The sequence below is a fragment of the Neobacillus sp. NPDC093182 genome, assembly GCF_044754045.1.
On sequence record NZ_JBIVOI010000016.1, the window covers coordinates 1 to 57,671 of the forward strand.

Genomic DNA, 57,671 nt, shown 5'->3' on the forward strand with positions numbered 1-57,671 from the left:
GTGGGTTCATTAAGGTAAACTGTTGATTCTTATTTGTCGAAATCTGTTTATCCTTATTTGTGGAAAACTGTTGATTCTAGTTTATCGTTTACACTTAGGAATAATTTGAACATCATTGAAACAGAAGTATTAAGGGTTAAAGATCAGATTGGTGGTAAATTGGCCTTATATTTGCATCATGAAATAAAAACTTTTATATTCAATTTTAATCAAAATGACACAGAGAATGCTCTTAAATCACTTGCGAGAATGACTTCTGAAATTAGTTTATATTAAGAGGCAATTAAGAAGAAATATGAATCTATTAAATCGAGGTATTAAATTCTACATTCAATTCCGTGCCTGTGTAAGCGTCAAGTAAATTTGAACAAATTTGCTTATTAATTTTGAACACTTTCTTCTTTGAAAATTGTTTTTCGATATTTCATTCAATAACTTGAATTATTAAAATGAACAATTTCTGCCCGATTGTTTTTATAAAAGATTTAATTACTAGAATTTTATGTAGGTCCTATAAGGATAATAAGAATATGAGTTGCCAGAACAAAGAGATGAGGGAAAAAGATGATTGTCATTGAAAATGATTTGTTGAAGGTTGATATTGTCAGACACGGAGCAGAATTACGTAAAGTGACACATAAGAAAAATGCGCTGGATTATATGTGGACAGGGGATGAGGCATACTGGGGACGTGTATCTCCTGTCTTATTTCCGATTGTGGGTCGGTTAAAGGAAGATCACTATCAACTGGATGGCCAGACCTACAAGATGTCACAGCATGGCTTTCTGCGTGACGTTGAATTCGATGTGGCTGAGCAGACATCAACAACCGTTTCTTTTGTGTTTGAGTCTCTTGGACGCTTTATTCATGTATATCCTTACGAATTTAAAGCGGTGATTCGATATCGTCTCATGGAGGACTCGCTAATTGTTCAGTGGCAAATCCTGAATGAAAACAAGGAAGAGATGTATTTTTCCATTGGTGCACATCCTGCGTTTAAGGTTCCACTAGGAGAAAATGAAACCATTGAAGATTACCATTTGAACATTACACCCGCGGCAAATAAGCAAGTGATGGAATATGAGCTAAAGAATTCCCTCATTCATGAGAAAGGGACAGTAAATGATCTTTCAACGATTCAACTCACAAACTCTCTATTTGCCCATGATGCTCTTATTTATAGCAATATCGATAAAGTTACTTTGGTATCAAGTGGGTCTGGGCATGGTGTAGAAGTTATGCTTCAAGGTTTTCCGTTTGTTGGGATTTGGTCAAAATATATGGAAACAGATGGGTCAATAGCTCCGTTTGTCTGTATTGAGCCTTGGTACGGCATTGCAGATAAATATAACACAACAGGGAACTTAAAAGAGAAGTTTGGCGTCAATAAGCTAGAAGTGGAGGAAGCGTTTCAGGCTGAATATATAATGAAGTTTCATTAAAGCGGGACCAGGAGCTAGGGGGACGGTTCTCGTGGCTCCTTGACGGTCTAAAGGAATCAGGAAAATACACTTGAATAATCCTCGACAAATATTTCGCTAGAAAGTAGCATAAAATTGGTTTTTCTAAAGGGTTTTAGGCGTATTTAATTAAACGTTTAGATGGTGTTTTTCATTGTAGAAGTTTGATAGGATGTGTATGTTCCTAATTTCTATTGTCATTTTTGAGGGTAAATTGAAAAAATCACCACTTTTTTTCGACAAATATCTCACTTTAAATCGGCAAAAACTCATATACCAAAACGGTTTATCGGCTATTTAAGTAAACGTTTGATTAAATAGATTTGGAGTTAACTAATCGTTTGATTAGAAATGCATTACGTGCTGATAATGCTGCGTTTGTTCCTCCTTGGTACAAAGAAAATTGTCGAGAAGATCATATGGTGAAAAAGGAAGGGGTTTATTACATCTCGTAATGGAATAAACCTCCTTCTTTTTGAGCGTTAACTAAATATTGATCACTCTCATATGACAAATAATGGTATAATTTAGTGAGGAAGTATAGGAGATGTGATCACCGTGAAGGAAGAAATATTGCTCTTAAAAATACATAATGGACTTAAAGAAGGCAAGAACTATTACGAAGCGATACGCGGCAATTGGAAAATTAGCGAAAAGAGATTTCAATCCATCAAATACGTCGCTGGTATCAATCGTGGAAAGGTAGTTTGTATTTTTCAACCTACAAACTGGAGCACCATAACAGAGGGCCAAGAAAAGGGCAGGAAAGCATTTAATGGTATCGAGGGACCAAACGATATTCTTTTAGATTTACAAAAATCAGAGGAAATTCTATTAAAGAAATTTGGTAGTGGTAGTCCGGTTGCGTATGTTTCATCGGAAGAAATTGTTGGGTAGTTGGGCACCAGGGGACGGTTTTGGTGGTTCCTTCGACTATGAAACACAGGACCAGAAGAACCGTCCCAGTGGCACAGTGGCACGGAGGGGGTAGAATATGCTAGCGGAAATCCAAGGTAAGATCAGTCGTACAGGTTCAAATTTGACAGATCGTTTGGAAGATAATTTGACTGGTAATGTGTTCGGTGCGTTGCGCTATATTCCTTTTTCAATAGGGATTGGTGAAGTGCTTGCAAATGGTGTCTATCCGAAATTGATTGGTGAGGATATACGGAGTGTTCAAAATGCCTTTTGGGCGGATAAGATAACCTTTTGGCCGTATGACCGTGAAGGTGAGATTGATGCCTTGATTGATTTCGAAAAGTTGATGATCGGGATTGAAGTGAAATATAAAAGTGGGCTTTCTTCAGATGATGAGATCACGAATCATAATCAGAATGAGGTAGACATTCAAACTAGTAGTAATCAGTTGGCAAGGGAGTCTCGAATCGTTGCCAGAAAAGGGAAACAGAAACATAAGCTGCTGCTTTTTATCGCGGATCGAAAATCATGTAAAGAAGTGTACGAAGACGTCATTGCCCGAGACATCATAGAGAAAGATGTGGTCTTAGGCTATATTTCGTGGCAGGAGATATTGCTCCAATTAAAGAGCCTAAAGCATACTGACCCATTTCATCAAATTATTGTTCAAGACATAATCGCACTTCTAACTAGGAAGGGCTTTGAGGATTTTACCACAATGGATATTGAGCTTGTTGAATCGATCATGGAACAGGATTATTTCAAATTTGAACTACAAAGTAACGTAAAGATCAGCTTTGAAACAAATCTATCGATAAGTGAGGGATTGTATTATGAGTTCAGCCGATAATATTCGAAATGCTTTTCATGTCGTCTATCATACATATGAAAATATTCATAAATTAATGGATTATTGTAAAACGGTCGCTGCCGAGCAAAGTGATTATGTCAGTGTTGTAGATAAATTTTTACGTTATAAATCCGATACTGATTTTTCAGGTTGGTTTATTCAGAACTTTATTATCTTATTCCAAAATAAAAATAATATCGTATTCGAAAATGAATGGCGGGACGGTCCGCTGTATGTAATGGAACTTGAACTATATAATGCAGAATTGAACCAAGAAGAAAGCAGAGAGCTTCCACGTATTCGCTTATCAAAATTCGAATACGAAAATATGCAAAACTGGGCAAGTGGATGTTCACCAGCAAACCATTGGAGATTTTACTATCCATTGCGTAAAGTGATATCATGGACATTAAAAAAGATGGGGGCACTTTATACATTAGACCAATCGATCAGGAAGCTAGCAACCGTTATTACTGGGGCATCATCAAAATTACCAGCAAAACCATTCCACTCATTGGATTAAATGCTGATAATGTAGTAGAAAAAGTGTTTAAGACGTTTGATAGTTTATAAGAGAGACGAAGGAGCGTTGTAGAGGTCAATCGGAAGTTTTTTATGAAAAAAGGCCAGACTAGATGTAGGTGCTAGTCTGGCCTTTAGTCTTCGATATTTTCAAAAGTAATGATTTGATCCATATCGTCTATATCTAGTGCATCCGCTATACGTGCAAGATGTTGAAAGTGGACATTGAGCCTCTTTTGGTTGGCTAATTCACTTAAAGCCGCATGACGGATATCACTACGACGAGATAATTCTCTTAGTGTCATACCTTTTTCTATAAGTAGTTCTTTTATTTTAACGACAACGATTCTACTCATAGTTCTCCTAACACCCAATCCAATGGTTATAAGGAAAAATTAACATAGGTATATTTTATATGTGGTACGTGTGAGCGTACCATTTGAAAATTTTCGAAAAAATAAAACAATATGAGTCTCTTTTATACTTAAAGTTTTTTATAAAGATGCTAAAGGTGCAACTTTTACTTTGGACTTTCTCTTCCTCGTTTTCTTTGGTGGTTCAATAATAAAAGATACTGGGTTCTTCGCATTTTCAGTGGTAATTTCACTTAGTTGCTCTGCTGCTTTCCATTTGTTATTAAAAGAAAATAGTTTGGAATCGATCATGAGTATAAGTCGATTTCGAAACTCTATCTGTGTTTTTCTTTTAAAGCTATGGGTTCTTAAGATATGGCGGGGATTAAACCAAATGGTATCTTCGTGTTTATGCGATTTATCGGGAAAGACACAAATGTTATGGATATGGTTGATCATGACAGGACACATCATGGAATTCGGTATGATGATTTTGGAAGTGTCCATGGCGCCCTTTAAATTAAATCCGATACATCTGAGACTATCATCTAGTATTTCCAACGGTGACCGATCAACAATGAAAACACGATGGAACTCTCTTACTAGAGTACAAACTTTTGCATTTCGATCATGTAATCCATACATGTACATCATATGCGGATTAATTATGTAGTACGGTTCAATAAACAAACGCATCACTCCTGAATTTTTATGATATTGAATTTTGTTTCTGGATAGCTGTTAGATAATGGTCCAGTAAGCAAATTAACTCATTGAATATGTAATGAAACTGCGAATCTAAGGTTGAGATGAATGCTGAAACTATATGTTAAGAATACAAGTTGTAGAAGCCTTGAAAACTAGTATAGTGAGGTAGGTCAAGTTGATGAAGGAGAGGTTAGAATAAATGATCAATTTTAATGAAGAGAATGTATTATTGTGAAAAGTCATTATAGATGTGTTTTTATGGCCTTTAAAATATGATTTAAACCTTAATGAAAAAATACCATATATTAGTATAATGTATGTTCCGCGTATACGTACCATTCGTGAATGTTTTGTGTATATAATAAAATATTGTCGAATGATGCTTATAATTTCTTTGTAGCCCCGGGCAGTTTAAGTGCTAGCCACTGCCCAGGTTTAATTTTAGACTATAAATTTATAGCAACTTTTTCTTTTAATTTTCTTATTGCCCCTGATCTCCATTGTTTAACTGCAGATACGGAAACTTTCTCCCTTTCCGCTATTTCCTTAATGGATAGGTGATCGATAGACATAGTGATTACCCATTTTGCCTCTTTTTCTGTTAGTCCTTCACAATAAGTGTTAATGATATCTTTCTCAAGGTAAAGAGTTGATTCCTGACCCTCTATAGATTCCCAAAATTCCTCCTTCGGAAGGATAAGTCTTTCATTACATTGGTTGTTTTGGGACATTTGAGATAACATTTTCCCCTTCATATAGGTGTAAGCGTAATTCGAAAAGCTGCCTTTTCTTTCATCAAACGACTGTGCAGCTTCCCAAAGCCCAATTAACCCTGTCTGATAGAACTCATCTTCATCTTTATAAATGTGCAACGATTGGATAATCTTATGAATCATCGGTTGATACTGTACAACTAATTCGTCAAAGCTCTCCACTGGTAAAACCCTTCAGGGCAGCGCGCTTCCGATTTATTCCTAGGTAGCTCTACCATAATCCATTCGCGGAAAACCTTCGAATTCATGAAAATTGAATTTAACTTAGAAAAATAGATTTAAAGGGTAAAATTTGATTCAAATTGGAACAAATAGCCATAGATTGCGATTTGTCTTTTTATAAGTATAAGAGTTAATATAGGTGACCGTGGGGACGGTTGTGTTGGTTGTATTAGGAAATAGAGAAGAGTGCCAACCTGGTAGGTGACACTAAGGTGTGTAAATGAATCTAGAATATAGAGAAGTAATTGCTTTCTGCGATTAAAAGAACGGACATACAACGTTCTTCTTAAAGAGGATCATTCAGGATACGAAAAAAGGGGAGACGAATGGAACAGTCTCCCTTCAATTATTTTGCCTGATACAGAGCGACATGCTAAACATAAGGGCTGACCTAGCATATATGCTGCGAATCTCCTTTGTTTGAATGGATTCGAAAACATATGGAATAGTGAGGGATCCTTAGCAAACAGGGACAGGACAGGCACTGTTCGTATTCATACAGAAAGAGAATGAAGCACAAGAACCAAACAGTCCTCATGCTTCATCTCTCCAGATTAGCCTGTATTGAAAATGAAAATGTTATTTGCTTGTAGAACCGGAAGCAGAGGCCTCTATTCTATATAAGTTTCCTATTTCCAAAGATTCGCCTGCGGCGTTTTTAGACTGATCCCCAACGACTTCTACGTATACTCTGTTTTCGTAGTAGCCAGTTGTGTTGGCGATATTTAATAATTTTTGCGGCCATTCTCCTGCCCAGCGGTAGCCGTCTCTTCTTTCTTTTTCAATCTCTAAGATGTTGTGTTTAATGACACCGTCTCTTCCTGAGAAAATCGGGCGATTGGTGCCAATTTCATAGAAGCGGTACCACGTATTGCTGTTGGCGTCCGGGTAGAAATATTGCCCATTTGGATCGCCTGATACATACTTCGTTCCCGCCAATTTTGCCTCTTCAAACCAATTTAGAGCACCATGAATGGCAGCCTGAACCTCAGTTGAAGGATTCGGCAGTGACATCAAATACTGGACAATTCCTACAGATTCCGAACCAGAGATTGAAGGATGTTCATACGCACGAGCCCCTTGTGGTTCGTACGTCACAGGGTCATGCTGAGCACACCATGCGGTTACTTCACCGTCTACCTTAATTTGCGATTTTAACATATAATCCAGCCCGCGGCCCAATGCATCATCAATCTGCTCAGAAAGTTGCTCGTCACCTAGGTCGGAATTAAACGGATACTTCTTTTCTTTAACCATCGTTAATACACTCATAACGCGAACCATCGCATTATCATTAAAGGTCACATAATCTGAGTAACCGCCTCTTGCCGGATAGACCTGCGGCCAGCCGCCGGCATCAACCTGCATCTCTAGTAAAAAATCAATTCCTTTTAAAACGGAATCCTTATAACGAGCATCACCTGTTTCTTTATACATCAGAGCTAAAAAGAGAATCTCATTTGTTGTTGCGTCATTATCAATCGTCCCTAGTTCACCATGATTAGTCGAATACCATTCAGATTTCGGTTCTTTCCCATCCCATGGCCGTTTATATTTTTCCACCCAGTTTTTAAACCAGCCGCCATGATCCATCTGCCAGGTTAAGAGGGCATCCGCATGCTTAATGTCCTGCGTACGATCCCCGGTATAATAGTCGGCATTCAAATATTGAATATGAAACGGATCTTCAACTTTTGGCAGCGTAATGGTTCCATCTTCTTGAAAGGCTTCCTTCGTTTTGATCACCGCTACGGTTTGGTTATCCTTATTCACCTTTGTGGTGATGCTTTCCACTGTCATCATTTGTTTCAACCCAGGATTGAGAGCTGCCCAATCGTTCGTAGCCGTTTGCAATTCAATATCACTGGAATCAAAGTTTTCTAGCTTGCTATTAAAAGTAACCTCAACGGTATTTGCAGTTGTTGTTTCACTTTTGATAATCTTGACGGGACCGTCTGGCACAGCATTCCCTTTTGGAACCACATTGATAGTGACAGATTCGGCTCCATTCCCTGCCTGATCAACAGCGGTAATCGTAATGTTATTTAACCCCGGCTTTAGAATGACTTTTGTACTAAACGTCAACTTTTCCGATACATTTACTTTCTCACCATTCACCATAACTGTTCCTGCTTCGTTCAGCTTCCCTGTAATCGGAAGCGGATTGTAGATTACATTGTAGTGATTCCCGGTTTTTTCTCCTTTAAAATCATCGATGGTTACGACAGGTTTCTCATGATCATAAACAATTTTTAACACTGCAGGAATAGCCTTATTCCCTGCTGCATCTACTGCTTCCACTGTAATAGTGTTCAAACCGTCATTCAGCACCACCGTCGTGCTGAAGCTGCCATCCTTTTGTAAGGAAATTTCCTTCCCATTGACAGAAACGGATGCTTCTTTATCCACTTGGCCTGTAATTGTAAAGCTTGGTGTATTGACAATGGAATCTTGTTGATCAAGCGAAATAATCGGTGCTGACAGTGGTGATAATGGGATAATCCCGATTCTCTCAGGATCCCAGCCGTCAGATCCTTTCATTACATTTTGCACCGTGTATTGATTCGCTTCCTCCGGCGTTAATTGTGTGGTCCATGGATCCCGCTTTTTCGGGTCTGCCCCTGGCCCCATGTTATTGTATTCTGAATATCTGGCTGTTTTCTCGTTTTCAACTTTCCCCCAGTTATCCCATCCGTCAGGAACAATCGATGCATCCATTTCGGTGTTGATATAGGTGACAGCTGAATAAGGACGCCAAGGTCGCCCGAGATGCACATTGGTCACGCCTTCATCTGAGGTGATTTTTGAATCTAAAAAAACATACCCATACGGTGTGACTTGATCGGTACTAGCAGCGGTTAACTTACTGCCTGTACGCTTGCTATGAAGGTGACAGGTATCAAACATGGCTGTGGCTCCGCCAAAAATGAAATCCACATCCCCTTCCACGTAGCAGTTTTTATAATACTGTCTTCCCGTGTGGGCGTATAATGTATCCTGGTATCCTAAAAACTGTACGTTTTCAAAATAAAGACGATCGGCCCTTACATAAGCGGCAACTGCTTGACCTGTTCCTTGACCAGAGTCGTTCTGGATGGTTAAATTTTGGGCAATAAAATCATTGGCATAGATAAAGATACTTGAACTATTGGAAGTGCCTAATGGTTTGCCGTCTGGCCCAGGCGTATTTGCATTATCATTATAAACAAGCACGGTCCCTTCCTTACTTTCCCCTACAAAACTCAAATTGGTTTTACTCTTAGGGATCGTAAGCTTTTCACGATATTCACCATTTTTTATAAAAATAACATGCCGTTTCGTACTGTTATCAGGTGCGGCATCAATGGCTTCTTGAATCGTTTTAAAGTTTCCGCCTTCTTTCGCTACAACCGTTACTTTCGCAGGCGTAACGGCGATGGGTTCGGAGCCTAAACTTTCCCCTTGCTCATTGACAGCGGAAATCACATAATCATAGGTATCACCGTTTGTAAGACCTATATCTTGATAACCGGTAGAGTGTATATTCTTAGCAATGACCTCATATTGACCACTGTTAAACTCACCACGTTTGATGGTATAGGAATCTGCGCCAGATACAGCGGACCAGGTTAATGCAGCTCTGCCATCACCGGCAATAGCGTTCATACCGTTTGGAATGGCTGGTACACCACTCGTCGATACAGCAGCACCGTTAATCGGTTGGGAATTTGCACTTTCGGCTGTATCGTTCTTGGCGGATACGACATAATAGTACTTCTCGCCATCGGGAATCCCGGTATCTGTATAACTGGTTTCCATTACACCGTTTTTGATGACCTCATAGCCGATGCCCTTTTGTTTACTGCGCAAGACTTGGTAAGACTCGGCACCATTGACGGATTCCCAATGAATGGTTACCCCGCCATTGCCATGACTTACTGAAAGGCCGGTCGGAGCTTGCAATGGCGCTACAGGCACTGCCGTTATAGCTTGTGAATCTGCGCTCTCACCGCTACTCGTTTCGGCAGATACAACATAGTAATACTTCTGACCATTCTCTAACCCTGTATCCCGGAAGTCGGTTTCTGCCATTTTTTCAGCAATGGTCTGATAAGGACCCTCCTTCGTGGTACTGCGTTTTAGATTGTAGGTTACCTGTTGGGCCGAACTCGGTTCCCAGCTTACATCAACCTGACTGTTTCTTGAAAGAGCAGTCAATCCTTTTGGTACAGAAGGCAGGTTTGAAGGATCTGGAGCAGTAGGTACTGCCGTTACGACATTTGAATTCACACTCTCGCCGTTCTCCGTTACGGCAGATACGACATAATAGTAAGTCGTTCCATTGGTTAACCCTGTATCATGGAACTGGGTTCCCTCTATTTTTTCAGCAATGGTTTGAAAAGGACCTTCTTGTGTGGTACTGCGTTTCACATTGTACGTTACGTTTGAGACAGAATCATTTCCTTCGATACCAAGAGCCCACTTGACCGATTCGTCAACCAGATTCCACCCGGCTTCGGTCATATGGTCTTCTTGACCTGCAAATAAAAACGTAGCAACCTGCCGGGCAGGAACTGGGTCACCATTTACATTTTTTGCACCTTTTTCGTAAGCAAATATCGTGGCTTTGGTAGGATCATCTGCTGCAGTAGCAATGATGATGGCCTCTTGACCGGGCTTTCCGAAATTTACTTTACCAGCCTGGTTATACACCTTAACCGTACCGCTTAATCCGGCAGAAAGGGGATGATTGCCATCCTTGATGGTAAGTGAATCCTGATTTTCATAGCTTCCAAAGGTGCCTGAAGAAGCATCACTTAAATGAATATCATCCAGTGCATATGGTTCCGCATAGACAACCGGAACGGGGGAATTCATAAACTTTTTGCCAATATAGGAGGATCCTGAGGATTCCCCGACAAATACGACATCATAGGCAAGTGCATCTTCAGTCGTTACCTCGTTATCCTTTTTAAAAGTGACCGAGTACCCAAGCGATTTCAAATGAGCCATTGTTTTTTCATCTGCCGGGATCCCTGTCCCCACAAGTAATACTCTTTTTCCTTCAACCAATGGATCCCAACTTACATCAACCTGACTGTCTTTTGATACAGCACTTACTCCAGTTGGTGCTGGAATTACAGTTGGCTCTGCTGCTGAAACCGATGTAAGAGCAGCATTCTGTACAACTGAGAGCAATAAGATCAAACTTAGAAAAATATTGAGTAATTTATTCATTCGTTCCTCCTTGAGTGTAAACCCTTTCATTTTAAGGTGAAATACTGCCTGCTCCGAAATCGTTTCCTTTGTTACCCACTTGATAAAATCATAAACAATCCCTCCCTTTCCAAAAATGTGCCCTTGCAATTGAGAGTATAAGTAAATGAATTTTCAAAATATATAATCATTTTTACAGAGTTAAGCTAAAAGTCCTGCAGGAAGATGAAAAAAGAAAGGAATTGAGCATAACTTCGGGACATGATTATGGCTATTATCCTATCAGAATATGGGGTCAGGGGATCGGTGCCGATGGGTGCCTGTCACCGCTCGTGGACAGATTCCACCTGAGGTGGACAGTTACCAATACACTGTCACTCCCCGAATTTATCGAAGATTGGTAGGTTTTTAGATTGGTAAACAGTGATAGAATGGTGCAGTTGAATATTGTTGGGGTGGTTGGTTAATGCTCTTCTTTCCGTTAAGGGAAGGAGGTGATTAGGGTGGAAACAGCGTTTAAGGTCTCAGAAAGCTTTGGAACAAGAGAAAGGGGATTTTTCATCGACATGAAATTTCCTAGAAAACAGGTTAAAGTTCTTTTTTAACAGGGTTTAAGGCAATTTTAATCTAACGTTTAGATGGTATTTTATATAATAGAAGTTTGTCAGGTTGTTTACTTTACTAGTTTCTATTGTCAATTTTAAGGAGCAATCTAAAAAATCATCACTTTTAATCGACAAGTTCCTCTCCTGAAATCAAGTAGAAACTCATATATCAAAGGGGTTCATGCGTTATTTAATCAAGCGTTTGATTAGTAGAATTCGAGTTAAGCAATCGTTTGATTAGTATTGCATTACGTGTTGGTAATGCTGCGTTTGCTCGTTTAGGGTAGGAAGAAAATTGTCGAGATGATGGGTTAGCGTTAACAGGTTCCATACATGTATCAGTAAAGGTGAACTTACGAAAACAATCAGACATAATGCATTTCCTAATAAGTAATTTACCTTCAGAGGAATTGGCAGTTGAGGTATAAGTGAAGGTTTTCAAGGGCTTTCGTCATTTTACAATTAAACGGGCAGAACGCACCTTATTTTATTGAGGTGATGACTGCCTGTGTTACAACGACCTATTAGGTAGAATTCCCCTTGTGTATGGATATGTTTAGAGTTCCATTGATTATTTCGGTTCATTTGAGATAATATTTTCCCCTTCATGTAGGTGTAAGCGTAATTTGAAAATCTACCTTTTCGTTCATCGAAAGTCAGTGTAGCTTCCCAAAGTCCAATTAACCCTACCTGATAGAATTTATCTTCATTTTTATAAATGTGCAATGATTACATAATCTTATGAATCATGGGTTGATACTGAACTACTAAATGGTCAAAGCTCTCCACTGGTAAAACCCTTCAGGGCAGCGCGCTTCCGTTTTATTCCTAGGTAGCTCTACCATAATCCATTCGTGGGAAACCTTCGAATCAGAGAAAATTGAATTTAATATGAAGACTATGGGGACGGTTCTGATGGCTTTTTAATTGGTGATAGTAGGAAATAGAGATGGATACCTACCTAGTGAGTGACAACGATGTGTATAAATGAAATTAGAATAAAGAAAGTATGGTTACATAATAGTGAGAAGCAATTTTACTATACCCTTTCGAGGTTCGCGGAAAATAAGTTTACTAGCCATGGTAGCAGCCATCACAAAATGTGGTCGGTATTGATCTTTGAACCATTTTAAGATTTGGGAGATACCTAACCAAAATCGAACCATAAGAACCGTCCCTGTGGCTGCTTTTTGATGGACAAGGTATGATAGATATTGAAGATAATTAATTTCCAACTTTTTCTTTTGGAATTGATTCATATTGCCCGGTACTTTTTTCATGTATACTTAATCTATTAATCTAGAAAAGAGGAAAAGTTGTGGACAAATTATTAGTATTTTTGAAAAAGAGATGGAAATATGTATTAACGGCATTAATTGCTTTAATTATTGGAGCTTCCACCGGTCCCTCGCCAGATGAATTGGATAAGGTACACAGCAAAGTCGATTCTTTGAACAAGAAACTATCAGCTAAAGCAGAAGCGGTAGCAAGTTTAGAATCTAGTAACAAAGAATTACAAGCGAAGGTAGATGAAGCCGCTCCATGGTTTAAAATGAAAGACGATGAGCGTAAACAAAAAGAAGCGGAAGCTAAGGCGGCCGAAGAAAAGCGTCTAGCTGAGGAAAAGGCAAAAGCGGATGCAGCAGCAGCAGCTAAGGCGGCGGCTGAAGCGGAAGCAAAAAGAGTAGCAGAAGAACAAGCAAAGAAAGGCTATGATACAGGTATTACCTATGATCAGTTAGCAAGAACTCCTGATAGTTATATCGCTCAAAAAGTTAAATTCCGTGGCAAAGTTGTTCAAGTAATGGAAGGTGATGGTACGACTCAAATAAGGTTAGCTGTTGGTGATGATTACGACACAATCCTGTTTGGAGAATTTGATTCTTCTATTGTCGCTTCTAGGGTTTTAGAGGATGACACTATTACAATCATGGGAATATCAACTGGTTTACTCACATACAAATCCACAATGGGTGGAGACATATCAATACCTGGCGTATCTATTGAAAAGATAGAACAGTAAAAATTAGTATTAGGTACTAATTCTTACTCTATTAGAATGTAGTGGCCAGAATTTGGAAGCACTAGAGACATTGGAATATTTTTTTGTAAAAGAGTACTTAATAATTATTGGATTGACAAAGCTAAATTAAGTTTATAAACTTTGTAAAAAAATGCACTTAAACTAACGAGTGGAAGAATTAAAAAATCAGGGCTGTCGATTCGGCAGCTTTTTCTTATTGATACAGCCATTTATATCATTTTTTTTGACAAATACAATCATTCGTTTGGTTAGAACAATTTCAGACTTAGCTGGAAAGAACAATATTACAGATACCGCTATTTGGGGAAGCAATGGCACTAAGACGGTCCAGTTCTCCAAAACAACAAAGTATAGCGAATAGAGCACGAGGATGGGCTCTGTGGAAGGCATTAATCACATATGATTGTTACAAAATTTTGATAAGGTAAGAGCGGAAGAAGCATCTACTACTATTTGGACTATAATCGAAGATTACAAAAAATAATCAAACGATTGATTAGTTTTATCTTCTATTTAAAAGTAAAAAATCTTCTCCCAAAAAACTCTTTTGAATTTTTCAGGAGGAGACGTCTGGCTAAAAGTTGATGAACTAATAAACTTTTTATTAATCAATCAGCCTTATTTGTCGAAAGTAGAACACATTCTTCGACCGGTTTCTTCTAATGAAGAGTATGGGATCGTTTTAACAAAAGAACTTTCAGCACTTTTAATCAAATGATTGGTTAGTTGAGTAAAGTGTTAATCAATCATTTGATTAAAAAAACTGTATTTCCTTTTATTTAGGGCTTTCATCCATTTTAAATGTGAAAATGATGCATTGGAAGTTAGCGCAAACTAAAAATTTTGATATTATCTACATTAAAAAGGCTGCATATCTAGAAAGATTCTGCAGCCTATTTAGTTCATGATTGGAATAACTTCTAAAAGAACCCATGGCTTCCAGGGCAACAATCTCTTATGAACCATAGGTAACAAAGTATATAAAATGTAATATTTTGATATTTTTCTGAGGTAAACAAATTAGGAATAATGGACTAACCGGCATAATATATTAAACTCGTACGGTTTTAAACTAGTCTTTTTGATGAAGGGAGAAATGGTATGAGGAAGAAGTTTTTGGCTTTAATTGTGAGTATGGGGTTATTATTTGCGAGCATTCCAGCGCTTGCAGCCCCCAATCAATCTGATGGGGGAAAGGTAAATTTCAAAAAGGCGACAGAAAAGGTTAATCCGGTTATTCAAATTGATAAGCAGAGCCAAACGAGCAAGAAAGCGGCAACGTTTAAAAACGAAGCTGCGAAAAAACATAAACCAGGCGAAGTAATCGTCAAGTTTAAAAATACTTATTCGACTGAAAGTTTAGGAGTTTTACAGACGAAATTCGGTTTAAAAACGAACAAGAATTTAAATAAGACAGATACAAAACTCCTCAGCTTCAATGCGAAAATTCCGATCGAAGAAGTTTTAAAATCTTTAAATGAATCACCACTGGTAGAGTATGCAGAGCCGAACTATCTTGTGAAACCGGATGCTGTATCCGATCCGATGTTCGGGCAATTATGGGGAATGAAAAACACCGGGCAGCCAATATTTGGAGTTCCTGGTAAAGCGGGCATCGATATTGGCGCGGAATCTGCATGGGCAGTGACAAAGGGTAGTACGAGTCTAATCATAGGCGTCATCGATACCGGAGTGGATATCAATCATCCCGATCTGAAAGCTCAGATTTGGAAGAATCCTGGCGAGGTTGCAGGTGACGGCATTGACAATGATAAGAATGGTTATATAGATGATGTAAACGGCTGGGATTTTTATAATGTGGATAACTCTGTTTACGACTATGCTGACGGGGATGAACATGGCACGCACGTTGCGGGTACAATTGCAGGAACGGCCAATACCATAGGAGTTATTGGGGTGGCACCAAATGTAAAGATCATGCCGCTAAAATTCCTTGGTCCTGACGGAGGATATACGTCAGATGCAATCTTGGCAGTCAATTACGCTAAGGCAAAAGGTGTAAAGATTACTAACAACTCTTGGGGCGGAGGAGGCTTCAGCCAAGCACTGTACGATGCGATTAAAGGTTCCAACTCCCTCTTTTTAGCAGCAGCCGGAAATGATGGAACTAACAATGATTCATCGCCTCATTATCCATCTAACTTTGATTTGTCGAATATTTTATCAGTAGCAGCTATTGAAAACACTGGTAACCTGGCGTCTTTCTCCAACTATGGCGTCACTTCTGTCGATATTGCAGCACCTGGTCAGGATATTTTAAGTACAGTACCTGCCTTTACACCAGGAGATTATTCCAGTGCCTATGACTATTTCAGTGGAACATCTATGGCAACTCCTATGGTTACAGGGGCAGCAGCCTTGTTCCTTAGCAAGAATCCATCAGCTGCTCCATTAACCATAAAGGATGCCATTTTGAAAAATGCAACACCTCTTTCTTCCTTAAATGGGGCAGTATTATCGGGTAGTATGTTAAGAGCTGACAAGGTCGTGAATTATCAACCGGATAATGATATTCCAGGCCTGCCATTTACAGGTACAAGTGTAACAAATACGGTAAGTGCTACAAGTGATTTAGATGATGTATTCTCCTTAAATCTTCTAAAAGGAGAAAAAATAACGGTAACCTTAACGGGAGCAGCTGGAAGCGATTTTGATCTTTACCTTTACAACAGCAGCGCAACAACAGTAAAAAGCAGCGCTGGTATTGTCGCTTATTCTGAAAAGGCAGCAACATCCAGTGAGACCTTTACGTACATCGCTCCAGCAGATGGCACATATTATTTGGATGTATACGCCTATAAGGGATCTGGCAGCTATACAGCAACAGTAAAAGCCGGTGCAACTGCAGGAACATATGAAAATACAGCTAAAGAAATCGGATATCTTCCTGCATGGGGTACATCGTCTAACACAAATGTATCTGGTGGATCTTTTGCTTTCACAAATACAGCAGGGGCTAAGGCTCAATTTGTGTTTAATGGTACAGGGGTAACGGTAACAGGTCTCAAGTATGCCACCCAGGGAATCGTGAAAGTAACAGTGGACGGCGTAAGTAGCCTAGTGAACCTAAATTCTGCAACCACACTGTATAAGCAGCAGTATTATACAAAAACAGGTCTCACCACAGGAAGGCACGTTCTAACGATTGAATGGACAGGAAAAGCTCCGGTTGGAGTGAAAAAGACAGCAACTGCAGTGAATGTCGATACCATTATAGTAAAGTAATTTTTAATTGCATGGCAGAGACTTTAACTAACGAGAGACCGGGCCGTTTTTGCCCGGTTTTTCTATGAAAAAATAAAAAATATTAAATTAGCAGTATTATGACTGAGAACACCCTTGAAAATCAAGGGTGCTTTTTCTCGACAATTCACGCACTTCTTGGGTGAAGAAACTCCTAGCAGGCGGAAGGTTCTTAACCAAATTAATCAATCATTTAATTAGTTTACAGTTTGTCTAAGGGAGTCTATTAGTGAAAAAATATAGTATTTGGTGAAAGTGTATGTAACTTGGCTGCAGATAAGTGAATATGTCTTCGACAATAAATTTCCCGGAAAACAATTTAAAGTTCGTTTCTCAAAAGGGTTTAGGAGAGATTTAATTAAACGATTAGTTAGGGCGGTTCTTGTCGATTATTCTGTTCAATTAACAAATTGTAAGAATTGGTAAAAAGATACTTTTGACAATTATCACGAGTAACTATTAAAGAAAATCCTTACTGAAGTTGATTTTATCCCCAAACTAAGCAAACGATTGAATAAACTGATTCATGTCATTCCTCGTTTACTATTGTAATTATCTGTAAGCGTAAAATAATCCCCACCAGGCCAGTGGGGTCAGACCCTACTCAATTAATGATTAAAGTGCTAAAGATACCTAACCATAATTAACCATGAGAACCGTCCCTGCGGCATACACAATAAAAGGGCCATTCCTGCTCATTTTCGTAGCGGGAATGGCTCTTCTATTTTAAGTTCTATTAAAAGGAACAATCATTTATGGATGGGCTCATCTGTCTTTTTTCTGCTTTTGATAAACCTTTGCCGGCCGTTCAAAAGACCTGAATAAGATTCGTTCGCATGTTTCCTAATGAATAGAAAGGAGGATCATTTTCTGACCTCTTTTTGCTTCGAGAGTTAGGGTTACTTTTTCTCCTTGATGGACGAATAGTTCGTTTATCATGTTGCCTGCTGCCTTTGCGGTGTACAAGCTGCCGTTGGACGTGATAAATCGGAAGGTTCCATTCGGTTCGACACCTCCAATGTGAGCTGTCATCATTATTTGATTTGCAGTAGATACTGTTGCAGCAGGGACTTTGATTTTTTGTCCAATTTTTAGCCGGGTTGGATTCAAGGCTGGATTGAGTGCTTGTATGGTTGAGGCAGGGACCCCTAAGGCTTTGCCGATTTTTGTAAAGGTATCACCGCTTTTAATCACATACACAGATGAATCAACTGTTGAGCTGCTGTTGTTACTAGACTCATTTGGTGCAGGAGCTGCCTGTTTTTTCGTTAAAAAGGTTTCACTCACATACGCTGTTTTGCCATGGAATTGAATCTTGGCCCACCCGTTTGAACTAGAGGTTACAGTTACACGATCATCTAATTTTAACGAACCTAGGACAGCGCTGCTGGTAGTAGCAGCTGCACGAACTCTTAAAGATGATGCCGTTACATACATGGTTTTCGTTTGAGCTTCGACTGTAGATGTGCCTGCTTGTGCAGGTGCTTTTGTGAGGTAGTCAGCGCTGACGAAACAAATCCGCCCTTTTATCAGAATGCCAGCCCAACCATCTTCGATAAATGCAACCTTCACGATATTTCCTTTTTTATAGGTTCCAATTATACTGCTTTCCGTGCTTGGCTGTGTGCGGATATTTAGTGTGGTAGCGGTCACCGTTCTATCATCTACTTTTGGTAAAAGAATTTTTTTGCCGTCAATGGAAGTCAGTCCATTGGCCTCTAATATTTCTTGGGCTGTGACACCATGCTGCATCGCGATGGTTTCAATTTTTTCGCCGCTTTTTACCTGATAGGTGTATTCTTGAATATGAATGGCTGCATTTGCCGTGCTGGTGTACAAGCCAAGGACAACGGTAAAAATGCCGGTCACTACCAGTTTTTTTACAACATTTTTTTGAATCCATTCGTGAACCTGTGATACATATGTATTCCAATTAGTGCGGATATCCTTTAAAAACCCTTGGACGTCTAGTACATTTCGAATATCAAAATGGATACTCTTATAATATTCACGTTTTTCCATCCTTGTGGTGAAAACAGGTACAGATTTTGCTTGCTTGCCTTTTCCGTAGGTTTCTTTCCTGCTAAGTGTCCATTCACCATTTACAACTAATTGTGTAGTCAAAATAACCAATTCCCCTATTCTCTCTCTAAATTAACTCTTACTCTGTAATATTCGTAATACTTCACCATTTTCTGTCCTGAAATTGTCATAATTAGTCGGAAATTGATTATGTTGGACAAAATACCATCTATATGTCCCGTTTTGCCCACTCGGCCATACGACAATTGGAATACATTGGTTTAATACATTGTCGTATGGAGGGATGGATAAAATGAAAAAACGCCAATGGTTTTAGAACGCTATTTTGGGTACAGCTATTTTAATAGCTGTGCCTGTCACTCCTCGGTTTTTGTCGAAGATTGATAGGTTGTTAGGCAGCTAAACAATGATAGAATGGAGTTGCAGCTGAATATTGTTGGGGTGGTTGGTTTTTGCTCTTCTTTCCGTTTAGGGAAGGAGGTGATACCAGTCACGGATAAGGTATACAGTTGGGAAGATATCATCTATTTGAGATAATAAAGGACCTCATATCCACTGGATTATGAGGTCCTTACTAAGCATAATGTTCTTCAACTAAAGCACCCCCGGTAGTTCAACAAGAATCTCTATGTTTACCTTTTAATTAAAGACTTTTTGAATTTCCGACCGAAAGCTCTCAGTTCTTGTACAGGCATCAAGGTTCAACTTTAGAAATTCGAGTGTTACTTCTTCTGATTTTACAAGACCTTCAAAACGTAAGTTCTTAATCCATTCCCAAATATCTTCAAGTTTCCTCTTTAAGAAATAAAATTCAAAGGCATCAAAATCTGGAGACTCATACTTCATATATTTCCTGTATTCATTTAAGAATAGTCCAGCATATTGCTCTGTAATGATTAAAATCAGGTCTTGTTCTTGTGGAGCAAGTTTTAGACATTCCCAGTCAATAAGCATAAGGTGTTTCCCTTGCATAACATTCCAATTATGAGCATCTGCATGGGACAAAACAAACTGGTTTGGTTTGCTTTTTAAAGTATTTGATAAATACCTCATCCTGTTAATCTTTTCTAATAAAGTGCCTGTATAAGGCTTCACAATTTCTAAAACGATATCATCTGTATGATCCAAATCGTTATTAATAAAAGAAGATAAGTATTCGCAGCAATCTATGTCAAAACTTTCGTTTACTTGTTGCTGTTGTAATTCATTAGGGATATTTGAAGTGTTCTTATGAAGTATTCCAAGAATCTTAGCCAGTTCATTTACCTGATTTTGACTTAGCTGTTTGTCTGCAATTGTAGTTCCCTCAATATATTCTGAAAGCAAATACACGTACTGTTCGTCTTCGCATTTATTACTTTTCAATTTCGTAAAGATTGGATTAGCGAGATTGTTTTTTAAATCAGTATGGTTATACAACCATTTTACTAAGGGAGTATATCTATCAATTGCATCAATCCACGGAACAATGGACGGCTTTCTTTTGTCATATACTTTTAAAAAATACTTTTCACATTTATCTTCCACGAAAAATGCTAAGGCCGACCAGCCGCCTGGACGTTGTTCTATTGAAGTTGCTTCAATTCCATAGTTATCATTCAATATAGCAGTAATCCTATTATTAAACTCCATCAGTTAGCCTTTCCCTTAATAAATTTTTATAATAAGGATAATATATATATTTCCTTCTTGAACCTATCCTGCTTCGTTAGTTGAATAACTTGTACAAGTCCAAATCGAAGTAGTTTCACTCAAGTACCTAATCCCGAAACCTAATTTATTAGGATGCGGAATCTACCTAGGAAACAGCCAGAATAAGACAAAGATGTAAATGAAATTTCTGATTAAGCTAAATTATAAATAAAACTAGAAGAATTCAAGATATCTTCCATTATTTCAGCTGGTTTTTTATAAGAGGTGTTGTAAAGATGTTTTAAATTTGCTGGTTCGCTTTCAAGTTTATTTAGCAAAAATAAGGAGCGATCAATTAAAAATGGATCTCCGCGCTTATTCAAACGTTCTATTAAAATATTCTCCTCTGCGAGTAAGACCACGTACTTAATCTTCAGATTCAGGTAAGCAAAATGCTTACAGAACCACTCCAATTCATCTTCGACAACCGTATCGATAATCACATTAAAGTTATGTTGAAGCAGATTTTGGGTTAACGAAAGTATGTTTTTCCACATAATCATAAGCATTTCATCCCAAGGAGGTTCAGAGTCTTTATCATATATGGATAAGAAATCATCCCCTTTAATAAGAGCGCTCTTTTTCACATTTCGTAACAATTCCTTTGTAAGAGTAGATTTACCTACCCCGCATGGTCCAGATATTAGGTATATTGTTTTTTCTTGGTTTTTATCCATCTTTACGTTACCCCCGACCTTTAGCTTTTTCTTTCTGAAGTAGACTCTCTAATAATTAACTTGGTTGGAAGTAAGATCTCTTGTATCGGTTCCCCTCTGTTTTCCATTCGCCAACAAAGCTGTTCTACGGCCTTTTTTGCGAAATAACTCAAATCAATATCCACGGTTGTAATCCTTGGAGTAGAGATTTGTGATAATTGTCCGTTATCAAAACTACAGACAGATACTTCATCGGGTATATTGATGCCTCTTTGCTGCAGGACGGATGTTACGAGGAAACCAAGACCATCATTTACACAAAACCAAGCGGTGGGCTGGCTTTGAAGGTTATCCATAAACTGTTTAATATGATTTTGATTTTCCTGTGCGTTTGTTACGATAAAGTGTTCATTGTGTTTAATATCATATTTTCTTAAAGCAAGTAGATAACCTTCTAATCGCTCTTGATAGCTTGGGGATTTGTCAACATCTCCTACAAAGGCAATATCACGATGCCCTAATTGAATTAAATGTTCTACCGCTCTATATGCTCCAAAACGGTTATTCGTCAGAATGGAATCAGCCTCTAGATGCGGGTCGTGGTGATCGATCAAAACCGTTGGGATATCTGTATCAATAATTTTTTTAATATAGCCGGTACTAATATGAGAAAGAATTAATACTCCATCAATTTGATGATTGGTTAATAAGGAAGGAAGAGTTAAATTCTCCTTCGTTTCATTATCAATGGATTCAATAAAAAGATTCATACCGCGGGCTCTTAATTCTTTTTCAATCCCTAAATATATGACTCCAAAAAAGCTTTTGAGTGAAAAGGCAAATTCAGAAGCAATTAAAGCGATATTCCTGGTACTTTTTTTATCAGGTTGCTTTTGATTTCTACTATTAGAATAATCGTACCCTAATTCATCTGCTGTTTTCTGGACAAGCTGCCTTGTCTCTTCACTAACTCCAGGCTTTCCAGATAATGCTTGAGAAACGGAGTTTTTTGAGATATTCAGCCGATCGGCGATGTCTTGCATCGTCACTTTTCTATTCATATAAAACTCTTCTCCTTTAGTGATTTCCTTATATTAAAAGTGATTTGATTTATAAATTTTACTTGTAATTATATTGTAACGTTACAAATGGCGAATTACAATAGTGACCATATGTGTAATTCTGATTAAAAATATATATTTATATGAATATAATGTTTGACATTCCAGTTGTTAGGTGCAATAATTGTCGTTGTAAGGTAGTTATTCAGCTTACAAAAGAATTATTTAAAGCTGCGTAATGGTAGTTGTCATGGGTATGGATAAAGGGAATACAATATATACCGTGATTTTAAGACAATAGACTAGTCCTATTATATTTTTTTTTAATGACAATGACAACGTTTCCATATGGCGGCTTGAAAGGGTCATTAAATTTTCAAACGATTTATGGTATTTGCATTTTAATTATGAAGTTAGGTAAAAATAATTAGAAATTGGAGGAATTTGAGATGAAAATGAAAAAAGTAGCATCAATCGTATTCGCAGCTTCTCTGACTGTCGCTGGACTAGCTGCTTGCTCTACTGGTAATAAGGAACAAAGCGGCGGCGCAGATAAAAATGGCGTAACAACGATTGAATTCTGGGCGGCTCCAAACCCAACACAGCAAGTGTATTGGAAGGAAGTAGCGGAGGAGTTCACGAAGGAAAATCCAAAAATTAAAGTGAATGTCAGCCCGATGAAGGAAAGCCCAACTTCTGAAGCAAGTATTCAATCAGCGATAGCGGGTGGAAGTGCACCTACTATTTCAGAAAATATTAACCGTGGATTTGCTGCTCAATTATCTGAGAGTAAAGCCCTTGTACCATTAGATGAGCTAGAGGGATGGGACGAGGTAAAAGAAAGCCGTAATATGGCTGAAACCATGAAGGGCTGGGAATTTGCTGACGGTCACCAGTATGTATTGCCAATTTACTCAAATGCCATGCTATTTGGCTGGAGATTAGACATTTTAAAAGAGCTTGGCTATAACGAACCGCCGAAAACGTATAGTGAAATGTTAGATGTAGCAGAAAAATTAAAAGCGAAATATCCTGATAAATATTTATGGGCAAAGGCAGACCTTGCTGACCCAACAGCCTGGAAAAGATGGTTTGACTTCTTCATGCTGTATGATGCAGCATCCAACGGTAACAAGTTTGTTGAAGGTACTAAATTCACAGGTAATCAAAAGGCCGGCGAACAAGTACTTGGCCTAATGGATGATTTACGTAAAGCGGATGCGTTGTTAACAAGACAGTCAAAAGATCCATTTGAAAGTGGTTTAGGGATTTTCGTGGATGTTGGTCCTTGGACCATTCCATACTGGGCAGAGAAATTCCCGGAATTAAAGTTTAATGAAACATTTACATTAGCAGCGCCGCCAGTACCAGACGGAATGGATACAGAAAATGTTAAAACGTTTGCTGATACAAAAGGTTTAGTGATTTATGCTTCTGCAACAAAAGAGCAACAAAAAGCAGCAATGACCTTCATTAACTGGGTTTATTCTACTCCTGATAATGATTTGAAATGGCTTGAAAAGACAAGCTTACCACCAGCTCGTGATGATTTAACAACAAATGATACATTTAAAGCGTTCTTTGATAAAAATCCAGCATTACAACCATATGCAGCTGCCGTTCCTAATGGTATCCCGCCAATGGATAACTCAAAATACAATGATATTCAGACATTTATTGGTCAACATGCTTTCAATCCAGTGGTAAAAGGTGAAAAGGATCCAAAAACTGGATGGAAGGACATGCAAAAGGCAATTGAGGAGGCTCTTAAATAATGAGCACAAAGCACGGAAGGATGGGCTGGCTATTTGCCAGTCCTTATCTTATATATGCATTAGTCTTCTTTTTGATCCCACTTGTGTGGTCACTATTCTTATCGTTTACGGATTGGAATTTAATTTCACCAACCTTTACATTCGTTGGACTTGAGAACTATATGGAGGCTTTTCGAAGTCCTGGTGTTCAGAGTGCATTTTTCGTTACTTTTAAATTTCTGGCAGTATTTGTACCTTTAGTGGTTGCGTCATCGATTATTGTTGCTTTAATCGTTCAGGGATTACCAAAATTTAAAGGGCTATTTTTAATCGGCTTTTTCCTCCCTTATTTAGCATCAGGAGTTGTATCATCCTTTATCGTAAAAGGGATTTTATCTTACAACAGTCCGGTGAATGAATTCTTGCGGAACTCATTGGGCTTAGATATTAATTGGCTTGGAAGTCCTTTTGCAGCACTCTTTGTGGTTGCAATGATTATCGCCTGGAAATTCACTGGGTATTATGCGCTGATTTTAACATCAGGTTTTGAAAGTATTGGTACCGAAATTTACGAAGCAGCCATGATTGATGGGGTAACTCCGTGGCAGCGTTTTTGGAAAATTACCTTTCCGCTGCTGTACCCTGCGTTATTTACAGTATTAATTTTATCAATTGGTGTTACGTTTGGTATCTTCACAGAAGTTTACCAATTAACAGGTGGAGGACCAAATTTTGCAACGAATACATGGCAAATGGAGATCTTTACAAGAGCATTCTCAAATCTTCAAGCAGGTTATGCTTCTGCCATTGCAATTATTGCTTCCGTTGTAACGTTTATTTCGGTTTTTATCATTCGAAAACTCTTAGAAATGTGGGGGAAACGAAATGGGTGGAGCTAAGAAAAAAGGCTTATGGTTTCGTTACCTAATAGCCGTTATTCTATTACTAATTATGATTTATCCATATATTTATATGGTGCTAAATTCTTTTGCTGATTGGGATCAAGTAGATAAGAAGCTATTTCCGACAGAGTATTCCTTGAAATCGTATGAATGGTTATTGGGTGGTGGGGAAGCTGCTATCCCAAGGCCATGGTTGAATGCATTCTTCAATAGCTTTATTGTCTCGGGGGCCTCAACACTATTGATGATGGTATCTGCCGTTATGGTCGCCTATGCACTAGCAAAGATGCCATTTAAAGGAAGAGACACGATAAATAACTTTATATTATTTCAAATGTTCTTTCCAGCCATCATTTTGTTAATCCCTACATTCCTTTTGATTCAACGAATCGGAATGTATGACTCATACTGGGGATTGATTTTGCCAAAAGCCATGAGTTTATGGGCCGTATTTATGTATACGAACTTTTTCAAGGCGATACCAGAAACGTTTATCGAAGCGGCAAAGCTAGACGGTGCGAGCGAGTTGCAAATTATGTACAAAATCGTCTTGCCAATGTCTAAATCAATAACGACCGTTATCTTCTTATTCTTGTTCATGGAAAGATGGACAGAGCTATTATGGGATATGTTGGTGGCGAAGAGTGATAACATGCTAACGCTGAATGTCCTGTTATCACAAATGTTCGGTCCATATGGTGGCTATCCAGGCCCTTTGTATGCTGCCTCTGTTTTATTAACACTTCCTATTATTATCATTTTCTTGCTGTTTGCGAAAAAGTTCCAAGAAGGAATGCAATTTACACTTAAGTAATGGCTGTTTTCGTAATGATTGTTGTTAAAATCTTAAAGCCGATTTTAACGTGGAAATAGTTATTTTGCGTTTTAGAATTTAGTTTGCAGGCTCTTTTCTTATTACATTCTGTTCCAAAAAGAAACAAAGTTTAAGAAAAGAGCCTAAGTAATAGAAGTTTTTGCGAGATTGGAGTTCAAACACAATGGTTAAATGGTGGAAACAATCGACTTTTTATGAAATCTATATGCCAAGCTTTAAAGATGGAAACGGTGACGGAATAGGGGACTTTGCTGGTATTACCTCAAAGCTCGACTATTTAAAGGGATTGGGGATTGATGGACTATGGCTTACACCCTTTTATCCATCCCCAAAGGTGGATAACGGCTATGATATTTCCGATTACTATGGGATTGACCCCGATTATGGAACGATGGCTGATTTTGAGATATTCATTCAGGAGGCACATCGGCGCGGTATCAAGGTGATAGCCGATTTAGTGTTGAACCACACCTCATCTAAACATCAGTGGTTCCAAGAGTCAAAATCACGGAAGGACCATCCGAAACGAGATTGGTATATTTGGAAGGATGAACCGAACAATTGGGAATCTTTCTTTGGTGGATCTGCTTGGGAGTACGATGAAAACACCAGTCAATATTATTATCATGCCTTTGCTAAGGAGCAGGTTGACCTGAATTGGGCCAATCCTGAAGTTAAAACAGCGATGTTGGATACCATGAAGTTTTGGCTGGAAAAAGGAGTCGATGGCTTCCGGCTTGATGTCATTAATTTCTTAAAGGTGAATGATTCGTTTCAAGACAACCCATTTGATGTGGAAAAGAATGAACAAAACCATTTATACGATAAAGACCAAGAAGGAATTTTAGCAGTCATTGAGGAAATTGCTGAATTTGTTCATCAGTATCCAGATAAATTTCTTGTTGGTGAAGTTGGTTCTGAAAACCTGGATATTCTAAAACAATATTCGGGCGATAACAAATTAGATGTTGTCTTTAACTTTAATATTGGAAGTATTGAGACGTTGGATGTGGAAAAGCTCTATCAACAAGTAGCTGAAACGGAGAAGGTTTATGATCAGTCGCAAATCCCAACCTTGTTCTTTTCGAGTCATGATATGTCCCGACACTTTTCTAGATTTGGCGGTGATGAAGACCGAGCCAAATTAGTTGCAGCTTTCATGCTTACAGCGAAGGGTGTTCCGTTCATTTATCAGGGTGATGAGATTGGAATGAGAGATTGGGTGACCGATGATATTTCCAAAATGAAAGATGTACAAGGCATTACACACTATCAATTGGCCTTACAAGCTGGTAAGTCGCAAGAGGAAGCGTTGGTAATTGCCAACGAAAAGACGAGGGATAAATCACGAACCCCCATGCAATGGACTGCTGATTCGAATGTCGGATTTTCAGAGAAGGAGTCGTGGATCACGATTCCTGAGGATGCTTGCAAAATTAATGTGGAAGACCAGCAAAACGATCCTGATTCCATGCTTGCTTTTTATAAAAAGCTGCTGTGGCTGCGAAAAAAACATTCAGCCCTCAGCAATGGCGATTATGAATTCTTACGGTATGAGGATGACATGATTTATTTTGTCCGGAAAGATTGTATTGAAAAAGTAGCAGTTGCTTTGAACTTTTCAAATCAACCCAAAACGCTAGAGATAGATTCAGATGTGGAATTGCTGATCTCCACAAAACGTAAGTCCCTTGAACAAAACAATGGTATCACGATTCATGCAAATGAAGTCTTGATTCTTAAGGAGGTTAATTAAAAATGGCTGTTTTAAATAAAGGGAATGTCAAAACATGTGAACAGTTGTTGGAAGAATTTAATTCGAATGCTCAACCTGCCAATGCAGAAAGGATCGTTTTCACAGGCATTGGTGAAAAAGATGTCTATAATATTTGCGCACCGTTTGAAGACGAAGGGGAGCTTGTTATTGCAGGACGGGTAGAGTCACGTGACAGTGAGCACTCTCATGTTTATTTCTTTGTCGAGAGAAATGGAAAGTGGGTACCAAGAGAGAATGCACCTGTCCTTGAGTTACAAGATCCATTCTTTACTCGCATAGCAGGAGAGTTAATTGTAGGCGGCGTTCAAATCTTCCCACATCCAATTAATGCGGGTCAACTTGGCTGGAGAACGGTTTTTTATAAAGGACAGTCCATTGCAGGGCTGCAGGAATTTGCAAAAGGTCCGGACGGAATGAAGGACCTTCGTCTTGTGGAATTAAAGGACGGAAGTATTGGCGTATTGACAAGACCTCAAGGGGAAAAAGGCGGGAGAGGAAAGATTGGTTGGACACGAATTTCTTCATTAGCTGAATTGACTCTCGATGTGATTAACGAAGCTCCTTTGCTAGAAGACCAGTTTATTGATGAACAGTGGGGTGGAGCAAACGAACCGCACCTATTAGCAAATGGACTTGTCGGTGTCCTCGGCCATATGGCTTCCTTTGATGAAGAGGGAAATCGTCATTATTATCCAATGGTATTTGCCCTTGACCCAGAAACAGGTGGGATTTCTGATATGAAGCTAATTGCTACTAGAAGCAATTTTCTTCCTGGTCCATCGAAACGACCGGACCTAGAGGATGTTGTCTTTAGTGGCGGATTAGTTCGAAGACCGGATGGAAGTGCTGATATTTATGCAGGAATTAGTGACGCAGAAGCTCAAAAAATAACGATCGTGGATCCATTTTTACAATATGAACGGTAATTTGAACTTTGAATGGAGGAGAACTGAAAATGAATATATATAGATATGAAGAGAACCCATTGGTTACCCCAATGGATGTAACACCACATCGCCCAGATTTTGAAGTAATTGGAGCATTTAATGCGGGGATTACAACATATAACGATGAAATTATTATGCTGCTTCGTGTAGCTGAGCGCCCAATTAGTGAAGATCCTAATGTTATCAAAGCACCCATTTACAATCCAGAAACCCGTGAACTAGAGATAGTAGACTTAAATCTAAGTGACAATCAGTTTGATTTTTCTGATCCACGTACGATTAAGAAGAGTGGAGATTCAAATGGTTTTGTTTATTTAACCTCCCTATCCTACTTGCGGATTGCACGAAGCAAAGATGGTCATCACTTCACGATTGATGAAAAACCGTTCGTATATCCATCCAATGAGTTAGAGACCTTTGGGATTGAGGACCCGAGGATTACTAAAATAGAAGATACTTACTATATATATTTTAGTGCTGTTTCACCGGTTGGTGTAGGCGAATCAATGGTTTCCACAAAAGACTTTGTGACAACAGAACATCACGGAATGATTTTTGCACCGGAAAATAAGGATGTATTAATTTTTCCTGAAAAAATAAATGGAAAATACTATGCGCTTCATCGTCCGGTCCCTAAAAGTGTCGGAGAGCCAGAAATTTGGATTGCTGAATCCACAAACCTCTTACATTGGGGGAACCACAAGCATTTACTAGGTTTACGTGAAGGTATGTGGGACAGCGCTCGCATGGGCGGGGGAGCCGTTCCTTTTAAAACAGAGAAAGGCTGGCTTGAGCTGTACCATGGTGCGACTTCGGATCACCGCTATTGTATGGGTGCTGTGTTACTTGACTTGGAAGATCCAACAAAGGTCATTGCCCGCTCCAACCAGCCGATTATTGAACCTGAAGCAGATTATGAGGTGGAAGGATTCTTTGGAAATGTTGTCTTTTCATGTGGTGCTGTTGTTGAAGGTGATGTTGTTAAAATGTACTACGGTGTTGCTGATACATCAATGGCTTGTGCCGAATTAAGCTTACAAGAAATCCTTGATTCATTGACTTATCTCTAATAGCTAAAAAAGTGCCAAAATCTCTTTATTGATTTTGGCCTTTTTAACATAACTTTGGCAGGACATTGAGAGTTAAGGTGATTAATAGTGTGAAATATTACTGGATTGCAGGAGGGGGCGGTCATTAGCCAACTCAGCTTTAAAAGGAGAACAATCGAATGTTGCAGGTATTTAAGTCTTTTTCCACAGAATTGAAGTATTATTTACTGATGAATGCCCTATTTTCCTTTGGGGGAGTTTTGTCAGGTATTTTTCAAAGTGTTTTCCTATGGAAGCTGGATAAAACCTATTCCTTGCTGGCCCATTATAGTTTGTATTGGTCGATTGCACTCATCTTTTGCTTTGGAATTTGCGGGTGGCTTGCTCGGATGACGAGCCCGATGATTACGATGCGATTAGGCTTTGTCTTTTACCTGATCACCTATTTAATTATGCTTATTTTTCATGATACATTACGTGATCATATTATGTTATTAGGGTTTTCAAATGGGTTGGCCATGAGCCTATATTTTGTCGGCATGCACATGGCGGTATTAGATCTAACTACGAATGATAATCGTGATCAATTTTTATATGTACAAGGAATTTTATTTACCATCGGCGGTGTCATCGGACCGGTTCTGTCAGGGATTATCATTTCACAATTCGAGGGTATGTTTGGTTATTATGTTGTTTTTATTGGAACCTGTGTATTCTTTTTTATTGCCTTTTTAACCTCTTTAAAGGTAAAGGGACATCCGATTACAACCAAAAGTTATTTTTGGGAAGTAATTAAGAATCCATCGAGGGAATGGAAGAAGATGTATAAGGTAATGTTTGCTGATGGTATTGTATCAGGCGTGTACGGAACCTTCTTAATTACGATGATTACCTTCAAAGTCGCTGGCGGGGAATTGAGTTTAGGTATTTATAATACGGCCGCAGAACTTGTTGCTATTGCTACATTCTATGTACTCGCTAGGTACTCTAATCCGAAATACCGTCTCGCCATTTATGCGATTGGTTCGGTCAGTATATTCTTGAGTTCTGTTCTGTTATCAATCTTTCCAGTCATCATTTCGCTGGTTGTTTTTGGGGTAATCTCACCTTTAGCCCAGAATATGATTACGAACTCGATGAGCGCGATGATCTATGAGGCAATTGAGAAGGACCCCGACTACAAGGAAAAGCGCTTAGATTATATTATTATACGTGAAATTCCACTTGGAGTAGGAAGAATCATTGGTGTAGTTTTGTTTCTAGTTATGAGAAAACACCTTAATTTTGACCAGCTATTACCTATATCGTTTAGTCTTTTTCCGATTGTATATGTGATTATGATTCCATCACTCTATATGATTTGGAGAAAGTCGAAAAACGTTTCAGTACTTCGTTCTAATGAATTATAAGTTTGGGAGGAATTATCTATGTTGGGTGCGATTGAAGCAGGAGGGACAAAGTTCGTTTGTGCAGTCGGTAATGATACGGGGGAGATTATTGAACGAATCCAGATTCCAACGACGACCCCTGCAGAAACCATGCCGCAGGTAATTGAATTTCTTAAAAAATACCCTATAACATCCATCGGAGTAGGTTCGTTTGGCCCGATTGATGTTATTAAGGAAAGTCCTACCTACGGTTTCATAACCTCTACACCAAAACCAGGATGGAATCAGTATCCGTTTGTTCAGGTGTTAAAAGATGCATTTTCCGTTCCAGTTGGATTCAATACCGACGTAAATGCAGCAGCATTGGGAGAGGTAGCTTTTGGCGCTGCTAAAGGATTGGACAGCTGCTTGTACATTACTGTTGGTACAGGAATTGGAGCAGGGGCAGTTGTCCAAGGCGAACTCCTCCAAGGTCTTTCACACCCTGAAATGGGACATATTCTTGTTAGACGTCATCCAATTGACCCATACAAAGGAAAATGTCCCTATCATCACGATTGCTTAGAAGGGCTTGCAGCTGGACCAGCGATTGAAGCGCGTTGGGGTGCGAAGGGTGATCAGCTTATAGACCAAGTCGAGGTTTGGGAAATGGAAGGCTACTATATTGCTCAAGCTCTGATGCAATATATCTTCATTCTTTCTCCCCAAAAAATCATCCTAGGCGGTGGAGTGATGAAACAGAAACAAGTATTTACCTTTGTTAATGGGTATTTAAAGGAATTTGTTAATGGGTATGTAGCTTTGCCAGAGCTTACTGATTATATTGTCAGTCCTGGTTTAGGGGATAATGCGGGGATTACCGGCGCGCTTATGCTTGCTCATCAAGCATTGCTAGCTGGGAATCAATGATAAACATAATTTGGGAGGAATAATCGTGCAACCATTGTTTTTAAAACCAGTTTTTAAAGAGAGAATTTGGGGTGGTACCGCTTTACGTGACGGATTTGGCTATAACATTCCAACTGATCAAACAGGAGAATGCTGGGCAATTTCAGCCCATCCAAATGGCCCTTCTATTATTGAAAATGGCCCTTATGCAGGTATGACCTTGGAAGAACTATGGCGGAAGAATCCAGATCTGTTTGGAAACCCAAAGGAAGAGGTGTTTCCACTTTTAACAAAAATCTTGGACGCGAACATGGATTTATCAGTACAGGTACATCCAGAAGATGAGTATGCGAAGGTTTATGAAAAGGGTGAGCTTGGAAAAACAGAGTGTTGGTATATCCTCGACTGTAAAAAGGATGCTCATATGATCTTCGGTCATAATGCAAAAACAAAAGAAGAACTAATCCAGCAAATTAGTGAAGGAAAATGGAACGAATTGCTCCGAAGAGTGAAGATTAAGCCTGGTGACTTTTTCTATGTACCAAGTGGAACAATTCACGCTTTGTGTGAAGGTACGCTTGTCTTGGAAACGCAGCAAAGCTCTGATACCACCTACCGCGTATATGATTATGACCGTCGTGATACGGAGGGAAATCTGCGCGATCTTCATTTAGAAAAGGCTATTGATGTGACGACAGTACCGCATCATGAAACAGTTTTTTCTTCGGTGGTTGAAGAGCGGGAAAATGCTACTATTACAATTTTTACGAAATCTGCGTTTTTCTCCGTATATAAATGGGATATTAGTGGGGAATCTGCATTTTCTTTTATTGATCAATATTTGCTTCTCAGTGTCATTAAGGGAGATGGGGTCCTTGTTCATGACGGAGAGCGTTATCCATTGAAAAAAGGAACCCATTTCATTATTCCAGTGGGATTAGGAGAATTTGTGGTCGACGGAAAATGTGAGTTGATTGTATCTCACACCTGACACATTGTGACATAATCATTGGGGACGGTTCTGATGGCTTTTTATCTTTTAGTTCCATTGATAAGCTGTATAGGTACTTAGGCTTTAGTGTGACAGCATCATCTTTCTATGAGTTTGAAAAAGGAAGGAGTGAGATAGGTTGATTATCAATGTCGATTTAGTAGCAAGACTAATAGACGAACAGTTTCCAGAATGGTCTCATTTATCTATCAAACCTGTAAAAAAAGGTGGAAATGATAATAGAACATTTCATTTAGGGGATCATTTGAGTGTCAGGTTACCTAGTGCAGCGGCCTATGCTCCACAGGTGGAAAAAGAACAAAAGTGGCTTCCCATTTTTGCTGAAAAACTTTCATTGTCAGTTTCTACTCCGATAGCAAAAGGAAATTCGAATAAAGAATATCCGTGGTCCTGGTCCATCTATAAATGGCTTAAAGGAGACCCTCTATCTCATAACAATATTGATAACCTTAATCATCTAGCAAAAGACTTGGCGTCATTTTTAAAAGAGTTACAAGCCATTGATGCTAGTGGAGGTCCATTAGCTGGTCAGCATAATTTTTATAGAGGCGGTTCATTATCTATATACAATGAAGAATCTAGAAATGCTATTGAAAACAACAGTGACACTTTTGATGGTGGTCTGCTGAGCGAAATCTGGAGCTTAGCTTTAGATTCTGAATGGGAGTCAGAGCCTGTATGGGTACACGGTGATATAGCAACAGGGAATTTGTTAGTAAAGGATGGAAAGCTCTGTGCCGTTATTGACTTTGGAATAGTAGGAGTAGGAGATCCTTCTTGTGATGCTGCAATAGCTTGGAATTTCTTTGATGATACCAGTAGAGAAGTATTTAAGAATGAATTAAAGTTTGACGAAGGAACCTGGAATAGAGCACGAGGATGGGCTCTGTGGAAGGCATTAATCACATATGACTCTTACAAAAATTTTGATAAAGTAACAGCGGAAGAAGCAGCTGATACTATTTGGACTATAATCAAAGATTACGAAAACTAATCAAACACATTGGAAACAGAACACATTGGGGACGGTTCTGGTGGCTTTTTGGCGAGAGTAATCCAGAAAGAACCATGAGAACCGTCCCTGTGGTTTTATGGGGTTTGAATTAGGACAAAATAAGAGATTGGGATAACAAATTTAAAATAAAAAGTTCCGTGCAAAATGCATCGGAGCTTTTTTAAGGTATTAAAATAGCATTATGAAATCATGCAATCTTTCTTTTATCCTATCGCCTGTAAAGAATCCTGTTCTTTCCCATAAAGATCGTCCCAAAGCTCATAAACTTTCCTGCGGCCGTTTGCAATTTCAGGGGAGAATTGGATAGCAGCGTTTTGACGGACAGTATGAACGTTCTTCATTGCCTGTTCAAGTTTCGCATTGATATCCGTGCCACCTTTTCCAGCGTGTTTAGCAATTGAAATGCCGGCTGTTGTTCCTTGGGCCATGGCGATTTTCCCGCTCTCGATGCCAGTGATATTTCCGGCAACAAATAATCCTTCGAGCGGAGTTTCCATTTTTTCAGAATGATGCGGAACATGTCCGCCAAGTTCCGGAACGAATTGGAATGGACAGCCGGCAACGGCTGTAAGCTCTGCTAACGGATACAAGCCACCTGCGATACATACGAAATCTGCTTCGTAAATTTTTTCCGTACCTTTGATCACATTTCCATTTACATCAATATCTGCGGTGAGGACGCCTTCTACCTGATCCTTGCCAAGAATTTCAAGAGCTGCTTTTCTAAGCTGCAATGGTGTGCCATTCACCTTAACGCCGCTCTTAGGGAAAAACTTTATTCCTAATTTGCGGAATCCTTCATTTTTCATAAAACCACTACCGAAACGCAAGATTGGTGATGGAGCAAGATGGGCCGCATTTAGAAGCGACTTCATGACTTCCTCTGGTTCTCCAGCATTTTTGCTAAGGGGGCTCTTTTCTGGCAGAACAATACGTTCCACATTAATTCCAGCTAATTGTAGCTCGTTTAAAATCGCAAATGCTAGAATGTTAGCCCCAATGATGATGCCTTTTTTGCCGACCTCGACGCGATGAACATTGGTCATGACCTGTGCAGCCCCGATGGACATAACACCTGGAAGAGTCCAGCCTGGCACAGGAATTGGGAACTCAGCTGCCCCAGTTGCTACCAGCACATAAGGAGCTATCAGTGTTCCTATATTAGTATGAACATTCCATGAATCCTTATCTTTTTCAAGGTTATATACAGAAACGCCGCAGCGGATATCTACTGATAGTTTCTGAGCTTCATTGTGCAGACGCTCTGATTCTTTTATTCCATTCCACCATTTACCAGACGGTTCCTGGTGCAATTGTCCGAGTAATCTTCCACCGGGTCTGACAAATTCATCAATGACGGTTACGTTTAAGCCATTTTCAGCACAGGATATGGCACCTGCTAAACCGGCTGGTCCAGCTCCAATTACGATTACATCGATCATTGTTTCTCCACCATCCTTTTCACAATATTAGGATGTTGTTTCCCGCTTTCAACAACCATCTTTTCCTTCACAACCGTTAAACAAGCTCTTACATTGGCCTGGCCATTTACATTTACACGACATTCCATACAGTGGCCAATATTGCAATAAATCCCTCTTGGTGTTCCACCTTCCTCATGAACACGCAGTGTTCTGACGCCGTTTGCCAGCAGGGCTGCAGCGATTGTTTCATTTTCATATGCTCCATATTCTTTTCCATCGAATGTGAATGGAATCTTATTTCTATCATCTAATTTTCCTAGAACGGGATGATCTATTATTCTAGTCATGATTTTCACCTACCGTTCCAAACGTTACAGGGCGAATGGGAGGTTGATATTTTAATGGGATTCCGCCTTCTTTTGTATTAGGTACGATACTTTCAATGATCCGATCGACCATGACTCTGCAAGTGCGGCCTCCACAAAAACCCATTCCTACCCTTGTTCTGAGCTTTAATTCCCTGGATGTGCATTGATGTTCTTTTGCTGTTGAGAATACCTGATCATAGGTAACCTCTTCACACCGGCAGATCACAAGTGCTTCTTTGTTAGTCATTTGGAAAACCCCTCTCTTTAGCTATATGTAAAAATATATTGCAAGAATCGTACCAACTTTGAAGGCTATATTTTTAAATTAGCTTAAGCCGAGGCGTTTTAGACGATTGTAAAGGGTTGCTCGAGTGATTCCAAGTTTTTTCGAGCATTCTAATTTGTTGCCATGGGTTAATGCCAATGCTTTATCGAGCACCTTTCTCTCATGATGATCCATTTCCTCTTGAAGCGGCAAAATAACCGTGTCCATTTCCATGTTGTTTTCTTGAAGGTCCGTATCAGATACATCTGGATAGCTCATTACTGAATGAAATGGCAAATATTCTTTTCGAATGACGCCATCTGTCGCAAAAACAATAAGGCGTTCAACAACATTACGCAGCTCTCGGACATTGCCTGGCCAATTATATTGAAGCATCTCTTGCATAACTTCCTGTGAAAAATGGTGGATTGGTCGCTGATAACGTAGTGAAAAATCCTTTAAAAAATGATAAATCAGTTCAACGATATCTTCGCGGCGTTCTCTTAATGGAGGAATTTTTAAACTGACAACATTCAGCCGATAATATAAATCTTCACGAAATTGGCCTTCTTTTATTAATTCTTTTAAATCCCTATTTGTTGCGGCAATTACCCGGAAATCAGCCTTAATTTCTTTTTCGCCGCCAACCTTGTAATACTTTCTTTCCTGAAGCACTCGAAGCATTTTGACCTGCATTTCTAAAGGCATTTCGCCAATTTCATCAAGAAAAAGAGTCCCGCCTTTAGCGAGTTCAATTTTTCCTTTTTTACCTCTATGATCCGCACCGGAAAAGGCACCGCGTTCATAGCCGAATAATTCACTTTCAAATAATGATTCAGGAATGGCACCGCAGTTGATTGAAATAAATGGTGCGTCAGGAACTTCAGTGGCCTCATGAATGGATTTGGCAAAGACCTCCTTACCGACCCCGCTTTCCCCTAAGATCAATACAGTTGATCGGACAGAGCATACCTTTTTTGCCATTTGCACTGTTTTTTCCATTACAGCGCTTTTCCCCTTAATGTCAATAAAGGGATCTGAAGGCCTGTATTTCGCCATTTCCTGTTCTAAACGGTGAACCTCTGTCGACATATTAAATAATTTTTCATTCAGAACAACCTGGTTTGTCACATCGGTTTCCGATACAACTGCCCCGATAATACTTTCATTGAAGTAAACAGGGTTTGCATTTATATGAACAAATAGATTAGATCTTGCTTGGTGATGCTTTCCCTGAATTCTTTTTCCTTTGTGCAATGATTCTAAGATTTCTAGATTCTGATGTTCAAAGAATTCTATTATTGGTTTGCCCAAAATCTCATCTTTTTTAATGGAGAAAATTTTTTCGGCTCCTTGTGTCCATGTGCGGACACGCTCATTAGCATCGATCACTGTCACTGAGGCGTCCATCGTTTCAATGACAGTATCATAGAAAGCCTTTAATTGATTATAGGAATCATGCAAAAAAACAATGATTTGTTCAATTGTGATGCCTCCAAGCGCTTGACCGCTTGAATCTGTGACGGCAACGGCTGGATGGTGCTTGCAAGCGTCAACTAGTACAGAGAATGAATCATACAAATAAACTCTTCCTAAAGTGCTTTCATTATCTACTTGGTTTAGATGGATAAAATTATTTTCAATTATTTCTTTGACTGATGGTAATTCAAACATGACAGCCTCCTTAGTGTGTAAAAATAATTTTACACTGTTTAATATTTTATACATTAATTTATCAAAAATTTTGACAACTGTATACGGTTACATAAAGAATATTTGGAATAATCGTGAAAATAGTTTGTAATTTGTTGTTTTTACACATTTATAAAAGTTGGCACGCCACTTGCATTAATAAATGATGTACAGACGAAGGGAGGTTGGTTTTGTGAGCTATCATTGTGATGTTTTGGTTATAGGCGGGGGGATCATAGGCTGTGCAATTGCCTATTATACTTCTAAATCTGGACGAGATGTAACAGTTATTGAAAAGGGTGAATTTGTCAGTGGTACTTCATCCCGCTGTGATGGAAACATTTTAGCTATTGATAAAGATCCTGGCTTTGACAGTCAAATGTCACTTGTCAGCCAGAAATTAGTAGATGAATTAAGCAAAGAATTGAAACAACCTTTTGATTATCGAGCTCCTGGAAGCATCCTTGTCTGTGAGACAGAGGAAGAAATGGAAGCTGCACAAAAGTGGGTTGACCGTCAGAAGGAGGCCGGTTTGCCGTTCAGGATGCTGGACCGTCAAGATATTCGCCAAGATTCTAAGTATTTTGCTGATGATTTATTAGGTGGCTTAGAGTGTGCAACAGATTCAACCGTTAACCCATATCTTCTTGCCTTTAACCTTCTTGAGGGTGCAAAGAAGATGGGCGCTAAAGCCCATAAGCAAACTGAGGTTACTGGAATGAGAAGGAATACGGACGGTACATTTACCGTTGAAACATCTAATGGGATTTTTACCGCAAACCATGTCATTAATGCTGCAGGTGTATGGGCTCCATATATTGGCGAGATGCTGGATCTGTCCATTCCCATTAAACCAAGAAAAGGCCATATCATTGTGGCATCACGCCAAGAATTTGTAGGGCCAAGAAAAGTGATGGAATTTGGCTATCTTATCTCCAAATTTGGCGGAAAGCGTCAGGTTGATCCGATTACTGAAAAATACGGCGTAGCCCTTGTTTTCGAACCAACTGAAAGTCAAAACTTCCTGATTGGAAGCAGCCGTGAATTTGTTGGATTTAATACAAAAATTAACAATGAAATTATTAAATGTATTGCCAATCGCGCCATTAGATTTTATCCGAAAATGGCTGACATGATGGTCATACGCTCTTATGCAGGCTTACGTCCTTGGACAGAGGATCACTTGCCAATTGTGTCAGAGGTTGAGGGAATTCCAAACTATTATATTGCTGCCGGTCATGAGGGAGACGGAATTAGCCTTGCTGCTGTAACTGGAAAAGTGATAGAGGAAATGCTTAACAAAAAGGATACTTGCATCCCAATTGAACCGCTAAGATTTTCTCGATTTAAGGAAAGGGTGTTGTGCTGATGAAGGCAAATCGAGTTTTTACAACAATTGATACACATACGGGTGGAAACCCGACAAGGACATTGATTAGTGGACTCCCAGATCTAATAGGAGCAACAATGTCCGAAAAAATGCTACATATGCAAAAGGAGTATGACTGGATTCGTAAACTGCTGATGAATGAACCAAGAGGACATGATGTGATGTCAGGTGCGCTATTGACAGATCCATGCCATCCGGAAGCAGATATCGGTGTTATCTATATCGAAACTGGCGGTTATTTGCCAATGTGCGGACATGACACAATCGGTGTTTGTACAGCATTAGTTGAAGCGGGGCTAATCCCTGTTCAAGAACCAGTTACCTCAATCAAACTTGATACACCAGCAGGCCTTGTAGAGGTAGACATTAAAGTAGAGAACGGAAAAGCAAAAGAGGTTTCCTTCTGTAATGTCCCTGCTTTTCTGTTAAAGAGTGTTTCTGTTGATGTTGAGGGAATTGGAATCGTTGATGCAGACATTGCTTATGGCGGCAATTTCTATGGAATTATTGATGCCCAATCTGTTGGATTAGAACTCATACCGGAGAATGCATCAAAAATCATTGAAATAGGTATCAAAGTTAGAAATACCATTAACGAAAAAACGGATATCATTCATCCGCAGTATCCATTTATTCGCGGTTTGACCCATATTGAATTTTTCACTGAGCCAACCCATGAAGAAGCAGATGTGAAAAATACGGTCATCGTCCCTCCAGGCGGGATTGATCGTTCACCATGCGGTACAGGTACATCGGCGAAATTATCTGTCCTCTATTCCAAAAAGGAGATAGGCATCGATGAGGAATTTGTGCATGAGAGTATTGTTGGCTCTTTATTCCGTGGACGAGTCCTTAGAATAACAGATGTTCAGGGGGTGGAGGCTGTTATTACAAGAATCACTGGTTCAGCATGGCTAATGGGAATGCACCGGTTCTTTTATAACGAGGAAGATCCGCTTAAAGAAGGATTTTTACTCATTCCCCCAATGGAACATGAAATGGAGGATGTGAAATGAAAATTCGAAAGGCTTATACAGCAACCGATGTACACGTAGCAGGCGAGGCTTACCGTATTATTAAGGATGCACCATTTATTCATTATCAAAGTTTACAGGAGCTGAATGAGCAATTTTCGCTTGCCTATGAGGAAGAAATTAAACTTCTTTTAAATGAGCCTCGTGGATTTGCTGGATTGAATGGCTGTTTGGTTGTTCCACCTTTTAAGAGCGGTGCCGATGCAGCTGTTGTCTTTTTCAATCATAACGGAACCGTTCCCATGCAATATGGCGGAATTGTTGCTGTCATAACCGCATCGCTGGAGTCTGGCCAACTAAAGGCAAAATCTTCAAATGAATACAGCGTTGAAACCGTCAGCGGTGTTGTTACTGTTACTGCTGTTATGAAAGACGATGAAGTGAAATTAGTTAGGTTAAAAAGCGAGCCATGCCAGGTTGTACAAACCCATGTGCCAGTGTCTTATTTAGATTTACAGACAGAGGTTGCTCTCGTTCAAGCCGATCATCTCTATGCGATTTTTGATAAAGCAGAGTTACCTTTTGAAATTGAGATGGAGAACCTTCCTGACATTAATCAATGGGGGCAAAAGGCGATTGAGGCTTTAGAAGGCAAATATGCTGTCAGCCGAGTGATCTTGCTGGATCATTCGCAAAAAAGTGAAGGCAAAATCAAAACGGTAACATTCCGTCCGGATCGTTATATTGTACGTTCTCCAGGATTTGGATCTCTAGCTGCCTGCAGCACCTATTTAATAGGAAATGGCGATATATCTGCAGACAGCCCAATTGAAAATGAAAGCATTTTTAATGGCAAATTGACAGCAGAACTTTCAGCACAACTTGAAACTGAGTACGAGTTTAGTTTTTCAGCCCGCGGATTTATTACGGGTATGCAGACATATGTATTAGACCCGACAGATCCATTATCCGCAGGGTTTTTATTAAAATAAAAAACTATTAAATAGTAGGAGGAAAATACAATGACTACAATTAGAGGAGCTTATCCAGTATTAATTACCCCAATGACACAGGAGCAAGAAATCGATTGGGGTGGAGTAAAAAATAATGTTAATTACTTCGTGAACCAAGGTGTGGCAGGTATCGTCATCAATGGGAGTACTGGTGAATTTGTTAGTCTATCAAAAGAAGAAAAATTCCAAATGGTAGAAACCGTCATGAAGGAAGTAAACGGCCGCATCCCTGTTATTGTTGGTACTGCTGCTGAAACAACAAAAGAAACAATCGAGTATACTAAGCAGGCTGAAGCACATGGGGCTGATTGTTCCCTAATCATTAACCCTTATTACATGAAGCCGAAGGAAAATGAAATCTATCATCATTTCAAAGAAGTATCTAGTGCTGTTAATCTACCAATCATGCTGTATAACAACCCATTTACTTCTGGCGTTAATATGAGCACAGATTTAATGTTACAGATTGGTAAGGATTGTGAAAATGTGACTCACATTAAGGAATCAAGCGGTGAAATTGGCAAGGTAAGAGATCTTGCAAGAAAAGGCAAGGGAGACTTTGAAGTATTTTGCGGCGCTGAAGAACTTGTAATGGAGTCTTACTTAGTTGGAGCAACTGGTTGGATTTCTGTTGCAGGAAATATCGTACCAAGACTTGTTACAGACATGTATAACCATTTCCAAAATGGTGAGTTGAAAGAAGCATGGGCAATCAATGATCGTATTTTACCGCTTTGTGCGTTCCTTGAAGGATCTGGAAAATATGTGCAAATTGTGAAAAGAGCCATGGAATTAACTGGCCAGGCTGGAGGTCCTGCGCGTACCCCTCGTTTAGGTCTATCACCTGAGGAAGACCAAAAGCTAAAAGGCCTTCTTGCGAGTTTAGAAACAGTAAACAACTAATAGTGAAGGAGAGAGAACATGCAAGCGACACATTATACATTGAAACCAAAAGTGCAGGAATTTTTAGAAGGTGTAAAAGGACTATATATAAATGGTGAATATGTTCCAACGATTGGAGGTAAAACGTTTTCCGTTGTTAATCCTGCAAATGAAGAGGTCATTGCGGATGTAAGTGCAGCGGAAGAGGAAGATATTCATGCTGCAGTAGCTGCTGCAAGAAAGGCATTTGATGAGGGTGAATGGACAAAGATGGATGCGGCTGAGCGCTCCCATCTCATTTATAAATTTGCCGATCTTTTAGAAGAGAACCGAGAAGAGCTTGCTCAGCTAGAATCATTGGATAATGGGAAACCATATCATGTCGCTCTTGCCGACGACGTCGATGGAACCATTCAGCATTTTAGATATTATGCCGGATGGGCTACGAAAATATTTGGTAAGACAACTCAGATTTCAAAGGACTATGTAACCTATACTGTTCATGAGCCAGTTGGCGTTGTAGGTCAAATTATTCCATGGAACTTCCCGCTTGCCATGGCAGCGTGGAAGCTTGGATCCGCACTTGCTGTTGGCTGTACGGTTGTTATTAAGCCAGCAACAGAAACACCGCTATCTCTTCTATACGTAGGTAAGTTGTTTAAAGAGGCTGGTTTTCCAGACGGTGTTGTGAATATTGTGCCAGGAAAAGGAAGAATTGCGGGAGAGGCGATCATCACGCATAAAGATGTTGATAAAGTAGCATTTACTGGTTCAACGGCTGTCGGAAGAGAAGTCATGAAAAAGGCTGCAGATCAAATTAAAGGCGTTACGCTAGAGCTTGGCGGAAAATCACCAGCCATTATTTTAGAAGATGCCAATCTTGAAGAAGCAATTGAAGGGGCCTTTAACGGAACGATGTACAATCATGGGCAAAACTGTAGTGCTTGTACACGCGTATTTGTACAGCGAAACATTTATGACCGTGTCGTAGAAGCTTTAGCAGAGCGAGCAAACTCCCTGAAGGTTGGACCAGGTATGGATCCTGAAACAGAAATGGGCCCACTCGTGTCTGCTAAACAGCTTCAAACGGTTCTAAAATTTATTGAACAAGGGAAAAAAGAAGGAGCACGCCTTGTAGCTGGCGGCGAAAAAGCCTTCGAAAAAGGATATTTTGTTCAGCCAACTATTTTTGCTGATGTAGAAGATCATATGGTGATTGCTCGTGAAGAAATCTTTGGTCCAGTCATGTCAATTTTCGTTTTCGACACGATTGAAGAGGTCATTAAACGGGCAAACGATAGTGACTATGGCTTAGCTGCAAGTATATGGACGGAAAGTATGAAAAAGGGCCATTACATTGCAAGCAAGCTGCAAGCAGGTACAGTCTGGATCAATGATTTTGGTCTTGAATGGGAAACAATGCCTTTCGGTGGCTACAAACAATCAGGAATCGGCCGCGAAATGGGTGGAGAGTATGGCTTACAAAACTATACGGAAGTGAAAAGTGTATTTGTTAACATCAAGCAGGATGAGTGATTATAAGAACAATGTCGTTTACTAATCGGATGGGAGTGGGACAGCAGGGTCTGTCCTATGTCCCATTCCACACCCTTGTCTATCTGAAAATTATTAATGTTGTGAATAGAGTGAGAGATAGGAATACTTGGAGTTTGTGGAGGGGGTTTAAGATGGAAGAATTAGTGAATAAAGCGTCGGGTATGGTTTGGAGCCTTGGGTTAGTGGCGTTTGCACTTGGTGCCGGATTGTTCTTTTCCATTGTGACACGTTTTGTACAAATTAGATATTTTATGGAAATGATTAAGCTTCTTTTTGATAAGGGTGAACCGGAATCTGGTGTGTCCTCTTTCCAGGCGTTTTGTATGGCTCTAGCCGGTCGGGTTGGTATTGGAAATATCGCCGGGGTTGCTACTGCGATTGCATTTGGCGGTCCGGGAGCGGTTTTCTGGATGTGGATCATGGCTTTATTAGGAGGAGCAAGTGCTTTTGTTGAATCGACTCTCGCTCAGGTCTATAAAGTAAAAGATGGTAACCAATACCGAGGCGGAACTCCTTATTTTATTGAAAAAGGTTTAAATATGAAGTGGTTCGGGGTGTTTGTTGCGATTGTCGTTACACTATGTTACGGAATATTAGTTCCAGGTATTCAGGCTAACACGATTGCTGTTGGATTTGAAAACACAATGGGTCTCAATAAAAGCATTACCGGCCTTATCCTTGTTGCATTACTTGCCATCATTATTTTTGGCGGTGTTAAGCGAATCGCTTCTGTTGCAGATAAAGTTGTACCTTTTATGGCTTTAGGGTATGTGATTGTCACGTTTGTTCTTTTAATTGCTAATGCATCAGAAATTCCAGCAATGTTTGGGTTAATTATTTCAAGTGCATTTGGAGCAAATGAAATGTTTGGCGGTATGATCGGTGCAGCGATTGCATGGGGTGTTAAGAGAGCGGTATTTTCCAACGTTGCTGGTGTAGGGGAAGGAACCTATAGTTCAGCCGCTGCTGCTGTATCCCATCCAGCAAAACAAGGTCTTGTTCAAGCATTCTCTGTTTATATTGATACACTCGTTGTTTGTACAGCTACGGCACTTATGATTCTAATCACCGGCATGTACAGCGTTACGCCAGAAGGACAGCAGCCGATTGTTGACAAAATCCCAGGTGTTGAAGCTGGACCAATGTGGACACAGGCGGCTGTTGAAAGCGTTATCCCTGGATTTGGTGGATTGTTTGTTGCGATTGCGATCTTCTTCTTTGCTTTTACAACTCTGATGGCTTATTACTATATTTCTGAAACAACCCTTTTTTACCTTGGTAGAAATAGAAATTTAAAAGGGTTTAAAGTAGGCTTAATGATTCTTTTCTTAGGAATGATCTACATTGGAAGTGTCGAAAACGCATCCTTACTATGGGCACTCGGTGACTTTGGTTTCGGAAGCATGGCCTGGCTTAACTTAGTCGCTATTCTATTACTAACTAAAACAGCCTTAAAAGTGTTTAAAGACTATGAACAACAGAAGAAAGCAGGCATTGAACCAGTCTTCGACCCTGTTAAACTCGGCATTAAAGGTGCTGATTTTTGGGAAGAGAAAGTGAAAGAAGGCAATTCAAAAGGTAAGAAGAAAACAGAAGGAAAGCAAGCAGAAACAGAGAACACTATCAATTTTTAATTTTAAAACCCTTATTAGGCTGCCCTGCTCCCATATTCAATTGGGGTTTTGTAGCCTATTTTTTCTTGCACACTATGGGGACGGTTCTAATGGCTTTTTATCTCTTCGGGCTTAGTAAATAAGCTTCTCAGTTATTAATCAATCGATTTGTTAAGGGGAATTTTGTCTATTTCCCCTTAGCATCTAAGTTCACGGGGATTTATATTTTTACCGGTATCGGCTTTCTTTTTTCAAATTTATAAATATAGTTGAATCCACACTCCTTTGCTAAAGAAATCGCATCGGCAAGGTTTGCCCCAACATCATCTACTGTGTGGGAGTCAGATCCTATGGTTAAAATTTCTCCACCCAACTCTTTATATAGCTTGATGACCTCGATGGATGGCAATGTCTGCTTTAACCCCGTTCTAAGTCCGGATGTATTAATCTCTATTCCTATATTTCTATCAATTGCTTTTTTCAATATTTGTTCGATGATTTCTTGATATTCTTGGAACTCATATAGGCCATGTTCTTTATAGGCATAACGTTTCATTAAATCGAAATGGGCAATGATATCTATATCTGCTGTCGATACCATAGACAAGAGTTCATTAAAATACCGTTCATAGGCAGTTGGATGATCTTCTTTGAGGGCCAGCCGAAGCTTCTGGTTGTTGAGATTATGGACAGAACCTAAGATGAAATCTAAGTTTAGTGGCTGCAGTATTTCATCATATTGGTCTTTTAAAAGATGGGGCTCACAAAGTTCAATTCCCGCTTTTATGATTAACTGGCTGTGGAATTTTTCCTGACAATCACGAATCTCTTGTAAATACTTTTCAAATACCATGTGTCCGTAGGTTGGCGCGAGCGGATTAACGGAGAAATGCTCGGTAAAGCAAATTTCTTTAATCTGGTTTTCTATTGCTTTTGTACATACTTCCATCATACTTGCGGTGGAATCAAAGGAATGATTGGTGTGATGATGATAATCCATTAGATACATAGTTTTCACCTGCTTTTTTTAAAACTACTATAGTGAAATCTTTCACAATTGTCTATAATGAAACAAAAATTTGTCTGACAACGAGATGAGCACAATTTTGTCAGATTGTTAAAACATCAATTGTTCCCAATCAGCCAACAGTTTGAAAGCGTTTTATAATATGATTATTTCAGGAGGTAGAGACACGATGATGATTGATAAACGTCCCGCACTTTTATTGAAACATCTTTTAAAAGTGAAGAATACTACCATGAACCAAGTCATGGATCAAACTCAATTAACCAAGCGGCAAATATCCTATGATTTGGAGAAAGTCAATCATTGGTTGAAGGAGAAAGCTCTTCCTGCGATTCCTTACAGGGGACATCAATATATCGTCATGCCGGATGAGGTAGTCGACTATTTTCGGAAACAACAAATAGAAGAAAAGGAACGGGATTTTGTTTTAACAGAAGAGGAACGTTTGATTTTCATCTACCTTTACCTTTTTATCCGGCAAGAGCCGATTTCATCGGTCCATTTAACACAGCTCCTCAAGGTAAGTAAAAATACGGTTATATCTGATGTGAAAAAGGCAAATGAAAGGAACTTGTCCTTTCTAGTTGAAATACGCTACTCCAGGCAAAAAGGCTACCACCTATCGGGCGCAGAGTCGGATAAGCGTGTACTTGTTCAACACCATTTAGCTGAGTTGATTCGCATTCCGTATTATAAAGAACTGATTAACCATTTAGTGAGTGATCGATCGGAACAGATCCCATTGACTGCCATTCACAACACGCTTAATGAAATGGAAAAGCTGTTCGATCTTCATTTTGTCGAGGAACGTTTGCATCAATTTACTTATTTTCTTTTTTTCTATTATTACCGTCAACGAGAAAGAAAGTTTGTGAGGTTTCATAGCGACGAAATTGAATTATTAAAAAAGGAACACATGTGGCAGGTGGCAAAGACGTTATTTCATTCACTGCATTTTGAGGAAGATGAAAATGAGCTCTGCTATTTCACCACCCAATTGTTAGGTTTGTCTTTAGGGAACCGTTCTGTTCAAGATGGGGACTGGGACTTACTTTTTAAATTATGTGAGCAGCTTGTCTTTGATTTTGAAAATAAAGCGGCGATTGCTTTTGAGAAAAAGAACGAAGTCATCAACACCTTGTATCAGCATTTTAAGCCGGCTTATTTTCGAATGAAATACCGGATTCCGATTACGAATCCGCTGCTTGACCAAATCCAGCGTGAACATCATGAGCTATACACGATAGTAAAAGAATTGCTTCAGCCCATTGGGGGACTTCTCGGTATCAGAATCCCAGAAGAAGAAATTGGTTTTATCACGATTCATTTTGGCGCATTGTTAGAAAAGCCAAAGCAAGTCGTGCCGAAAAAGAAAAGGGCAATTGTCGTTTGTCCAAGTGGGATTAGCTCATCGTTAATGGTAAAACACCTGCTGGAATCGCTTTTCTCTGAGATCATCGTCGAAAAAACACTGTCCTTTCAAGGTTATCAAAAAGAGAATGTGGAACAATATGATCTTCTCTTTTCGACGGTAGAGCTTGAGTCAAAGCTGCCATGCTTTTATGTAAAGCCGATTATGACTCCAACGGAAAAGAACAGCTTGGTCAATGAAGTGTATCATCATCTATTCGGGATAGAGTACCATGATATCTCAACAAAAGAGCTGATTCAAACGATTGGGCGCTATGCAAATATTTATGATGAAAAAGGATTAATCACTGCTTTAAATCAACTAACCTTTCACAAAAAGGTAGATATTCAGAGGGGGAACCAACCAGTGTTAAGCGATTTATTGAAAGAGGATACCATTCAAATTGTTGGACAGCTTCCTAATTGGGAGCAGGCTGTAAAAGTAGCAGCCCATCCGTTGCTAGAGTCAGGTGCGATTGAGTCCTCCTACATCGATGCAATGATTTCCAATATTAAGACATTAGGTCCATATGTAGTAATTGGTCCAGAAGTAGCCATACCACATGCTAGACCTGAACTGGGAGTCAATGAAGTAGGCATGAGCTTTTTAAAACTTGATGAGCCGGTCTATTTTTTAAATGATGAAAAGTATCCTGTCCGCTTGATATTTTGTATTGCGGCCATCGATAATACAACACATCTTAAGGCGTTATCTCAATTAACGAAGCTTCTCAGTGAGAACAACAATGTTGGACTCTTAAAAGAGCTTGAGACAACCGAAAATATTCTTGCATTATTTGAGCATTATTCAGCAGTGGTTTAATTTTATTCCATTATAAATTATAGGGGGAAATTCAAATGAAAATTTTAGCCGTTTGTGGTTCTGGTTTAGGAAGCAGCTTTATGTTGGAGATGAATGTACAACAAATCCTTGGGGAGTTAGGTGTAAGCGGTATTGAAGTCGAACATTCTGACCTAAGCTCTGCTACTCCGGATGCAGCCGATCTATTTATCGCAGCAAAGGATATTGCAGAAGGGATGGGGCATTTAGGAGAAGTTATCGTGATTGACAGCATTATTGATATGGATGGTCTCCGCAATAAATTGAAGGAAGTGCTTCAACAAAAAGGTTTGCTTTAATCATAAAGTAAAAGGAGGCCTCTATCATGGGCGAAAGAATTCTTAAATTATTGATGGATATTTTGAGTACGCCAGCTGTTCTCGTTGCGTTAATATCACTTGTTGGTCTTATCATTCTGAAAAAGCCGGCAAGTGATATTGTAAAAGGAACGACAAAAACGTTCTTAGGCTTTCTCGTAATCTCTGCAGGTGCTGGCATTATCGTTGGATCCCTTGAACCATTCGGAAAGATGTTCGAAGAAGCTTTTAACGTAAACGGGGTGGTGCCAAATAACGAAGCGATTGTTGCGATGGCATTAACCAAGTATGGCAGTGCTACAGCGTTTATCATGTTCTTTGGGATGTTAGCCAATATCTTAATTGCTCGTTTTACTCGATTGAAATATATTTTCTTAACGGGTCATCATACGTTATACATGGCTTGTATGCTTGCCGTTATCTTAGTCGTTTCTGGTTTAAAAGGAGTTCCATTGATTATTGTTGGTTCCCTTGCGTTAGGTTTAATCATGGCTGTATTCCCAGCGATTTGTCAGCCTTTTATGCGAAAAATTACTGGTAACGACAACGTTGGTTTCGGGCATTTTTCAAGCTTAGGTTATGTGTTGTCTGGTCTTGTAGGGAAAGTGGTTGGTAAGGGATCTCGTTCAACCGAAGAGATTAAGTTCCCTAAAGGTCTAGGATTTTTGCGTGATAGTTCTGTAACGATTTCATTAACGATGGTCATTCTTTATGTCATTATTGCACTCTTTGCGGGTCCATCTTATGTGGAAGCAGAGCTTAGCGGCGGTACTCATTATATTGTTTTCTCTATTATTCAAGGTGTTACGTTTGCAGCAGGGGTTTTCGTTATCCTTTCAGGTGTTCGACTTGTGTTGGCTGAAATTGTTCCTGCGTTTAAAGGGATTTCTACTAAACTCGTTCCAAATTCTAAGCCAGCTCTTGATTGTCCGATTGTATTCCCATATGCGCCAAATGCGGTGTTAATTGGATTCTTCTGTAGTTTCCTTGGCGGTATCGTTGGTATGGCCATCCTTGGTTTTGCAGGAGCCGTGATTATCCTACCTGGTGTTGTTCCACATTTCTTCACTGGTGCAACGGCTGGAGTATTCGGTAATGCAACCGGCGGTGTCCGCGGTGCGACTATTGGATCCTTTGCCAATGGTTTGTTGATTACCTTCTTACCTGTATTCTTAATGCCGGTACTAGGAGATCTTGGTTTTGCTAGTACAACATTCTCTGACGCTGACTTTGCAGCTTCCGGAATCCTTCTTGGAAATATTGCTAATTCTCTTGGTGCAACAGGTGTTAGCGTTACCGTTATTGGACTTGTCGTATTGGCAGTGGTATTTGGTTTTTTCAAAAAGAACAAAGCTGCGTCTGATTCACAACAAGTAGGAGCATAGGACAGTGGGGGTGTTTTTGCACCCCTAACTTTTTGAATAAAAAAGGAGGAAAGAAGATGGATTTGCAAAAAATAGAAGCGTTTCGTGATGAAATTAGGTTAAAAACATTAAAAGAATTGTATCATCTCGGTTTTGGGCATTATGGCGGCAGCTTATCGATTGTGGAAGCTTTGGCGGTTTTATACGGCGAAGTGATGAAGGTGAATCCCGAGGATCCGAAATGGGAGGATCGTGATTACTTCATTCTATCAAAAGGTCATGGCGGGCCAGGACTTTATGCGACGTTAGCGGCTAAAGGCTACTTTCCTGAAGAAGTTCTCTATACGTTAAATCAAAATGGAACCACCCTTCCTTCTCATCCTGATAAGAATTTAACACCTGGTGTGGATATGACAACGGGATCCTTAGGTCAGGGAATCTCTGCGGCTGTTGGTGTCGCTCTTTCTCATAAACTATCAAATAAAGATAATTACACGTATTGTATCGTCGGTGATGGTGAATTGAACGAAGGGCAGTGCTGGGAAGCAGCCCAATTCGCCGCACATCATAAGCTAAATCATCTCTTTGTATTGATTGATGACAATAAAAAGCAGCTTGATGGTTTAACGAAGGATATTATTGATCCACTGGATTTTGAGGAAAAGTTTAAAGCGTTCGGTTTTTACACTTTAAGGGTGGACGGTCGTTCGCTGGAGCAAATCTATCAGGCAATCGAAGAGGGGAAAGGCCAGACAGAGCAGCCGGTTGCAATTGTTTTGGATACCGTTAAAGGGCAAGGTGTTCCATATTTGGAGGAAAAGGCTGATAACCATCATATCCGTCCAAGTAAAGAAGATGAAGAGGCGATTGTGCGAGCGATTGCGGAATTGGAAAATAAACTTGGAAAGGTTGTGTCATGATGATTGAAACACCATCCAAAAGCTATGAACTAGAACAAGTGGAAATGCGGCAAATGTATGCACGGACATTAGTGGAACTCGCAAAGGGAAATCCAAATGTCATCGCCTTAGAAGCAGATTTAATGAGTGCTATCTCTACGAATAAGATTGTGAAGGAGATTCCGACGCAAATCATTAACAGTGGGATCATGGAGGCAAATATGATGGGGGTTGCTGCAGGTCTATCGCTGACAGGGAAGATTCCATACGTCCATACCTTCGGTCAGTTTGCCACCCGTCGAACCTTTGACCAGCTATTCGTTTCCGGAGCTTATGCAAAAACGAATATTAAAATTTTGGGATCTGACGCAGGGGTAACAGCCGAGCATAACGGCGGCACCCATATGGCATTTGAAGATCTTGGTCTTGTTCGTCTTCTTCCTCATGCTACGGTTTATGAAGTGAGCGATTCCACTATGCTCCGATACCTGCTTCGTAAAATTGAAAAAGAGCACGGTATCCATTACATCCGGACCATCCGTAAGAACGCGGTTAAGCTTTACGATGAGAATGAAGTGTTTGAAGAGGGGAAAGGTAAAGTCCTCCGTGAAGGCGGCGATGTTACCATTATCGCAAGTGGTATTATGGTAGCAGAATCCTTAAAAGCAGCAGATTTGCTTTATGAGGAAGGAATCAAAGCCTCCGTCATTGATATGTTCTCGATTAAACCAATTGATAAGGATTTGATTGTAAAGTACGCTTCAAAAACGAAAGCAGTGGTTACCGCCGAAAACCATAACGTCATTGGCGGACTAGGCAGTGCGGTAGCCGAAGTCCTAAGCGAACACTGCCCAACCAAAATGAGACGTATTGGCGTCAAAGAACAGTTTGGTCAAGTCGGTAAGCTCGAATACCTGAAAGAGTTCTACAAACTAACTCCAAAAGACATAGCTGCTACCGTCAAAGAGATACTACAAAAGTAAAATGGTGTTCCATAAATATAGATACTTGCTCAGTTCATATTGGATTGGGCTATTTTTTTGCTGACATAAAGCACTGCAGATTAGAAACTTTCTCGCTTGAGTTTAAATTCATCATACAGGCAGAAGACGAAATCAACAAAGCCATCTACCATGTGAAGCTAGAGTATGAAAAGCAAAAAGGGAAAAAGAGGGGGAAAAGGACAGGGTCAAAAGTAAATTATTTTTATTAATCGGCGATATTTGTCCAAATTATGAACACATTCTTCGACAGGTTTCTTCTCATGAAAAGGATGGGATCGTTTTAACAACAGGGTTTTCAGTACTTTTAATCAAATGATTGATTAGTTATGGAAAGTGTTAATCAATCATTTGATTAAAAACTCTGTATTGCCCTGTGTTTAGGGCTTTCATCCATCTTTAATGTGAAAAATTTGTTGGGATTTGGGTATATTAATGGTTTTGGTGAAGTAAATGGAAGATTATCATTACTGCATTAGAACGAATTCGACTGTAGAGCCTTTTAGATCAAGGTGAAGTTCATCTTTTATATTTATGATAGAATTTGGAAGAGCTAAGGTTGATTTAGGCGGAATTACCTCCATTTATGGATGGGTGAGTGTCAGTGAAAAGGGTGGGAAAGAGAACATTGTGAAGGATACGGACTAAAACGGATGTGTATCATATTCAAACGGTAGCAGTAAGTTAATGGAAAAACAAATGAAAGCGCTTGTATAAATATTTATACTATTGAATAAATATTCAATTTATGTTATTTTATTAATAGTTTAAATTCTTCTGAGTTTAGACCTCCTAAATCGGACTTAGTCTAGACCGCTAAGTTCATCTTTGACCTTTGATCTTATAGCGATCAAAGGTCCTTTTTTATTTGATATAACCATGGGGCCGGTTTGATGGCCACTCGGTTGCTGGGCAGCTAGACAGTTAACGCTACAATTAACCCATACTTTTCTTGTGCAGAAAAAGCACTCTTTCTCTTAGAAAAAGCCCCCAATAAAGTAAACAGATTTTTACTATTTGATCTGTCTGCTGTATCGGGAGCCTATCAAAAGAGAACCAGGCATTTAAACATTTTACGCGGCAATGGCTGGTTTTTGTTTTTTCCCTTTTCGTGCCCATGCGATTACAATCGCGAGGATTAAGGCGAATCCTAAGTACCCCATGGTTGAGTAAACTTTGCCAACAAGGGTTGTAAATCCTACAAGACTTGCGCCAAAACCGAGTAAGCCGGTAACCACTATGGCTGGCTTAAATGATTTACTTTCCGGCTTTATGAATCGAACGGTAAAGGCGTAGAACATTCCTACCGCAGTGTTGTACATCATCCCTAGAAGTGCAATCGCCATTAACACGCCGACTGCCGGGTGAATCTGGTTAGCCAGTTCAAGTGTTGGCATGGCAACACCGCTTACAACATTGATTTTCACGAACATGGCGATATGAATTAAAATAATTAAGGCGCCTAGCATGATACCGCCCAATATACCACCCGTGCCTGCAATTTTAGGGTCTTTCACCGTTCCACCCATGACAATCAATAATGCTGCACCCGCTGCGATATTATACGAAACATAAAGGAGTGCACCTACAAACCAGTTGGATGCTCCTGAAGCTTGTTCTTTTGCTAATGCATCTGCTTCAGCAAAAGATATGTCCATTGTGAAAATCGAATAAATTAAAATGACAAAGATGATAATCATTAAATACGGTGTCACCATGGCAATTAAATTGATAATATTTTTTACATTTAATAATAAGGTAAGGATGGTGGCTGCTACCATTATGATGCTGCCAATCATGGGATGGATTCCGAGCATTTGCTCAAATGTCGAACCAGCGCCTGCGAACATGACTACCGCTACACCAAATAAGAAGAATGTAATGAGTACGTCAAAAATGAATCCGATATAACGTCCGCCTAAATAATAAATAACACCTTTATGTGAAGCTGTCTGTAAGTCAGCTCCTAGCTGTGCAAGGGTATAACCTAAAAATACGAAGAATACGGTAGCAAGTACTCCACCAACTGTTCCCCAAATGCCAAAGCTTGTAAAGTACTGCATGATTTCTTGTCCTGAAGCAAAGCCGGCCCCAACGATCAGACCGACGAATGCTCCACCGATTTGTAAACTTTTCTTCATTGAAATTCAGCTCCATTATTTGTAAGTTTTCTTCGTTACGGTAAATGATTCCACAGCTTCCCGGTCGACCTTATAACCAATCCCTGCTGTTTGAGGCACTTCGATATAACCGTTTGCTGCTATAACTTCAGGCATGATAATATCCTTTTCCCAGTAACGATTGGAGCTGGCTGTGTCTCCAGGTAAAATAAAATTGGATAACGTTGTTAATGCGACATTATGAGCTCGGCCAATACCCGATTCCAGCATGCCACCGCACCATACTGGAATGCCATTTGCTTCACAGTAATCGTGGATTTTTTTTGCTTCTGTTAAACCGCCGACACGGCCGATTTTAATGTTAATAATTTTTGTACTGCCAAGCTCGACCGCTTTACGCGCGTCCTCTAAAGAGTGAATACTTTCGTCTAAGCAAATCGGGGTTTTTAACACTTTTTGCAAATGTGAATGATCGATAATATCATCTGATGCTAGAGGCTGCTCAATCATGGTTAAATCAAATTCATCCAGCTGTTTTAAAAGCTCTGCATCTTCTAAGCGATAGGCTGAGTTTGCATCAGCCATAATGGCCACGTTCGGGAAGTTTTCACGTAAAGTACGCATCACATCCACGTCCCAGCCTGGCTTTATTTTCACTTTAATACGTTTGTAACCTTCCTTCACATACTCATCGACTAGCGTGACTAAGTCTTCAATTGAATTTTGAATGCCGATACTGATGCCAACTTCAATTTTGTCTTTTTTTCCGCCAAGTGCTGACGCGAGAGATTGATTGGTTTGCTGCGCGTAAATATCCCAAACTGCACCTTCAATCGTTGATTTTGCCATGTTATTTTTACGAATCGGGGCAAAAATTTCACTCACTTCGTCGGGATGGTTGATTTCTTTGTTTAAAATTAACGGAATTAAAAAATCCTCCAGCATATGCCAGTTTGTTTGTAATGTTTCTTCGTTATACCAAGGGGAGTGGAATGCTACTGATTCACCCCAGCCAATCGTGCCGTCGTGATCTTTTGCTTCCAGTAATAAAAAGTCTTTATTGGTAAACGTACCAAAGCTTGTTGTGAAGGGTGCTTTTAATTTCATTTGTAAATGCCGGATAGTAATGTCTGTAATTTTCATTGTGGTTTTCCTCCAAGTGCTAACGTTTCTTTTTTTACAAAAATATACTCATTATAGGTTTCAGATGGCTGTAAACGAACAGCTGCGTATCCTGCTTTAAATAAGTGCTGGAATCGTGCACGTGTTTGCAAACGCCAGTCCATCGCCAGTTCTTGGCTTGCTGATTTTAAGGATTGGAAATCTTTAGGTACAGCCAGTGAATAAGCTGATTGAGTTAGTTCTTGCTCCTTGCCTGCAATGAATACAGGTAAGTTTTCTTCATTAAATGTAAGTGTGTTTAAGGCAGCTGCGCCTTCGATCGTTGGTAAATGTTTTTCCACCACATAAGGGCTGGTTAAATGCCAGTGCAGTTCAAAGCGGTCAGATGGCAATCCTTGATTGAAGCCGTCCTGCATTTCACCATAGCAATTTTCCACATAGGTATCACAAATACCATTCAGTTTGGTTAAGTTTAAGTAACCGTTTCGTGTTTCGAGCGGATCATAAGTCCAGTGCATCCTGTCATAGCCTTTTGCAATGGCAATTTCACGCTGCGTACGTTTCAGCTTTTCGCCAATACCTTGTGAACGGTACGCTTCGTCAATACCAAGCATATGGGAGCATAGATAGGATTTGCCGTCACGGAAGCCTGCAAATCCGTAGCTGAAGCCGACTAATTGCTCTCCATCATAGGCACCAACCATAATGCCTCCGTTTTTTACTGCCGTTAACGTTTGGTGTGTTGGGATCGTTTCGGATCCCCACACTTTCCATTCAAGCTCTTGAATTTGTTCCATTTCGGCAATGGTTGTTAGTTCTCGAATTTCAATCATTTCGATTCGCTTCTTTCTACATGTTGTAATGCCAGAACTAATGCTCTTGTTATAATTTGAGCACCAGTTGGCAGGCGTTTTTGGTTAAATGTCATTTGTGGGTGATGAAGTCCTGGTGTGACACCGCAGCCAAGTCCAAGCATTGTTGTTTGGAGCTGTGGTTTTGAATAAGTGTAAAAGTGGAAATCTTCGCCCCCTGGTGTCACCACTTCTGGTGCGCAGTTTTCTTCGCCTGCCACATCGATAATGGCTTGCTGCATAATGGATTTTGCCGTGTCATCTACTTGTGCTGCGGCAATATGAGCATCTATCTGGTACTCAATCGATGCGCCGAACATTGTACTCACTGCTGCAACTACTTTTTCAAATCCAACCGTTAAAGCTTCCATCGTTTCATTATTTTGAGCACGTGCATCCATACTAAATGTCGCCGTACCTGGAATAACATTTGCTGCCGTGCCGCCTGCTTGAAGCTGGGTCATTTTAATAGAGGCTGACTTTGTTGGGCTAATCCAAAGACGTTTGATCCCGTCAATTAAAGCCGCTGCTACTTCGATGGCGTTCACCCCTTGCTCAGGTCGTGCCCCGTGCGCTTCAACCCCAAGAATCGTTCCGGTAAAAAGCTTCGCTGCCCCGTGATACAATGCAGGCGCGTATGTCCCGTCCTGCAATTCAACAAGCGGCCTTACATGCGTACCGAATAAAAATTGCAGCGAATCAACGACCCCTTGCTCAACAAGCGCCTTTGCACCTTGTGCCTTTTCCTCTGCTGGTTGGAAAATGATGCGTATGGCTCCTGTCAGGGTTGGTGCCAGCTCTTTTAGTAAAAAGACGGTGCCAAGTGCCATCGTCATATGTCCGTCATGTCCACAGGAATGGTTGGCACGGAACTGACCGTCTACTTCCTGCCACAAAGCATCCATATCGGTTCGGAATCCAACTTTAGGTGTTCCTTTTCCAATATCTACATATAACCCGGTCATATTTTCAAATGTATGGGGTTCTAATCCTTCTTGCCGAAGGATGTTTGCGATATATGCTGTTGTTTCAACCTCGCTCCAGCTTACCTCTGGATTCTTATGCAAATGCTCGAATATCGGTTGTAAACGTTCAGTTAGCTGTTGATCATTCATCTTTTTCAACTCCATCGATCTGCTATAAAACTATTTTGGAAATCATCGTACTTAACCCGTTGTGTGTTGTAGTAATGTGGATCGTATGTCATCATTCCCGTTACTAATAAATTTAGAAAGGAAACCAGTGCCGGCATAAGATCAATGGTGGACAGCTCGGGTTGTTCTAAAATAAAGGCATACGAACAATGTTTGTGAATAGGGGCCAGCCTCGAATCTGTAATTGCCAGTATGGGTATACCCCGTTCATGAAGTGCCTCAGCTATGTGAATGGGCTCTTTAAAGTAACGGTGCAGCGAAATCACTACCACGACGGAATGTTCATCGATTTCTTGCAGCGTACGAATAAGTTCTGCTGTTTCTGTTTGAATAAGCTTCACATTCGGCCGAAGAATATTCATCGTAAAATGCAGCCACTGTGCACCAAGCAGCGATGCACCCGCACCAACGATATAGATATTTTTCGCTTCATGTAATTTACGCGTCGCCTC

The 57,671-nt window shown here is 39.7% G+C and carries 46 protein-coding genes and 1 pseudogene (1 of these 47 running past the window's edge); 28 read left to right on the forward strand and 19 right to left on the reverse strand.

The features are described from left to right. Positions 1–564: 564 nt before the first annotated feature. The 4 genes from ACIQAA_RS24740 to ACIQAA_RS24755 all read left to right on the forward strand — a co-directional run bounded on the left by ACIQAA_RS24740 (position 565) and on the right by ACIQAA_RS24755 (position 3,752). Positions 565–1,443, forward strand: coding sequence for an aldose 1-epimerase family protein (locus ACIQAA_RS24740; protein ID WP_402625011.1), 879 nt, complete (start codon positions 565–567; stop codon positions 1,441–1,443). 576 nt (positions 1,444–2,019) lie between these two features. After that, positions 2,020–2,358 (forward strand): hypothetical protein, encoded by a 339-nt coding sequence (locus tag ACIQAA_RS24745; RefSeq protein WP_402625014.1) that lies wholly within the window; start codon positions 2,020–2,022, stop codon positions 2,356–2,358. A gap of 97 nt (positions 2,359–2,455) precedes the next feature. Further along, positions 2,456–3,229, forward strand: a complete 774-nt coding sequence (locus ACIQAA_RS24750; RefSeq protein ID WP_402625016.1) for a hypothetical protein — start codon at positions 2,456–2,458, stop codon at positions 3,227–3,229. Further along, entirely contained in the window at positions 3,213–3,752 is a 540-nt protein-coding gene (locus ACIQAA_RS24755) for a hypothetical protein (RefSeq protein ID WP_402625019.1), read from the forward strand. Before ACIQAA_RS24750 ends, ACIQAA_RS24755 begins: the two co-directional genes overlap by 17 nt. Before the next feature lie 133 nt (positions 3,753–3,885). Here ACIQAA_RS24755 and ACIQAA_RS24760 read toward each other — a convergent pair whose 3' ends face one another. From ACIQAA_RS24760 to ACIQAA_RS24780, 5 genes are all read right to left on the reverse strand, one after another. After that, positions 3,886–4,107: a helix-turn-helix domain-containing protein gene (locus ACIQAA_RS24760; RefSeq protein ID WP_402625021.1), complete on the reverse strand. Its 222-nt coding sequence runs from the start codon at positions 4,105–4,107 to the stop codon at positions 3,886–3,888. A 138-nt stretch (positions 4,108–4,245) separates the two neighbouring features. Beyond that, positions 4,246–4,794, reverse strand: a complete 549-nt coding sequence (locus ACIQAA_RS24765; protein ID WP_402625024.1) for a competence protein ComK — start codon at positions 4,792–4,794, stop codon at positions 4,246–4,248. A gap of 464 nt (positions 4,795–5,258) precedes the next feature. Then, positions 5,259–5,747 (reverse strand): sigma-70 family RNA polymerase sigma factor, encoded by a 489-nt coding sequence (locus ACIQAA_RS24770; RefSeq protein WP_402625027.1) that lies wholly within the window; start codon positions 5,745–5,747, stop codon positions 5,259–5,261. 639 nt (positions 5,748–6,386) lie between these two features. Further along, on the reverse strand, positions 6,387–11,024 hold the full coding sequence (gene pelA, locus ACIQAA_RS24775; protein WP_402625029.1) for a pectate lyase: 4,638 nt from the start codon (positions 11,022–11,024) through the stop codon (positions 6,387–6,389). 1,046 nt (positions 11,025–12,070) lie between these two features. Continuing rightward, the gene (locus ACIQAA_RS24780; protein ID WP_402625032.1) at positions 12,071–12,334 is read right to left on the reverse strand and encodes a sigma factor; all 264 of its coding nucleotides are present in this window, start codon (positions 12,332–12,334) and stop codon (positions 12,071–12,073) included. Positions 12,335–12,926: 592 nt separating this feature from the next. Between ACIQAA_RS24780 and ACIQAA_RS24785 the strand changes: the two genes are divergently transcribed. The 3 genes and pseudogenes from ACIQAA_RS24785 (at position 12,927) to ACIQAA_RS24795 (ending at position 16,898) form a co-directional block, all read left to right on the forward strand. Then, positions 12,927–13,631, forward strand: a complete 705-nt coding sequence (locus ACIQAA_RS24785) for a toxin regulator (protein ID WP_402625034.1) — start codon at positions 12,927–12,929, stop codon at positions 13,629–13,631. A 377-nt stretch (positions 13,632–14,008) separates the two neighbouring features. After that, a pseudogene (locus ACIQAA_RS24790) lies at positions 14,009–14,136 on the forward strand (aminoglycoside phosphotransferase family protein); the annotation flags it as partial. Between the two features lie 617 nt (positions 14,137–14,753). Beyond that, a complete protein-coding gene (locus ACIQAA_RS24795; RefSeq protein WP_402625037.1) occupies positions 14,754–16,898 on the forward strand; it encodes a S8 family serine peptidase in 2,145 nt (714 codons plus the stop codon). Between the two features lie 861 nt (positions 16,899–17,759). Here the strand turns inward: ACIQAA_RS24795 and ACIQAA_RS24800 are convergent. The 4 genes from ACIQAA_RS24800 to ACIQAA_RS24815 all read right to left on the reverse strand — a co-directional run bounded on the left by ACIQAA_RS24800 (position 17,760) and on the right by ACIQAA_RS24815 (position 22,368). Continuing rightward, positions 17,760–19,040: an SH3 domain-containing protein gene (locus tag ACIQAA_RS24800; RefSeq protein ID WP_402625039.1), complete on the reverse strand. Its 1,281-nt coding sequence runs from the start codon at positions 19,038–19,040 to the stop codon at positions 17,760–17,762. A gap of 558 nt (positions 19,041–19,598) precedes the next feature. After that, positions 19,599–20,591, reverse strand: a complete 993-nt coding sequence (locus tag ACIQAA_RS24805) for an aminoglycoside phosphotransferase family protein (protein WP_402625042.1) — start codon at positions 20,589–20,591, stop codon at positions 19,599–19,601. Between the two features lie 212 nt (positions 20,592–20,803). Next, the gene (locus tag ACIQAA_RS24810) at positions 20,804–21,328 is read right to left on the reverse strand and encodes an AAA family ATPase (protein WP_402625044.1); all 525 of its coding nucleotides are present in this window, start codon (positions 21,326–21,328) and stop codon (positions 20,804–20,806) included. A gap of 20 nt (positions 21,329–21,348) precedes the next feature. Further along, positions 21,349–22,368 carry a LacI family DNA-binding transcriptional regulator gene (locus ACIQAA_RS24815; protein ID WP_402625047.1) on the reverse strand — a complete coding sequence of 340 codons (1,020 nt, stop codon included), beginning with the start codon at positions 22,366–22,368 and terminating at the stop codon, positions 21,349–21,351. Positions 22,369–22,817: 449 nt separating this feature from the next. On the opposite strand from ACIQAA_RS24815, the gene ACIQAA_RS24820 reads away from it, so the two are divergent. The 10 genes from ACIQAA_RS24820 to ACIQAA_RS24865 all read left to right on the forward strand — a co-directional run bounded on the left by ACIQAA_RS24820 (position 22,818) and on the right by ACIQAA_RS24865 (position 33,914). Continuing rightward, positions 22,818–24,143: an ABC transporter substrate-binding protein gene (locus ACIQAA_RS24820; RefSeq protein WP_402625050.1), complete on the forward strand. Its 1,326-nt coding sequence runs from the start codon at positions 22,818–22,820 to the stop codon at positions 24,141–24,143. After that, the gene (locus ACIQAA_RS24825) at positions 24,143–25,021 is read left to right on the forward strand and encodes a carbohydrate ABC transporter permease (protein WP_307307117.1); all 879 of its coding nucleotides are present in this window, start codon (positions 24,143–24,145) and stop codon (positions 25,019–25,021) included. Before ACIQAA_RS24820 ends, ACIQAA_RS24825 begins: the two co-directional genes overlap by 1 nt. Continuing rightward, positions 25,008–25,838, forward strand: coding sequence for a carbohydrate ABC transporter permease (locus ACIQAA_RS24830; protein WP_307307120.1), 831 nt, complete (start codon positions 25,008–25,010; stop codon positions 25,836–25,838). The genes ACIQAA_RS24825 and ACIQAA_RS24830 overlap by 14 nt, the downstream gene beginning before the upstream one ends. A gap of 184 nt (positions 25,839–26,022) precedes the next feature. Next, positions 26,023–27,615, forward strand: a complete 1,593-nt coding sequence (locus tag ACIQAA_RS24835; RefSeq protein WP_402625054.1) for a glycoside hydrolase family 13 protein — start codon at positions 26,023–26,025, stop codon at positions 27,613–27,615. Positions 27,616–27,617: 2 nt separating this feature from the next. Continuing rightward, positions 27,618–28,562: an MTP-1 family protein gene (locus ACIQAA_RS24840; RefSeq protein WP_402625057.1), complete on the forward strand. Its 945-nt coding sequence runs from the start codon at positions 27,618–27,620 to the stop codon at positions 28,560–28,562. Between the two features lie 29 nt (positions 28,563–28,591). Beyond that, the gene (locus ACIQAA_RS24845) at positions 28,592–29,653 is read left to right on the forward strand and encodes a BtaManbiosPhlase (protein ID WP_402625060.1); all 1,062 of its coding nucleotides are present in this window, start codon (positions 28,592–28,594) and stop codon (positions 29,651–29,653) included. Between the two features lie 158 nt (positions 29,654–29,811). Further along, on the forward strand, positions 29,812–31,041 hold the full coding sequence (locus ACIQAA_RS24850; protein WP_402625063.1) for an MFS transporter: 1,230 nt from the start codon (positions 29,812–29,814) through the stop codon (positions 31,039–31,041). An 18-nt stretch (positions 31,042–31,059) separates the two neighbouring features. After that, complete coding sequence (locus tag ACIQAA_RS24855) at positions 31,060–31,929, forward strand: ROK family protein (protein WP_402625065.1); 870 nt, start codon at positions 31,060–31,062, stop codon at positions 31,927–31,929. Positions 31,930–31,951: 22 nt separating this feature from the next. After that, positions 31,952–32,899, forward strand: coding sequence for a mannose-6-phosphate isomerase, class I (manA, locus tag ACIQAA_RS24860; RefSeq protein ID WP_402625399.1), 948 nt, complete (start codon positions 31,952–31,954; stop codon positions 32,897–32,899). 139 nt (positions 32,900–33,038) lie between these two features. Further along, on the forward strand, positions 33,039–33,914 hold the full coding sequence (locus ACIQAA_RS24865) for an aminoglycoside phosphotransferase family protein (protein ID WP_402625068.1): 876 nt from the start codon (positions 33,039–33,041) through the stop codon (positions 33,912–33,914). A 224-nt stretch (positions 33,915–34,138) separates the two neighbouring features. On the opposite strand, the gene ACIQAA_RS24870 is transcribed toward ACIQAA_RS24865, so the two are convergent. From ACIQAA_RS24870 to ACIQAA_RS24885, 4 genes are all read right to left on the reverse strand, one after another. Next, positions 34,139–35,377 carry an NAD(P)/FAD-dependent oxidoreductase gene (locus tag ACIQAA_RS24870; RefSeq protein WP_402625070.1) on the reverse strand — a complete coding sequence of 413 codons (1,239 nt, stop codon included), beginning with the start codon at positions 35,375–35,377 and terminating at the stop codon, positions 34,139–34,141. Continuing rightward, positions 35,374–35,706 carry a (2Fe-2S)-binding protein gene (locus ACIQAA_RS24875; RefSeq protein WP_402625072.1) on the reverse strand — a complete coding sequence of 111 codons (333 nt, stop codon included), beginning with the start codon at positions 35,704–35,706 and terminating at the stop codon, positions 35,374–35,376. Before ACIQAA_RS24875 ends, ACIQAA_RS24870 begins: the two co-directional genes overlap by 4 nt. After that, a complete protein-coding gene (locus ACIQAA_RS24880; RefSeq protein ID WP_402625075.1) occupies positions 35,699–35,974 on the reverse strand; it encodes a (2Fe-2S)-binding protein in 276 nt (91 codons plus the stop codon). Before ACIQAA_RS24880 ends, ACIQAA_RS24875 begins: the two co-directional genes overlap by 8 nt. Positions 35,975–36,052: 78 nt before the next feature. Further along, on the reverse strand, positions 36,053–37,666 hold the full coding sequence (locus tag ACIQAA_RS24885) for a sigma-54 interaction domain-containing protein (RefSeq protein WP_402625078.1): 1,614 nt from the start codon (positions 37,664–37,666) through the stop codon (positions 36,053–36,055). A 184-nt stretch (positions 37,667–37,850) separates the two neighbouring features. On the opposite strand from ACIQAA_RS24885, the gene ACIQAA_RS24890 reads away from it, so the two are divergent. From ACIQAA_RS24890 to ACIQAA_RS24915, 6 genes are all read left to right on the forward strand, one after another. Beyond that, positions 37,851–39,053 (forward strand): NAD(P)/FAD-dependent oxidoreductase, encoded by a 1,203-nt coding sequence (locus ACIQAA_RS24890; RefSeq protein WP_402625081.1) that lies wholly within the window; start codon positions 37,851–37,853, stop codon positions 39,051–39,053. Next, a complete protein-coding gene (locus ACIQAA_RS24895; RefSeq protein WP_402625083.1) occupies positions 39,053–40,090 on the forward strand; it encodes a proline racemase family protein in 1,038 nt (345 codons plus the stop codon). The genes ACIQAA_RS24890 and ACIQAA_RS24895 overlap by 1 nt, the downstream gene beginning before the upstream one ends. Next, complete coding sequence (locus ACIQAA_RS24900) at positions 40,087–41,040, forward strand: proline racemase family protein (protein WP_402625086.1); 954 nt, start codon at positions 40,087–40,089, stop codon at positions 41,038–41,040. Before ACIQAA_RS24895 ends, ACIQAA_RS24900 begins: the two co-directional genes overlap by 4 nt. A 30-nt stretch (positions 41,041–41,070) precedes the next feature. Then, the gene (dapA, locus tag ACIQAA_RS24905; protein ID WP_402625089.1) at positions 41,071–41,964 is read left to right on the forward strand and encodes a 4-hydroxy-tetrahydrodipicolinate synthase; all 894 of its coding nucleotides are present in this window, start codon (positions 41,071–41,073) and stop codon (positions 41,962–41,964) included. An 18-nt stretch (positions 41,965–41,982) separates the two neighbouring features. Continuing rightward, complete coding sequence (locus tag ACIQAA_RS24910; RefSeq protein WP_402625092.1) at positions 41,983–43,479, forward strand: aldehyde dehydrogenase family protein; 1,497 nt, start codon at positions 41,983–41,985, stop codon at positions 43,477–43,479. Between the two features lie 152 nt (positions 43,480–43,631). Next, positions 43,632–45,134, forward strand: a complete 1,503-nt coding sequence (locus tag ACIQAA_RS24915) for an alanine/glycine:cation symporter family protein (RefSeq protein WP_402625095.1) — start codon at positions 43,632–43,634, stop codon at positions 45,132–45,134. 199 nt (positions 45,135–45,333) lie between these two features. Here the strand turns inward: ACIQAA_RS24915 and ACIQAA_RS24920 are convergent, their stop codons facing one another. Next, entirely contained in the window at positions 45,334–46,122 is a 789-nt protein-coding gene (locus ACIQAA_RS24920) for a histidinol-phosphatase HisJ family protein (protein ID WP_402625098.1), read from the reverse strand. Positions 46,123–46,309: 187 nt separating this feature from the next. Here ACIQAA_RS24920 and ACIQAA_RS24925 point away from each other — a divergent pair, with 187 nt between their 5' ends. From ACIQAA_RS24925 to ACIQAA_RS24945, 5 genes are read left to right on the forward strand one after another with little or no spacing between them, the layout of a single operon-like run. Then, entirely contained in the window at positions 46,310–48,373 is a 2,064-nt protein-coding gene (locus ACIQAA_RS24925) for a BglG family transcription antiterminator (RefSeq protein WP_402625100.1), read from the forward strand. A gap of 35 nt (positions 48,374–48,408) precedes the next feature. Continuing rightward, positions 48,409–48,690, forward strand: coding sequence for a PTS sugar transporter subunit IIB (locus ACIQAA_RS24930; RefSeq protein ID WP_402625102.1), 282 nt, complete (start codon positions 48,409–48,411; stop codon positions 48,688–48,690). Between the two features lie 26 nt (positions 48,691–48,716). Further along, entirely contained in the window at positions 48,717–50,093 is a 1,377-nt protein-coding gene (locus ACIQAA_RS24935) for a PTS ascorbate transporter subunit IIC (RefSeq protein WP_402625105.1), read from the forward strand. Positions 50,094–50,149: 56 nt separating this feature from the next. Beyond that, positions 50,150–50,992 (forward strand): transketolase, encoded by an 843-nt coding sequence (locus tag ACIQAA_RS24940; RefSeq protein WP_402625108.1) that lies wholly within the window; start codon positions 50,150–50,152, stop codon positions 50,990–50,992. Then, a complete protein-coding gene (locus ACIQAA_RS24945) occupies positions 50,992–51,954 on the forward strand; it encodes a transketolase family protein (protein ID WP_402625111.1) in 963 nt (320 codons plus the stop codon). Before ACIQAA_RS24940 ends, ACIQAA_RS24945 begins: the two co-directional genes overlap by 1 nt. A 1,091-nt stretch (positions 51,955–53,045) precedes the next feature. On the opposite strand, the gene ACIQAA_RS24950 is transcribed toward ACIQAA_RS24945, so the two are convergent. The 5 genes in view from ACIQAA_RS24950 to ACIQAA_RS24970 are tightly spaced (at most 15 nt apart) and all read right to left on the reverse strand, a layout consistent with a single transcriptional unit that may run on beyond the window. Then, complete coding sequence (locus tag ACIQAA_RS24950) at positions 53,046–54,113, reverse strand: YkvI family membrane protein (protein ID WP_402625113.1); 1,068 nt, start codon at positions 54,111–54,113, stop codon at positions 53,046–53,048. A gap of 15 nt (positions 54,114–54,128) precedes the next feature. Further along, positions 54,129–55,235: an o-succinylbenzoate synthase gene (gene menC, locus ACIQAA_RS24955; RefSeq protein WP_402625116.1), complete on the reverse strand. Its 1,107-nt coding sequence runs from the start codon at positions 55,233–55,235 to the stop codon at positions 54,129–54,131. Continuing rightward, a complete protein-coding gene (locus tag ACIQAA_RS24960) occupies positions 55,232–56,047 on the reverse strand; it encodes a GNAT family N-acetyltransferase (protein ID WP_402625119.1) in 816 nt (271 codons plus the stop codon). Before ACIQAA_RS24960 ends, menC begins: the two co-directional genes overlap by 4 nt. Beyond that, positions 56,044–57,180: an amidohydrolase gene (locus ACIQAA_RS24965; RefSeq protein WP_402625122.1), complete on the reverse strand. Its 1,137-nt coding sequence runs from the start codon at positions 57,178–57,180 to the stop codon at positions 56,044–56,046. The genes ACIQAA_RS24960 and ACIQAA_RS24965 overlap by 4 nt, the downstream gene beginning before the upstream one ends. Before the next feature lie 5 nt (positions 57,181–57,185). Next, positions 57,186–57,671, reverse strand: partial view of a MurR/RpiR family transcriptional regulator gene (locus ACIQAA_RS24970; RefSeq protein ID WP_402625125.1) — the 3' portion only. Its footprint extends 384 nt past the window's final position; 486 of the gene's 870 nt are visible here — the last part of the coding sequence; its start codon lies off the right edge, out of view; it ends in the stop codon at positions 57,186–57,188.

Excerpts from the sequence above, each read along its gene's own strand:
- ACIQAA_RS24740 (WP_402625011.1), top strand. The coding sequence starts at position 565 with ATGATTGTCATTGAAAATGATTTGTTGAAGGTTGATATTGTCAGACAC.
- ACIQAA_RS24750 (WP_402625016.1), top strand. The coding sequence starts at position 2,456 with ATGCTAGCGGAAATCCAAGGTAAGATCAGTCGTACAGGTTCAAATTTG.
- ACIQAA_RS24755 (WP_402625019.1), top strand. The coding sequence starts at position 3,213 with ATGAGTTCAGCCGATAATATTCGAAATGCTTTTCATGTCGTCTATCAT.
- ACIQAA_RS24760 (WP_402625021.1), bottom strand. The coding sequence starts at position 4,107 with ATGAGTAGAATCGTTGTCGTTAAAATAAAAGAACTACTTATAGAAAAA.
- pelA (WP_402625029.1), bottom strand. The coding sequence starts at position 11,024 with ATGAATAAATTACTCAATATTTTTCTAAGTTTGATCTTATTGCTCTCA.
- ACIQAA_RS24795 (WP_402625037.1), top strand. The coding sequence starts at position 14,754 with ATGAGGAAGAAGTTTTTGGCTTTAATTGTGAGTATGGGGTTATTATTT.
- ACIQAA_RS24805 (WP_402625042.1), bottom strand. The coding sequence starts at position 20,591 with ATGGAGTTTAATAATAGGATTACTGCTATATTGAATGATAACTATGGA.
- ACIQAA_RS24810 (WP_402625044.1), bottom strand. The coding sequence starts at position 21,328 with ATGGATAAAAACCAAGAAAAAACAATATACCTAATATCTGGACCATGC.
- ACIQAA_RS24815 (WP_402625047.1), bottom strand. The coding sequence starts at position 22,368 with ATGAATAGAAAAGTGACGATGCAAGACATCGCCGATCGGCTGAATATC.
- ACIQAA_RS24820 (WP_402625050.1), top strand. The coding sequence starts at position 22,818 with ATGAAAATGAAAAAAGTAGCATCAATCGTATTCGCAGCTTCTCTGACT.
- ACIQAA_RS24825 (WP_307307117.1), top strand. The coding sequence starts at position 24,143 with ATGAGCACAAAGCACGGAAGGATGGGCTGGCTATTTGCCAGTCCTTAT.
- ACIQAA_RS24830 (WP_307307120.1), top strand. The coding sequence starts at position 25,008 with ATGGGTGGAGCTAAGAAAAAAGGCTTATGGTTTCGTTACCTAATAGCC.
- ACIQAA_RS24835 (WP_402625054.1), top strand. The coding sequence starts at position 26,023 with ATGGTTAAATGGTGGAAACAATCGACTTTTTATGAAATCTATATGCCA.
- ACIQAA_RS24840 (WP_402625057.1), top strand. The coding sequence starts at position 27,618 with ATGGCTGTTTTAAATAAAGGGAATGTCAAAACATGTGAACAGTTGTTG.
- ACIQAA_RS24845 (WP_402625060.1), top strand. The coding sequence starts at position 28,592 with ATGAATATATATAGATATGAAGAGAACCCATTGGTTACCCCAATGGAT.
- ACIQAA_RS24850 (WP_402625063.1), top strand. The coding sequence starts at position 29,812 with ATGTTGCAGGTATTTAAGTCTTTTTCCACAGAATTGAAGTATTATTTA.
- ACIQAA_RS24855 (WP_402625065.1), top strand. The coding sequence starts at position 31,060 with ATGTTGGGTGCGATTGAAGCAGGAGGGACAAAGTTCGTTTGTGCAGTC.
- ACIQAA_RS24870 (WP_402625070.1), bottom strand. The coding sequence starts at position 35,377 with ATGATCGATGTAATCGTAATTGGAGCTGGACCAGCCGGTTTAGCAGGT.
- ACIQAA_RS24875 (WP_402625072.1), bottom strand. The coding sequence starts at position 35,706 with ATGACTAGAATAATAGATCATCCCGTTCTAGGAAAATTAGATGATAGA.
- ACIQAA_RS24880 (WP_402625075.1), bottom strand. The coding sequence starts at position 35,974 with ATGACTAACAAAGAAGCACTTGTGATCTGCCGGTGTGAAGAGGTTACC.
- ACIQAA_RS24885 (WP_402625078.1), bottom strand. The coding sequence starts at position 37,666 with ATGTTTGAATTACCATCAGTCAAAGAAATAATTGAAAATAATTTTATC.
- ACIQAA_RS24890 (WP_402625081.1), top strand. The coding sequence starts at position 37,851 with ATGTACAGACGAAGGGAGGTTGGTTTTGTGAGCTATCATTGTGATGTT.
- ACIQAA_RS24895 (WP_402625083.1), top strand. The coding sequence starts at position 39,053 with ATGAAGGCAAATCGAGTTTTTACAACAATTGATACACATACGGGTGGA.
- ACIQAA_RS24900 (WP_402625086.1), top strand. The coding sequence starts at position 40,087 with ATGAAAATTCGAAAGGCTTATACAGCAACCGATGTACACGTAGCAGGC.
- dapA (WP_402625089.1), top strand. The coding sequence starts at position 41,071 with ATGACTACAATTAGAGGAGCTTATCCAGTATTAATTACCCCAATGACA.
- ACIQAA_RS24910 (WP_402625092.1), top strand. The coding sequence starts at position 41,983 with ATGCAAGCGACACATTATACATTGAAACCAAAAGTGCAGGAATTTTTA.
- ACIQAA_RS24915 (WP_402625095.1), top strand. The coding sequence starts at position 43,632 with ATGGAAGAATTAGTGAATAAAGCGTCGGGTATGGTTTGGAGCCTTGGG.
- ACIQAA_RS24920 (WP_402625098.1), bottom strand. The coding sequence starts at position 46,122 with ATGTATCTAATGGATTATCATCATCACACCAATCATTCCTTTGATTCC.
- ACIQAA_RS24925 (WP_402625100.1), top strand. The coding sequence starts at position 46,310 with ATGATGATTGATAAACGTCCCGCACTTTTATTGAAACATCTTTTAAAA.
- ACIQAA_RS24930 (WP_402625102.1), top strand. The coding sequence starts at position 48,409 with ATGAAAATTTTAGCCGTTTGTGGTTCTGGTTTAGGAAGCAGCTTTATG.
- ACIQAA_RS24935 (WP_402625105.1), top strand. The coding sequence starts at position 48,717 with ATGGGCGAAAGAATTCTTAAATTATTGATGGATATTTTGAGTACGCCA.
- ACIQAA_RS24940 (WP_402625108.1), top strand. The coding sequence starts at position 50,150 with ATGGATTTGCAAAAAATAGAAGCGTTTCGTGATGAAATTAGGTTAAAA.
- ACIQAA_RS24945 (WP_402625111.1), top strand. The coding sequence starts at position 50,992 with ATGATTGAAACACCATCCAAAAGCTATGAACTAGAACAAGTGGAAATG.
- ACIQAA_RS24950 (WP_402625113.1), bottom strand. The coding sequence starts at position 54,113 with ATGAAGAAAAGTTTACAAATCGGTGGAGCATTCGTCGGTCTGATCGTT.
- menC (WP_402625116.1), bottom strand. The coding sequence starts at position 55,235 with ATGAAAATTACAGACATTACTATCCGGCATTTACAAATGAAATTAAAA.
- ACIQAA_RS24960 (WP_402625119.1), bottom strand. The coding sequence starts at position 56,047 with ATGATTGAAATTCGAGAACTAACAACCATTGCCGAAATGGAACAAATT.
- ACIQAA_RS24965 (WP_402625122.1), bottom strand. The coding sequence starts at position 57,180 with ATGAATGATCAACAGCTAACTGAACGTTTACAACCGATATTCGAGCAT.